Genomic DNA, 56,438 nt, shown 5'->3' on the forward strand with positions numbered 1-56,438 from the left:
GCTGGAGATCCAGCTGTTTGCCGGCTTTACCGATTTCATCAGCGGGCTGGGTGCGTCGATGGACCCCTCGAAGGCCTTGCAACTGCGCAGCATGGATCTGGGCACGATCTCCCTGATCATGGTGGTGCTGCTGATCGCGCTGATGATGACGGGCATGCCGCTGGGCATCGTGACGCTCTTCGTTTCGGTCATCATGGCGGTGGGCTTTTTCGGGCCGCGCGGGTTGTTCCTTGTGTCGTCCAACGCGGCGGGGCTGCTGGAGCATTACAGCCTCGTTGCGGTGCCGTTCTTCGTGCTGATGGCCTCGATCCTTGAGCGGGCGGGCATTGCCGAAGACTTGTTTGACGCGATGGCGATCTTTGCCGGCAACCTGCGCGGCGGCGTGGCGGTGCAAACCACCGTCGTTGCCGTGATCCTTGCGGCCATGTCGGGCGTGATGGGCGGCGAGATCGTGATGCTGGGCCTTGTGGCGCTGCCGCAGATGTTTCGCCTTGGGTATGACAGGAAGCTCTCCATCGGCCTCATCTGTGCGGCGGGCGCGCTGGCCACGCTCATTCCGCCCTCGATCATCACCATCGTTTACGGTGTTTCTGCCGAGGTGGGCATTGGCGACCTGTTCATGGCGGGGGCCATTCCCGGCATCATGCTGGCGACTTTCTATGCCGGTTATGTGCTGATCCGGGTGAACATCACCCCCTCAATGGCCCCGACCGCCGCCGAGGTGGAGAAGATGACCGGCAGCAAGAAGAAGCTCTCGCGCGAGCGGATGACGGCGGTGGTGCTCTGCATCATCCTGATCGGCATGGTGATGGGCTCGATCTATGGCGGCATTGCCTCGGTCACTGAATCCGCCGCCGTGGGCTGCATCGGCGCGCTGTTCATCGCCGCGGTGCGCAACCGGTTCAACTGGGATGTGATCTCGGCCTCGCTGCTGGGCACCATGACAACCGTGGGCACGATCATCTGGCTGGTGCTCGGCGCGGTGAGCTTTGTGGGGATCTTCAACCTTGTGGGCGGTGGCGACTTCATCCGCTCGCTGTTCCTCAACCTCGGGCTCTCGGCCATGGGGACGGTGATTGTGATGATGCTGATCCTGATGGTGCTGGGCACCTTCATGGAGTGGATCGCCATCGTGCTGATCACCGTGCCGGTCTTTGCGCCGGTGGTGATGACGCTGGCGCCGGAACTGGGCCTTACAGAGGACCAGGCGAAAATCTGGTTCGGCATCCTCTTCGTGATGAATATCCAAATCTACTTCCTGTCACCGCCCTTTGGCCCGGCTTGCTTCTGGCTGAAGTCGGTGGCACCCAAAGATGTGACCTTGCAGGAGATCTTCCTTGCGGTTCTGCCCTTCATCGCGCTCCAGATCACCGGGCTGGTGCTGGTTATGATGTTCCCGCAGATCGCGCTCTTCCTGCCCGAACTTCTGAATTGAGGAGACCGAAATGATCGGACGTGACAGCCACCAAGACCTCAACGGCTATGGCATCTGGCCATGGGTGCTGGGCCTTGTCCTTGTCGCCGTGATCATCACCGTGATGTTCACCTTCGCCCATCCGATTTCCTGAAGGTGCCGCGATGACCAAGAAGCCTGAAGACCTGCGTTCCGCCCGGTGGTTTGCCCCGGATGACCTGCGCTCGATGGGCCACCGCTCGCGCGCGCGGCAGATGGGGCTGGATGGCAATGACTGGGAGGGCAAGCCGGTTATCGCAATCATCAACACGTGGTCGGACTTATCCCCCTGCCATCACCACCTGCGCGACCGGGCGGAGTTTGTGAAGAAGGGGGTGTATCAGGCCGGGGGGATGCCGGTTGAGATGCCGGTGCAGAGCTTCTCCGAGCAGTTCCTAAAGCCCACCTCGATGCTCTACCGCAACTTCGGCGCGATGGAGGTGGAGGAGGTACTGCGCTCGCATCCGGTGGATGGCGCGGTGCTGATGGGGGGCTGTGACAAGTCGACCCCGGCGCTGGTGATGGGTGCGATATCCATGGGCATTCCGTTCATCTTTATGCCGGCGGGCGCGATGCTGCGCGGCAATTACGCGGGGCAGAAGCTGGGCTCTGGCACTGACGTCTGGAAGTATTGGGACGAGCGGCGCGCGGGCACCATTGGCAAGGCAGAGTGGGACGGCGTTGAGGGCGGGATTGCCCGCAGCTACGGCACCTGCATGACGATGGGCACGGCCTCGACCATGATGAGCATCGCCGAAGGGTTCGGGTTGTGCATGCCGGGTGCCTCCAGCATCCCGGCGCCGGATGCGGGCCACAAACGGATGGCGGCGGCGAGCGGTCGGCGGGCGGTGGAGATGGTCTGGGAAGACCTGACGCCGGAGAAGGTGATCACTTGGGAGGCCACGCGCAACGCGGTGCGGGTGGCGATGGCGACCGGGTGCAGCACCAACGCGGTGATCCACCTGCTGGCGATGGCGCGGCGAGCGGGCATTGACCTGACGCTGGATGAGTTCGACGCGATTGGCCACGAAGTGCCGGTCTTGGCGAACCTGCGGCCCTCGGGCGACACATACCTGATGGAAGATTTCTTTTATGCCGGGGGCCTGCCCGCGCTGATGGCGGAGTTGGGCGATAAGCTGGAGCTTGGGGCGATGACCGTGACCGGCAAGACCGTGGGCGAGAACATCGAAGGGGCGAAGAACTTCAATGACGATGTGATCCGGACCCTGAGCAACCCGGTGTATCACGAGGGGTCGCTGGCGGTGTTGAAGGGCAACCTTGCGCCCGATGGAGCGGTGATCAAGCCCGCTGCCTGCAACCCGGATTTCTGGCAGCATCGCGGGCCGGCGCTGGTGGCTGACAGCTACGCCGAGCTGAAAGAGATCATCAATGACGAAGACCACCCGATGAGTGCCGACACCGTGCTGGTGCTCCGCAACGCTGGGCCGCAGGGCGGGCCGGGGATGCCGGAGTGGGGCATGCTGCCGATGCCCAAGGCGCTGCTGAAGCAGGGCATTCGGGACATGGTGCGGATGTCCGACGCGCGGATGAGCGGCACGAGCTATGGCGCCTGTGTGCTGCATATCGCGCCCGAAGCCTATGTGGGCGGGCCGTTGGCGCTGCTGAAGACGGGTGACATGGTGGTGTTGGATATTCCGGGCCGGAAGCTTGAAATGGAAGTGTCTGACGAAGTGCTGGCCGAGCGGCGCAAGGCGTGGACGCCCCCTGCCCCGCGCTATGAGCGCGGCTATGGCGCGATGTTCAGCCAGCACATTGAACAGGCCGACAAGGGCTGTGACTTCGACTACCTGCGCACCGATTTCGGCGCCCCTGTTCCGGAACCGGAGATCAACTGATGGGGCTCGACCTGAGCGAGCGCCGCATCGCTGCGCGGCCTCCCATGGCCGGGCATAGACCGCGCTTTCAGACCGACTGCATCGAGAGCCTGACCCTGCGCCACGTGGTGGTGCCGATGGACAAGCCGATCAGTGACGCCAAGGTGCTGACGGGCCGCCAAAGCCCGCTGGCGGCGCTGGACCTGCTGATGGTGGAGATCACGAGCGCCGAGGGGCACACCGGCCTCGGGTTTTCCTACACGCTCCGGGCTGGCGGTGCAGGGATGTATGCGCTTGGCTGCGAGCTGGCGCCTTTTGTGATCGGGCAAGACCCGAACGATATTTCGCGCATCTGGGAGCGGCTGGCCTGGCAGGGGATTTCGCTGGGGCGCGGTGGGATGAGCTATCAGGCGATCTGTGCGTTTGACACGGCGCTTTGGGATATGAAGGCGCGGCGGGCGGGCCTGCCGCTGGCCAAGCTGTTTGGCGCGCATCGGGATTCTGTGCGGATTTACAATTCGTCTGGGCAGTATTTGCAGGCGTCGATTGACGAGATGAAGGCGGCGGCGGAGGCCTCGATTGCCAAGGGGATCGGCGGGATCAAGATGAAGGTCGGCCAGCCGGACGGGCAGGAAGACCTGCGCCGGATTGATGCGATGCGGGCGCATTTGCCCGGGCATATCGCCCTGATGATCGACGCCAACCAGCAGTGGGACCGGGCCTATGCCTTGCAGTTTGGCCGCGTGGTGGACGGCATGGGGCTGGCCTTTATCGAGGAGCCGCTGGACGCTTGGGATTTTGACGGCCACGCCGAACTGGCCCGCAATCTGGCGACCCCGGTGGCCACGGGCGAAATGCTGACCTCGCCGCAGGAGCACTTTGACCTGATTGGCAAGGGCGGCTGCGATGTAAGCCAGGTGGATGTGTGCCGGATAGGCGGGTTCACCCCGATGCTGAAGGTGATGACCATGGCCGAGGCGGCGCGGATCGAGCTGGCGCCGCATATGGTGATGGAGCTGCACATTCATGCCGCCGCCGCTTTTGGCAGCGAGGGCTGGGTGGAGCATTTTGAATGGTGGGAGCCGCTGTTTGACGAGCGGCTGGAGATTTCGGGCGGCAAGATGCATGTGCCCGACCGCCCCGGGCTGGGCTTTACGCTGAGCGAGCAGGCACGGGGCTGGACACAAGCCGAGCAGAGCTTTGGCGCGGCCCAAGGATAGGGATTGATCAGATGAGCGACGTGATGGAACGGTCCCCGGTGATCCGCTTGGACGAGGCGGATAACGTGGTTGTGGCGCGGGTGGAGATTGCCGCCGGAACCGCGGTGGCGAGCGAGGGTGTGGTGGCGTTGCAGGAGGTGCCGCTGGGCCACAAGATCGCCACGCGGGAGATCAAGAAGGGCGAGCCGGTGCTGAAATACGCCACCATCATTGGCTTTGCGGGCGAGGACATTGCGCCGGGGACGTGGCTACACTCGCACAATGTGCTCGTCGATGATTTCCAGAAAGATTACCGCTTTTCAAAGGACTACGTGGAGACGCCGATGCTGCCCGAGGCGGAGCGCGCGCGGTTCATGGGGATCCGGCGCAAGGATGGGCGGATTGGCACGCGCAATTACATCGGGATTTTCATCACGGTGAACTGCTCGGCCACGGTGGCGCGCAAGATCAGCGCTTACTTTGACGAGGAGCGGCTGGAGAAGTGGCCGAACGTCGATGGCGTGGTGGCTTTTGTTCACCAGCAGGGCTGCGGGATGGAGATGACCGGCGAGCCGATGGACCTGCTGCGGCGGACGCTTGCCGGGTATATTCGGCATCCGAACACGGCAGGGGCGCTGGTGTGCTCGCTGGGGTGCGAGCGGAACAATCTGGGCGAGTTCTTCGAGAAGGAGAGCCTTGAGAGCGGCAAGATGCTGCGGGCGATCACAATGCAGCATGTCGGCGGCACGGCGGCGGCGGTGGAGGAAGGCAAGCGGGTGATCCGCGAGATGCTGGACGAGGCCAATGCGATTGAGCGGGAGCCGGTGAGTGCGGAACACTTGATGGTGGGCTTGCAATGTGGTGGCTCGGACGGGTTCTCGGGGCTGAGTGCCAATCCGGCGCTTGGGAAGGCCGTGGACATTCTGGTGAAGCACGGCGGCACGGCGATTTTGAGCGAGACGCCGGAGCTTTATGGCGTGGAGCATACGCTCACCGCGCGGGCAAAGACGCCGGAAGTGGGGCAGAAGTTTATCGAGCGGATCAACTGGTGGCTCAAGTACAACGAGGGCCGCGATGTGCAGATGAACGGGCGGGTTTCACCCGGGAACAACGCGGGCGGGTTGGCCAATGTGATCGAGAAGTCGCTGGGCGGCTCTAAGAAGGGTGGCTCTACGGGGATCAACGCGGTGTATGAATATGCCCATCCGGTGGAGGAAAAGGGCCTCGTGATCATGGATACGCCGGGCTACGACCCGGTAAGCGCCACCGGGCAGATTGCGGGCGGGGCAAACCTTGTGTGCTTTACCACCGGGCGGGGGAGCTGCTTTGGCTCGATGCCCAGCCCGACGATCAAGCTGGCGACGAATACGCCCATGTTCACCCGGATGACGGGCGACATGGATGTGAACTGCGGCACGGTGATCGACGGTGAGAAATCGCTCGACGAGGTGGGGCAGGAGATTTTCGAGAAGATGCTGGCGGTGGCCTCGGGCGAGAAGTCGAAGTCCGAGGCGCTGGGTGTAGGCGAGGAAGAGTTTGCGCCCTGGCCGATTGGGGTGACAGGGTAGCACGGGCGAAGAAAGCCCCGGGGGGGCTTGATGAGCTGGCTTGGGGCTGGTCGTCCGCCCTTCGAGGCGTCCTCGCGGGTTAGAGGATCACCTGCGGTTCTGGCAGCCCGGCCACGCCGGCGGGGGCCTCGTAGGTGACGCCCTGCTTGCCGTCTTTCTTCATGCCGCCGCAGGCCGTGGTGACGTAGAGCGTTGTCAGCCCCTCGCCGCCGAAAGCCGGGCAGGTGGATTTTTCGCCGCCGACCTCGATGACGCGATCCGGCGTGCCGTCCGGCAGGTAGCGCACAACGCGGCCCGCGCCCCATTGGGCGTTCCAAAGCGCGCCTTCGCTATCCACCACCGAGCCATCGGGGTAGAGGCCCTCTGCGCTCAGGTCCACGAACACCTCCGGCGCGCCCGAAGGCCAGCCCTCGGCGTCGAGCGGGGTGCGCATGATCTGGTGGGTCGGCGTATCGGCCCAATAGGCGGCGCGGCCGCCGGGGGCGAAGCAGATGGAGTTGCTGACGGTGATGCCGCCGTAGAGCTGGCGCAGCTCGCCCATGTGATAGCGGTAGATCGCCCCTGCCCCCTTCTCCTCCTTCTTGCCCATCGTCCCGATCCAGAAGCCGCCCATCGGGTCGGCGCGGCCGTCGTTGGAGCGGGTCACCGGGTTATCTGCTTCCAGCGGCAGCACGCTCTCGCGCACGCCGGTGGCGAGATCGAAGGTGAAGAGCTCGGTTTCGGAGGCCATGAAGAGCACCTCTTGCGACATCCAGCCCGCGGCGGAGACATGCTCGGAGAAGGTCCACTCATGCGGGCCGTCGTCGCCCCGGGTCAGCAGGCGGTTGCCGAGGATGTCGAACCAGAAGAGCTGGGCGCGCTGCGGGTGCCAGAGCGGGCCTTCGCCAAGGCGGCAGGCGCGGGTGTCGTAGACCGTGCTCATGCCATCACCGCGTCATAGGCCGCCACGATACCGGCGGCCTTCTCGGCCACCGCTTCGGCGCTGTCGCCGGGCTTGTAGAGCGCCGAGCCGATGCCGAAGCCGGAGATGCCCGCTGCCGCCCATTCGGCGAAGTTATCCGGCCCTGCCCCGCCAACCGCCAGCACCTCTGTGCCCTCTGGCAGCACGGCGAGCATGGCCTTCAGCCCAGCGGGGCCGACCAGCGAGCCGGGGAAGAGCTTGAGGCCCGTTGCGCCGTGACGCAGGGCGGTGAAGGCCTCGGTGGGGGTCATGCAACCGGGGTAACTTTCCATCCCCGCCGCCACTGTGGTGTCGATCACGCGGGGGTTGGTATCCGGCGAGACCACGAGGCGCGCGCCGGTGGCGGAGACTTCAACCACCTGCTTGGGGGTCAGCACCGTGCCGGCGCCGATCACCGCCTTGGGGAAGGCCTCGGCCATGGCGGCGATGCTCTTGAGCGGCTGGGGCGAGTTGAGCGGCACCTCGATCTTGGTAATCCCGGCGGCGATCAGCGCCTCGGTCACGGGCAGCGCCTCGGAGGGTTTGAGGCCGCGCAGGATGGCGATGAGGTTTCGGGTCATTGGGCGGTTCCGGTCAGGGCGATGCGGGCGGCGGTGAGGCCCGCGAGGGCGAGGTGCTCGCCATCATGGGTTTCAGGGGCGACGCCTTGGGCAGAGAGCGCCTTGGCGTAGGGCTGGGTCAGCAGCGGGCCACCGATGAGCACCACGCGTTGGCCGAGCCAGTAGGGGCGCGCGGCGGCCAGTTCGAGGCCGATGAGCGTGCCCGAGAGCTGCGCGCGCGCCGTGCCGGGGGCGAGGCCGGTGAGCAGGGAGGCGGCGCGGAGCGAGAAGAGCGAAGAGGCCATTCGCTCGGGGCGTGACATGGCATCTGTCGCGGCTTCGGCAAAGGCGGCGTCATCCCAGCCCTCGCCGTGGAGCGAGTGGCGCAGCACCGATTGGGAGGAGAGCAGCGAGAAGATCTCGCCGGTCATGAAGGTGCGGAAGCTGACGATCTCGCCCGCCGAGATATGCACCCATTTGGAGTGGGTGCCGGGCAGGCAGAGGATGCCATCGAAATCGGGGTGGCCTGCGAGAAAGCCCGCGACCTGGGTTTCTTCGCCGCGCATCACATCGGCGGGCTCGGCTTGGCTGAGGCCGGGCAGGATGCGCACGCTGAGGCGCGGATCGGTGGTGGGGGCCGTCACCGGCGCGAGGCCCGAGGGCTTGCAGGGCACGGCGGCATATGGGGCTTCGACCCAGCCTTGGCGCGCGCCTGCCATGCCGCAGATCAGCACTTCGGTCGGGCCATCGCCGAGGTAGTTTTCGGCGAGGGCGAGCAAGGCGGGCTCATACCCATCGGCTGTGAGCCCGCCCATACCCGCGTCAGAGGTTTCGCGGCCGATCACCTCCCCCTCCGGGCCGATGGCCCAGAGACGGAGGTTGGAGGTGCCCCAGTCGGCCGCGATCCAGCTTGTTTTCATGTGCCTGTCAGGCTCCGGCGAGATCTTCGGGGAGGATCGCGTCGGGCATGTTCTGGTAGCACACCGGGCGCAGGAAGCGGCGGATCGAGAGCGTGCCGACGGAGGTTGCGCCGAAGTTCGTCGACGCCGGGTAGGGGCCGCCGTGGACCATGGTGTCAGCCACTTCCACGCCGGTCGGGAAGCCGTTGACCAGCAGGCGGCCTGCCTTGCGCTCGAGGATCGGCATCAGCGCCTTGGCGCGCTCGGTGTCGCCCTCATCCATGTGGATGGTGGCGGTGAGCTGGCCTTCGAAGCCCTTTGCGAGGGTTTCCATCTCGTCCTTGCCGGAGACGCGCACCACCAGCCCGAGCGGGCCGAAGACCTCTTCGCCAAGGGCGTGGTCTTGCAGGTAGGCCTCTGCGTCGGTCTCGTAGAGGTTGGGAGAGGCGTTGCGGCCCTCGTCCTCGTTGGTCAGCAGGGGCTGCACGGCGTTGCGGCCATCAAAGCGGGATTTGCCGTCCTTGTAGGCTTGGGCGATGCCGTCGGTCAGCATGACCTGCGGTGCGGCCTTTTCGAGCGCCTCCTTGGCGGCGGAAACGAAGGCGTCGCCATCGGCACCCTTCTCAACCACGGCGATGCCGGGGTTGGTGCAGAACTGGCCTGCGCCCATGGTGAGCGATCCGGCCCAGCCCTCGCCCATCGCAGCGCCACGCGCCTTGGCGGCCTCGGGGAGCACGAACATCGGGTTGACCGAGCCAAGCTCACCGAAGAAGGGGATCGGCTCGGGGCGGGCGGCGCAGAGGTTGAAGAGCGCACGGCCACCGCCAAGCGAGCCGGTGAAACCCACGGCCTTGATCAGCGGATGCTCGACGAGGGTTGTGCCCACGTCACGCTTGCCGCCCTGTATCAGGGAGAAGACGCCGGGGTGGATGCCGCATTTCTGGATCGCGGCGTCGATGGCTTGCGCCACGATATCGCCGGTGCCGGGGTGGGCGGAGTGGCCCTTGACCACGACCGGGCAGCCAGCAGCCAGCGCGGCGGCGGTGTCGCCCCCGGCGGTGGAGAAGGCGAGCGGGAAGTTGGAGGCGCCGAACACGGCAACCGGGCCGATCGGGCGCTGAACCATCTTCAGGTCAGGCCGGGGCAGCGGGGCACGGTCGGGGAGCGCCTCGTCATGGCGCACGTCGAGATAGCCGCCGTCGCGGATGTGCGACGCGAAGAGGCGGAGCTGGCCGGTGGTGCGGCCCCGCTCGCCTTGCAGGCGGGCCTCGGGCAGGCCGGTTTCGGAGGTACCGATTTCGGTGATCTCGGCCCCGCGCGCCTCGATCTCGTCAGCGATGGTGTCGAGAAACTTCGCGCGGGTTTCGCGGCTGGAATAGCCGTAGGTCCAGAAGGCCTCTTCGGCGGCTTCGCAGGCCTTGTTCACCAGATCGGGCGTGCCGACCGGATAGTCGAAAGCCTCGCCGTGGGCGGGCTCGGATTTGAAGGTCGAGGGGCCATCCAGCCATTCGCCGGCGACAAGGTGTTTGGACTTGGGGGTAAAACTCATTTCTCTCCTCACTTGCCCCATTTCAGGGCGATCAAATCAAGTTCTTTGGACAGTTGCAGCAGGCGCGACTTCGTGCGCTGCGACATGGGTTTCAGCGGATGGCGGACGTGGTCGGAGCCGATCACGCCGCCCTCCATCATCACCGTCTTGGCAGCACGGAGGCCGCATTGGCGGTTTTCGTGGTTGATCAGGGGAAGGCAGCGCTTCCACCCGGTGAGCGCGGCTTCATTGTCACCGTCGAGGTAGTTGACGACGATGGGGCCGATCAGCTCGGGCTGGAGCGCCGAGGTCATGGTGCCAGTGCAGCCTGCATCCAGATCGGCCAGAAGCGTCACCGCCTCTTCGCCATCGAACGGCCCAACGATGGCATCGCCGCCCTGCTCGATCAGCGCGGCGAGCTTGTCGGCGGCGAAGGGGGTTTCGATCTTGAAGTAGGACACATGTTCGATCTCCTTGGCCATGCGCACCAGCGTGGGCACGGGGAGGGAGACGCCGGAAAGCGGAGCGTCCTGCACCATGATCGGAATGTTAATCGCGTCGCTAACAGCCTGGAAATGCTCCATGATCCCGGCCTCGGCGGGCACGAGACCGACGCCGTGATAGGGCGGCATCATCATCAGCATGGAGGCGCCAAGGCTCTCGGCGTATTTGGCACGATCCACCACGACTTGGGTGGAGAAATGCGAAACGGTGACGATCACCGGAACGCGGCCAGCGACATGCTCGATGGAGACGCGGGTGAGCAGGGCGCGCTCTTCGTCGGAGAGCACGAATTGCTCGGAGTAGTTGGCGAGGATGCAGATCGCATCCACCCCTTGGTCGATCATGCAATCGAGGACGCGGCGCATCCCCTCTTCATCCACCAGCCCTTCGGCGGTGAAGGGCGTGGGGGCGACGGGGAGGATTCCGGTGAGCGGGCTTTGCATGGGTGTTCCTTACGTCAGATACGGGTGACATGGAACCGGGAGACCTGCCGATAGGTCTCGCTCGGCGAAAGGGTGATTTGCGGATAGTCCGGGTGGTTGGGCGCATCGGGCCATTTTTGCGGCTCGATCGCCACGCCTGCATGGGGGCCGTAAGGCACGCCTGCATGGCCGGGGGCCTGCGAGTTCAGGCCGGAGCCGTCGTAGACTTGCAGGCCGGGTTCGGTGGTGTCGATCTCCAGTTGCAGCTCGCCCGCGCGCAGGGTGCATGCGGGGTGCATCTGGGTGCCGGGAAGGCGCAGGCAGAAGTTGTGATCGAGCTTGGGGTCATCCTCGGGCGTGGTAATGGCGCGGGGCTGGCGGAAATCGAAGCGGGTGCCGGCGACGGGCTGCGGGCCACCCTGCGGGATCTTGTGCGCGTCTACGGCAAGGTAACTGTCGGCATCGACGTGCAGGGTGTGGCCGTCGAGGGTGGGGGTGCCGTCGAGGTTCCAGTAGCTGTGATGCGCGATGTTGCAGAAGGTGGGCGCGTCGGTTGTGCCGGTGATCTCCAGCGTCAGGGCACCTTCGTTGTCGAGCGCATAGGTGGCGTTGAGGGTGAGGTTGCCGGGGTAGCCCGCCTGCCCGTCTGCCAGCGTGATCGTGAAGGTGGCGGAGGTTTTGGTGCTGCTGGCAAGCGCCCAGTTGACGTAACCGCAGCCATCAGAGCCGCCGTGGATAGCGTTGCGGCCTGCTTCGTTGGTTTCGAGCTCAATGATCTGGCCGTTGAGCGGGGCCTTGCCACCGGCGATGCGGTTGGCGGCGCGGCCAACCACTGCGCCGTAGTTCTTCATCCCCATGCGGTAGGGCTCGAAGGTGGGCGAGCCGAGGACGAGGCTGTGCTCGACGCCCTCGAGGCGGAAGTCCTGCAGGCTTGCGCCCCATGTCATCACGCGGGCGGTGGCGGGACCGTTGGCGAGGGTGACGATCTCGACGGTATCGCCCTCGGGGGTGGTGGCGAAGATCTCGCGATTCTGATCGGGGGTCATTCGATGAAGGGCTCCGTAAGAGTGCGGTGGCCAAGGGTGAAAGCATCGGCGACGTGGCGCATGGGGGCAAGGTCCATGTCGATCTCACCTCGCGCGACAAGGCGGGCGAGGTTGGCGTAGAGGCGCGGGTATTCGCCCTTGAGCGCATCCGCGTCTTCGCCCTGCTCCTGCCCGTCGATCTGCATGCGCGCGCCGCCGTCGAGCAGCTTGAGGGTGCCTTGGCTCGTTTCGGCCTCGATCTCCCATGTCTGGTCGCCCGTCTGGCGCCAGTCAAAGGTCATGTTCGCCTGCGCCGTGGGGTGGGCGAAGGCGAGGGTTGCGCCGATGGGGGCTTGGCAGTTCTCGGGCACCTCCAGCGTGGCGTCGGTGAGGTGGATTGGCTCAGGCAGGATCTCGGTGACGATGGAGAGCGCATTGATGCCCGGGTCGAAGACGCCGAGGCCGCCGGGCTGCCATATCCATTCTTGCCCCGGGTGCCAGCGGCGCACGTCTTCCTTCCACGTCACGGTGAAGTTGGTGAGCTTCTTGTCGGCCAGCCATGCCTTTGCTGCGGGCACCATGGCGGCCTCGCGGCTGTGCCATGAGGCGTAGAGGGTGACGCGGTGCTGGCGGGCGAGCTGTTCGAGCGTGTGGCACTCGGAGAGGGTCGCGCCGGGGGGCTTTTCAAGCATAACATGGCGGCCTGCGCGGAGCGCCTCGGCTGCCAGCGCAAAGCGCGGGACGGGCGGCACGCAGAGCGAGACGACGCGGATTTCGGGGTGCGCTTCCAGCATCTCGGAGAGCTGGGTGTAGGCGGCGACGCCCTCCACGCTGCCATTCCGCGAGACGGTGGCGCCCAGTTCCCAATCGGGAGAGGCGGCGATGGAGGGGACGTGTTGATCCACCGCGATCTTGCCGATGCCGACGAGGGCGATTTCCATGATGGTCTCCGGTTGGTTCGAATGGTGGGCAAATTGCCCCCGGAAGGTGGGCAGATTGCCCACCCTACTAGTGCGAGTCGCGGCCTACCTCGTTGCCCCGACAGCCTTGGAGGAAGTCGAGATCGGCCCCCGTATCCGCGCCCATGACGTGCTGCTGGTGGAGCCAGGCGTAGCCGGATGCGGGCTGCTCGTGGGTGGGGGACCATGCGGCGAGGCGGGCGGCGAGTTCGGCCTCGGGGATATCGAGGTGGAGTCGGCGGCCCGCCACGTCGACCTCGATCATGTCGCCGGAGCGCACCACCGCGAGCGGACCACCGGCGGCGGCTTCGGGGGAGGTGTGCAGGATCACGGTGCCATAGGCGGTGCCCGACATGCGGGCATCGGAGATGCGCACCATATCGGTGATGCCCTTTTTGAGCACCTTGGGCGGCAGGCCCATATTGCCGACCTCGGCCATGCCCGGGTAGCCCTTGGGGCCGCAGTTCTTCATCACCATGATGCAGGTCTCGTCGATGTCGAGCGCGTCATCGTTGATGCGGGCCTTGTAGTCTTCGATATCCTCGAACACCACGGCGCGGCCCTTGTGTTGCAGGAGCGCAGGCGTGGCGGCCGAGGGCTTGAGCACCGCGCCACCGGGGGCGAGGTTGCCCTTGAGCACGACGATGCCGCCGGACTGGGTGAGCGCCTTTTCGGCGGGGAGGATGACATCTTCATTGTGGTTCACGGCCTCCTTCACCTCGTCCCAGATGCCGGTGCCGGAGACGGTGAGGGCGTCGCGGTGCAGCACTCCGGCCTCGCCGAGGCGCTTGAGCACCACGGGCAGACCACCGGCGTAGAAGAACTCTTCCATCAGGTATTTGCCGGAGGGCATGAGGTTGACGATGGTGGGGATGTCGCGGCCGCAACGGTCCCAATCTTTCAGCGTCAAGTCCACGCCGCAGCGGCCCGCCATGGCCAGCAGGTGGATCACCGCGTTGGTGGAGCCGCCGATGGCGGCGTTGGTGCGGATGGCGTTTTCGAAGGCCTGCTTGGTCATCACGTCGGAGGGCTTCAGATCGTCCTTCACCATCTGGACGATGCGGCGGCCCGAAAGCTGGGCCATGACGCGGCGACGGCTGTCCACCGCCGGGATGGCGGCGTTGCCGGAGAGGGCCATGCCGAGGGCTTCGGCCATGCTCGCCATCGACGAGGCGGTGCCCATGGTGTTGCAGGTGCCGGTGGAGCGCGACATGCTTTGCTCGGCTTCGAGGAATTCCTCCTGCGTCATCTTCCCGGCCTTCACATCCTCGGAGAACTTCCAGAGGTGCGTGCCCGAGCCGACACGCTCGCCCTGGAAATAGCCGTTGAGCATGGGGCCGCCGGTGACGACGATGGCGGGCAGGTCGACAGAGGCCGCGCCCATCATCAGCGAGGGCGTGGTCTTGTCGCAGCCGACCATCAGAACCACGCCGTCGATGGGCTGGCCGCGGATGGTTTCCTCCACCGCGAGGGCCGCGAGGTTGCGGAACATCATGGCGGTGGGGCGGTAGGTGTTTTCCGACGCCGAAAACACCGGCACCTCGACCGGGAAGCCGCCGGCCTCCCAGACGCCGGCCTTCACCTTCTCCACCAGTTCCTTGACGTGCGAGCCGTTGCAGGGTGTCAGCTCGGACCATGTGTTGAGGATGCCGATGATCGGGCGACCGTCGAACAGATCATGTGGGTAGCCTTGGTTCTTGAGCCAGCCACGGTGGTAGATGGTGTCGCGGGAATTGCCGCCATACCACTCTTGCGAGCGGAGTTTGCGGGGCCATTCGGCGGGTTTGAATGTCATCTCGTTACCTCCGGGCGGGATGGTGCGCCATGAATGCGCACCCTACGGGCGGTGGGTGTAGGGTGCGCGTTCACGGCGCACCTCATCCCTGCTTGGATTTGTTGTAGACGTCGAAGAGCACAGCGGCGAGCAGCACGAGGCCCTTAATCATCTGTTGATAGTCGATGCCGATGCCCATGATCGACATGCCGTTGTTCAGCACACCCATGAGGAAGGCCCCGACGACCGCACCGACGATTTTGCCAACCCCGCCCGACATCGACGCGCCGCCGATGAAGACGGCTGCGATCACGTCAAGCTCCAGCGCGAAGCCGGCCTTGGGCGTGGCGGTGTTGAGGCGGGCGGCGTAGACGAGGCCTGCGATGGCGGCGAGCACGCCCATGTTGGCGAAGGCGAGGAAGGTGAGCCGCTCTGTCTTGATGCCCGAGAGCTTGGCGGCCTTCTCGTTGCCGCCGAGGGCATAGACGCGCCGCCCGATGGTCGTCTGCTCGGTGACGAAGGCGTAGATCACCGTCAGCACGCCCATGGTGATGAGCACGTTGGGCAGGCCCCGGAAGGTGGCGAGCTTGTAGCAGATGAAGATCAGCGCGGCGGAGACGATCAGGTTGCGGGCGACGAAGAAGGCGCGGGGCTCATCCTCGATGCCATAGGCCTTGTTGCGGGCGCGTTTGCGCATGCCGAGCCATGTGATGATGCCCGCGGCGACAACGCCGGTGAGCAGGGCCAGCACGTTGACCTGCCGCGCGCCAAAGAGGCCTGCGAGGCTTTCGCCAAGGCTCGCCGGAAAAAGATCGGGGATGAAGCCGTTGGCGATGACCTGAAATTCACGCGGAAAGGGGCCGACGGACTGGCCTTCGAGCAGCCAGAGCGAGGCGCCGCGAAACACCAGCATGCCCGCAAGGGTGACGATGAAGCTGGGCACCTTCCAATAGGCGACCCAATAGCCCTGCGCCGCCCCGATCAACCCGCCCGCGACGAGGCAAATCAGGCCGGTGGCATAGATATTCCAGCCCCAGTTGACGATCATCACCGCCGCCAGTGCGCCGATGAAGCCCATGACCGAGCCGACCGAGAGGTCGATGTTGCCCGAGACGATCACCACCAGCATGCCAAGCGCCATGATGATGATGTAGCTGTTTTGCAGCATCAGGTTGGTGATGTTCACCGCGCGGAACAGGGTGCCATCCGTCACGATCTGGAAGAACACCATGATGAAGATCAGCGCGAAGAGCAGGCCATACTCGCGCAGGTGGCTCTTCAGGTAGCTTCCGATGCTCTTGGGGGCGTGGGTTTCTGTGTCTTCAGCGATTGCCATGGGTCTTCCTCAATCGGTCACGATGAGCGACATGATGCGCTCCTGGCTGGCCTCTTCGGCGGAAAGCTCTCCCACCAGGGCCCCTTCGTTCATCACATAGATACGGTCACACATGCCTAGCAGTTCGGGCATTTCGGAGGAGATCATGATGACCCCTTTGCCCTGCTCGGAGAGTTCGTTGATGATGCCGTAGATCTCGAATTTCGCGCCCACGTCGATGCCGCGTGTGGGTTCGTCGAGAATGAGCACCTCGGGCTCGGCAAAGAGCCATTTGGAGAGCGCCACCTTTTGCTGGTTGCCGCCCGAGAGGTTCATCACCTTCTGGAACACCGAGGGCGTGCGGATGTTCATCGCGGCGCGATACTTCTCGGCAACCTTGGTTTCTTCTGCCTCGTTCAGCACACCGGCGTTGGCCACCTCGGGGAGGTTGGTGAGGGTGATGTTGCGCTGGATCGTTTCTTCGAGGATCAGGCCAAGCGATTTGCGGTCTTCGGTCACATAGGCCAGCCCGGCCTGAATGGCGCGGGGAACGTTGGATGTGTCGACCGGCTGGCCGCTGATTTCGACGCTGCCGGAAATGTTGCGCCCGTAGCTGCGCCCGAAGATGCTCATGGCAAGCTCGGTGCGGCCCGACCCCATAAGCCCCGCAATGCCGACGACTTCGCCAGCGCGAACGGTGAAGTTGGCGTTTTTGATCACTTGCCGTTCGGCGTGCTCGGGGTGCCAGACGTTCCAGTCTTTCACCTCCATCAGCATGTCGCCGGAGCGGCGGGTACGGGCGGGGTAGCGGTTGGCCATGTCGCGGCCCACCATGTCATGGACGATGCGATCTTCGGTGATGCCGCCCTCGCGGGCATCCATGGTGGAGACGGTGGTGCCGTCGCGGATGACGGTGACGGTATCGGCCACGCGGCGCACTTCGTTGAGCTTGTGGCTGATGATGATCTGGGTGACGCCCTGTTGCTTGAGCTCCAGCATGAGATCGAGCAGGGCCTGGCTATCGGATTCCGAAAGTGCGGCGGTGGGCTCATCGAGGATGAGCAGCTTCACCTCTTTGGAGAGGGCCTTGGCGATCTCGACGAGCTGCTGCTTGCCGACGCCGATGGAATCGACCTGCGTGGTCGGTGGCTCCTTGAGGCCGACCTTTCGCAAGAGTTCCTCGGTGCGCTTGTTGGTATCGCGCCAGTCGATGACGCCGCCCTTGGCGCGTTCGTTGCCGAGAAACAGGTTTTCGGCAATCGAGAGCAGCGGCACAAGCGCCAGCTCTTGGTGGATGATGATGACGCCACGCGCCTCGCTGTCGGAGATGCTGCGAAACTCGGCCAGCGCGCCTTCGTAATGGATTTCTCCCTCGTAGGTGCCGACGGGATATACGCCGGAAAGCACCTTCATCAGGGTGGACTTGCCCGCACCGTTCTCTCCCACCAGCGCATGAATTTCGCCCTCTTTCACCGTCAGGTTGACGGTATCGAGAGCCTTCACGCCGGGGAATTCCTTGGTGATCGCGCGCATTTCAAGCAGCGCTGTCATTCGCTTTGCCTCCGCCTTCGTTGGGGCCCGCGCGAGCGCAGGCCCCGGGAGAACCCCCGTAGGGATTACTTGATCTGGTCTTCGCTGTAGTAGCCGGAGCCGATCAGGATCTCTTCCCAGTTGCTCGCGTCGACGGAGACGGGCTCGAGCAGGTAGGACGGCACAACCTTGACGCCGTTGTCATAGGTTTCGGTGTCGTTGATCTCGGGCTCGCCGCCACCCAGAACCGCATCGACCATGCCCACGGTCACGCGGGCCAGTTCGCGGGTGTCCTTGAAGACAGTGGAGTATTGCTCACCGGCGAGGATCGACTTGACCGAAGGCACCTCGGCGTCCTGACCCGACACGATCGGCATTTTCAGGTCGCCCGAGCCGTAGCCGACACCTTTGAGCGACGACAGGATGCCGATGGAGAGGCCATCGTAGGGCGACAGAACGCCGTGGACTTCCTTGTCGGTGTAGTGGGCGGAAAGGAGGTTATCCATCCGGGCCTGAGCCACGGCGCCGTCCCAACGCAGGGTGCCGACGGTATCCATGCCCATCTGGCCGGAAACGATGTTGATGGTGCCATCGTCGATCAGCGGCTGAAGCACCGACATGGCGCCATCGTAGAAGAAATAGGCGTTGTTGTCGTCGGGCGAGCCACCGAAGAGTTCGACGTTGTAGGGGCCGTCGCCGAAGCGCTCCTTGAGGCCGTCCACGAGGCTGGAGGCCTGCTGCACGCCAACCTTGAAGTTGTCGAAGGTGGCGTAATAGTCGACGTTGCCGGAGTCGCGGATCAGGCGGTCATAGGCGATGACCTTAATTCCGGAGGCGGCGGCGTTTTCCAGCGCGTTCGACAGGGTGGTGCCGTCGATTGCGGCAATGACCAGCACGTCCACGCCCTTGGTGATCATGTTCTCGATCTGGGCGAGCTGGTTGGGGATGTCATCCTCGGCATATTGCAGGTCGGTCTCGTAGCCGGCCTCTTCGAACTGCTTGACCATGGACTCACCGTCCGAGATCCAGCGGGCCGAGGATTTGGTGGGCATGGCGATGCCAACGGTGCCTTCGGCATAGGCACTAGCGGCCAGCGACACCACGGCCGCAGCCGAGGCGAGAAGGGTCTTGATATTCATTTGTTTCCTCCAAATGCGTGCGCTTGGCGGGCCTCCCAGCCCCTGCATGCGCACATCTCCCTGTTGTGGGGCCGTGAAGCGCCCATGCCCTTCCGATAGCGCGGCGTTTACATGACTGTAAAATGCGATTATGCGCGATGTGCATATCAGTTTTGTTATGAGGGCGGAGCATGGATCTGGCCGGGCGGCTGAAACCGAGGCAGCTGATGCTGATCCAGCGGATCGGGGAGACGCGGCAGTTGCAGACGGCTGCGCATATGCTGGCGATGAGCCAGCCCGCCGCCTCCCGCGTGCTTGCCGAAATCGAGGCCGAGGTGGGTGCGCCGCTCTTTGCCCGCCACCCCAAGGGCATGGAGCCGACCCTGCTGGGCGAGACCTTTCTGCGCCACGCGCGGGTGATCCTGAGCGAGCTGGAAAGCCTTGAGAGCGAGGTGGCCGGGCTGCGCGCCGGAGAGAGCGGCGAGGTGCGGGTGGGCTCGGTGACCGGGCCGACGGTGGGGGTGCTGGTGCCTGCCATTCAGGCGGTGCGAGAGGCCGCGCCGGACATTCAGGCCACCATTGAGGTGGGGCCTTCAGGGCAGTTGGTGAGGGGGCTGGAGGAGGGGCGGTTTGACTTTGTCATCTGCCGTCTGCCGCCGGAATACGACAGCCGCCAGTTTGCCATTTACCCGGCGCGCAACGAGGTGGTGAGCCTTGTGGTGCGGGCCGGGCACCCGGCGCTTGGCGCGCCGCGGCGGCTGGCGGAGCTGCGGGATTATGAATGGGTGATTCAGGATCTCGGCACGCCGATCCGGGTGGCGATGGACGGGGCCTTTCATGCCGCCGGGCTGGGCGCGCCGGAGCGGATCACCAATTCATCGTCCCTGCTGGTGGTGCTGTCGATCCTCGGCGGCACCGATGCGATTGCCCCGCAAAGCCAGGAGGTGGCGGATGTGATCACCCGCAACCGGATAGGAGACAGCTTTGCCACGCTGGAACTGGCCGATGCACTGGCCGTGGCGCCCTATTTCGTGATCCACAACCGCAGCCAGCAGATGCACCGCGCGGCGGAGCGGGTGATGCAGGAGGTGTTTCGGCGGTTGTGAGGAGAGGGCTCATCCGCCCTTCGAGGCGTCTTCGCCCTGGCTGAAGCGATGAGGCCCCAAAGGGGGGGCGAAGAGCGGCTCAGCCAGGCAGGCCCAACGCGGCGCGGGCCTCGGGCGGCATATCGTGCGAGGCGAGGTCCATCGCCCCGAAATACCGCGCCCGGATCACATCGGTGCTCAGCTCGCGCCATTCCCGCCCGGCAAAATGCGCCTCTTCGCGGATCAGGTCTTCGACCAGCGGGTCCACCACCGCGCCGCCGCCGCCGGGGTAGCGGAACCAGCCGACACCGACCTTGCGGCCCAGCCGCCCCTCGGCCACCATCCTGTCTGCCACGAGGAAGGGCTCGGTGCGAGCCACCTTTATCACATCCAGCCCGATCTGGTCCTGCATGGCGCAGGGGCCTTGCGCCATGCCGCCCGCCTCCAGCGCCTCGTCCAGCTCCCACGGGTTGGAGCCTTCGAGCAGCAGCGCCTCCACCTCGGCATGGCTCAGGGCCAGAAGCCGGGCGGTCGAGTCATGAATTATAGTGCTGGTCATTCGCCGGTGAGAAAGCCGCGCTCGCGTACCAGCGCCTCCAGCGCGTCGAGCGTTGCCTCGAAGGCTTGGCCCGATGTGTCGAGCTGCGCCTCGGCCCGCTCATAGAGCGCCTCGCGCGATCGCAGGATGCTTTTGAGCTGCTCCATCGCCTCGGGGTTGCCCGCCATGGGCCGCGTATCGCCCTGCGCCCGCACCCGGCCCATATGCTCTTCGGGCGAGGCCTTGAGCCAGACCGTGTGAAACTGCGACAGCAGGCTTTTGTAGGTATCAGGCTCGGCGACGATACCGCCGGCGACGGCGAGGATCAGGGCCTCATGGGTGGCAGTGATGCGACTCACCGCCTGCGCCTCCAGCTTGCGGTAGCCCTCCTGCCCGTAGAGCGCCATCACCTCGTTCACCGGCATGCCCGATTGCTCTTCGATCTCGCGGTTCAGCTCGATGAAAGGCAGGCCGAGGCGAGCGCCAAGCGCTGCACCGAGCGTGGATTTTCCGGCTCCGCGCAGGCCGATGAGGCAAATTCGCTGGCCGCGCAGGCGGCCCGGGGGCTCGGGGCTGAGCAGGTCGAGCACGCGGCTGCGCACATCGGCGGAAGAGTAGGAAAACAGATCGGCGACGCGCATGGCCTCCGAGGTCCACGGGTCATCCTCGCCCACCAGCCATTCGATCCGGTGGTCGAGCGCCACGGCGACGCGCTTGAGCAGGCCGATGGAGATGTTGCCCTCTCCGGCCTCAAGCTGTGCCAGATAGCGCGGCGAGACGCCGGACAGCTCTGACACCACCCGCCGGGGCAGCCCGCGCAGCTCGCGGGCCTTGCGTACGCGCTCGCCCACCCGCGCGATCAGACGGTCGACGGCGGCCTCCATCTCGTCGGCGGCAAGCGCATCGGTCGCCTCGCCCTGAAAGTTGGTGATCTCGCTCATGTCCTGCCGCGTTTCGTGCCCGTCAATCCATCGTGTGAATTATAGTGCACAAGATGGACGATCCGCCGGGCGGCTTCAACGAAATTCGCGCCTACCCTCCCCGGCGCAGCGCCCCATGGGCGAAGGCGAGCTTGTCGCGCACCGCGTCGGTGAGCACAAAGGGGTAGAGATCGGGGAGGTCGAGCGCGCGGTTGACGTGGTTGACGCGCATGGCGAAATCTGCGGCGCGTTCGATCAGGGCCAGCGCATCGGGCTCGGCATAGCCATCGCCGCCGGGTGCGAGGGCCACGGCCCAGCCGCTGTCGACAAGATCGGTCAGGTGCAGCAAGTGGGCCACCGTCTCGGCCCAGTCCTCATGCGGATGCGCAGTGGCGTAGCTGGTAATATGAGTGCCGCCCGCGGGTTTGGGATTGGCATAATGCGCCTTGAGCGCCTCGCCATAGTCGGCCCGCTCGTCGCCAAAGAGGGCGCGGAAGGCGGGGGCAAAGCCCGGATCATCCTGACTGAGGCGCATGAAGAGGTAATGCGCCAGCTCGTGGCGCAGATGGCCCGACATGGTGCGGTAATCTTCGGCCAACCGCTCGCGGCGCTCTTCCTGCACCGCGCGGCTGGATTCGGCCACATCGAGGGTGATGAGCCCATCGGCGTGGCCCATGATGATGTCTTCCGGCCCGTGGCGGGTGCGGTCGGCCACCAGCTCGAAGCGGGGGGCGGGGCCGTGATCGGCGGGGCCGAACCAGCCCCAGCGCAACAGCCCGGCCAGCACCCAGCGCTTGGCGGCCTCGGTGCGGGCAAGCCGGCTTTCGGCCCCTTCCACCTCTGGGTCGGGGATCACCTCTGTCATCGCGCAGGAGCGGCACAGCTCCCCTGCCCCCTCGGCCCGCCAGTTGCAGCCGATGGCCACGCGGCGGGCGCAATCGTCGCCATGGGTCATCACCTGCGCATCGGGGTCGAAGTGCAGCGGGTGGCCATTTGGGCAGAAGGTGTTGTTGAACCACACCTGAGCGGCGCAGTCGGGGCAGTGGAAAATTTGCATGGAAGCCTCCGGGGATCGGCCCTCAACGGTTGAAACCGGCGCGGGTTCCGCCCGGGAGGCTCAGTTTTTTGGGAAGTCCTTCGGGTAGAAGTCATCCGGGTTCACGTCGATCCGCCGCAGCGCGACCTCGATCATGTTGTGCGTGGTCGGCGGGAAGGGGTGGCCCAGCTTGCCGAGGCTCTCCAGCTCGGCGGGTGTGGCGGGACGGTCGGGCGCGGCCTCGCTGAGATCAACGACCTTGGTGCCCATGATCCGCAGCGGCTGATGCAGCGCCGCGCCCTCGCGCAGCGGTGCCTTGTGCAGCACCCATTTGCCGCCGAATTCCTCGGCCTCTTCCGGCTTCAGCGTAAACTCCTCGCCGCCGATCGCCATATCGGTGATCAGCAGCGGGCTTTCGTCGATGTCGGCGGGCAAATCGGGGCTTTCGCCCATGCGGTCGAAGACGTCGCAGAAGAAGATGAAGTTCTCATAGACGTGGGTGAAATATCCGTAGCCATAGCCCCCGCCGAGCAGCGGGGCCGAAAAATACTGGCCGGGTTTGATCTTGGGCATCCGTGGCATCTGCACTCCTCATCCACAGCCGCCGTAGCCGGCGGTGCGCTGTCGTTCGTGTTCCTGAAACGCCTGGGCGCGGGCGTCGTTTCGACCTTCGGCATAGGACCAGACCCGGTTGGGATCGCCGGCCCGATAGGGCTGGCCGATGCGGCTGGTATCGCGGGTGCCGTAATGCCTGATGTCGGCCTGTTCGTAACCACGCGCCTGCGCGTAAGTCAAATTCCGCTCGACCACGTTCATCTGGTAGCCCCGGCCAAGCCGCCCGGTGCCGGTGTGCCCCGAGCGGCGGACGGCCGGGTCGTTGGTGATGCCGACATAGACGACATCACCGGCACCATTGGTGATATGGTAGAGCGAATAGCCCCCCTGATCGAGCGGCGTGAGGCCGAAGAAGTCGATCGCGCCTGTCGGGTTGGTTGGGTAGCCATAGAGGTTTTCGCCGCCCAGCAGGCCGATTGGGTCGGGCTGGGTGTAGCGGCCAAGCTCGGGGTGCAGGTAGCGGTTGCGGTTGTAGTGCAGGCCGGTTTCGGGGTCGTGGTACTGGCCGGGCGCACGCAGCGGCTGAGACAGGCCGCCGGGCTCCATGACCTGTGCCCGCCCATAGGCGCGATACTGCGCCGACCAGACCATGCCACCCTTCGCGTCAAACAGCGCCTGCGGCGTGCCGAGGTGGTCGGTGTCGTAGAGATAATGCGCGCCGTTCTCGACGAGAAAGAGCGGAACGAACTTGCCGGGGTGATAGATATAAAGCCGCTGGCAGGGCGTGATATCGGCCTCCGCCTCAGCCCCTGCCCCGGTTGCGGTGCTTTCCCCGATCATATCGTCGCCACACCAGTAGAACCGGGTGGTTTGAATGCTGTCCGCGCCTGCGCCGTCGTTGGCAGAGTCGCGGTGGGTGCGCAGGGTTTTGGAGATGCGGCGGTTGAAGGCGTCGTAGGTGTAGCTGGCGGTCACCTCGCTTTCCCAAGTGGTGATGCGCGCCTCGCTGAGCCTCCCGGCCCCGTCGTAGGTATATGTGCGGCGGGTGTTCTGACGCGCGCCTGACCAATCTTCCACCATGTTGCCCTCGGCATCATAGCTGAAGTGGTGGTCACCCATCACCCGCACCTGCCCGGCGTTCTGGCGGATCGCCACGGAAGTGGTGGGGCTTTCGGGCGTGGTGGCGGCGACGAGGTGGTTGGCCTGATCGTAGGCGAAGTGCTCGGGCGACCAGCCCTGAATGGCCGTTAGCCGCTGGGCGGCGTCATAGCTATAGGTGCGGGTGCCAAATCGGCTGTCGGTCAGCTCGGCCAGCGTGTTCTCGGCCGTCCAGCCGTAGTCACGCCGCAGCAATTGGCGGAAGCTGCCGGAGCCGCTGTGGTGCAGCACCTCCTGCTCGGCAAGGCGCCCGCCCGCATCGTAGCTGTGCCGCAAGTGAACGGCCCCGGCGGCGATGCCTTTCAGGCGGCCGAGGGGATCGTGCGAAAAGCGCGCGAGCTCGCGACCATCGAGGGCGAGCGCGGCGGGGCTGCCATCATCGGCGTAGTCATGGGTGATCTCGCGGCCATCGGGGAGCAGCAGTGCCTCAACGCGGCCGCGCAGATCATAGCGGCGGGTGGTTGTATCTCCGTTGATGGTTTCATCCACCACGCGGCCCGCCGCGTCATAGCTGAAGCCCACCACCACGCCGGGCGATACCGCCTTTTCTACCTGCCCATTCGCGTCCCAGCTGAAGCGGTGGATGCTGCCATCGTCGTGGCGGCGCTGGAGCGGCCTGCCCCAGATATCGGCGGTTTGCTCGGTGCGCCGCCCACCCTCTGTCCAGGCCACCAGCGCGCCGGTCTCGGGGGAAAGCTCCAGCAGCGTCTCGCGCCCGTCAAAGGCCACCTGCCGCAGCAGATCGCCCGCGGCGTCATACTCCAGCCGATAAACCTCGCCCTCGGCATTGGTGACGGTGAGCGGGCGAAACTCGCTGTCGTAGGTATACACGGTGGTGGCCCCGGCGGGCTCGACCCGGCGGACAGGGTGGCGAATGCCATCGTAGCTCAGCCGGGTTTCCGCGCCTTCGGCGGTGATGTGGCGCACGATGTTGCCGTCCGGGTCATGCTCCATCCGGGTGATGCGGCCTGCGCCTTCATCTATCTCCAGCGGCTGGCCGAGCAGATCGAGGGTGATGCGCAGCTCGCGCCCGTCGCTGTAGTGCTCGCGCACAACCCGGCCCAGCCCGTCACGTTCATAGAACCGCTCCAGCGCGTCGGGGCCCTCGGCCACCAGAAGGCCGCCAGCGCTGTAGCGCCCGCGCCAGAACGGGCCCTTGGCGTCGAGCGTGGCCAGCCTGCGGCCGTGCTCATCGCGTAGGAAGCGGGTTTCGGCACCGGTGGCATCGGTCTCGGCCATGCAGTTGCCGATCTCGTCGTAGCTGTAGCTGGTGGGGCCGTGGTGGCTGTCGGTGGTGGAAGCCACGAGGCCGAAGCGCACATCGGTGGGCGGCACATCGAGCATGGTCTGGGTAAAGACCGCGCCCTTCTCGGTGGTGCCCTTCACCAGACGGCCCATGTCGTCATAGGCATTTTCCACCGCCGCGCCGGTGGGTTCTTCGGTGCGCAGCAGGTTGCCGGCCTTGTCGTAGCTCATCCGGCGCTCGCGCCCGAGCGGATCCACCTCCAGCGTCACATGGCCTGCACCGTCGTGGAAATAGCGCGTTTCGTGGCCGTCGGCATCGGCGACCACGGTGCATCTGTGAAGCTCGTCATAGGTGAAGGCGGCGTGGTTGAGCAGGTCCATCGCGCCAGAGGCAGAGCGGCCCCACGTGCGGGTGACGCGGGTAAAGCTGGCATCCCACTCGAACACATAGTGCAGCCCGCCCTTGCGGGTTTCGCTGACCATCTGGCCCGCGTGATAGGCATAGCGGATGGCGTTGCCTTCGGCATCGGTGGCATGGGCGAGGTTGCCCGCGGCATCGTAGCCATAGCGCATCAGTGCGAAGCGTTCGCCCTCAATGGTGGGGTGCGGCGCGTCGATGGCGACAAGGCGGCCATAGCTGTCGTGGTGGAACCCGACAACATGGCCCGCAGAGCCTGTCATCTGGGTCAGCAGGCCGAGACGGTCGCGCTCGATTGAGATGCGGTTGTTGTTGCGATCCGAGAAGCCTGACAGCAGGTAGCCGCCAGCCACGTAAGGATCGGGCGCGAAGTGGCGCGAGATGCCGTTGTAATCGCGAACGGAGAAGCGGCTGCCGTCTGTCTCCAGAATGAGCCGCTCAACGGTGTTGACGGAGGGGCGGCCCGGCTCGGGCACGTGGAACAGCGCAAGGCGGCCATCCTCCAGACGCAGCGCGAAAGCATCGAGTGCGGGCGAGTAGAGCAGGCGCTGGCCCAGCACATCGGCCCATTTTGCCCCGAGGTTGCCGCTGGCCCCGGTTTCGGTGGAGCTCGACATCCAGGCCCGCGAAAAGGCGAATGGCAACGGGCCGGGCAGGGTGAAATCGACAGAAGTGGTGAACAGCTCGCCGGTGGCCACATCAACCGGGTGGCCCCGCGACATTCGCCCGCCCAGCCTGCCGCCGAAGAAGCCGCCGATCCACTCGCCGGTGGCCTCACCGATGATGCGCCCGCGCTCGCCGCCGATCTGCTCGCCGACGGTGCCGCCCGCCTCTTTGCCAACGTAGCCAAGCGCCAGACCACCGATGGTTTCACCGGCAAAGCCGATGAGCGCACAGGTGCCGCCCGCCATGAAGGCCGCCGCCGCCCCCGCGCCCACCGCAACGATGGAGCCGCCGATGGCCATGACCTGTGCCGTGGTGGTCATCCACGCGGGGATCTCGGGCTGGATGTCGAGCATCTGCACCGAGGCGCCGCCGTATCTCACGTTTTCCGAGCCCTGCGATATCTTTGCGCCGCAAACCGAGGTTTCATCAACCCGCGCGGCAGGCATCATGTTGATATGAACACGCTCCGCGCCGGTGGCGATGGGCTTGGGCGGGCCGGGCGCATGCATGGCGCAGAGCACCCCGTCGAGCACCGAGCGTGCTGCCGGACGGTTGTTGACGAGGACATTGACCGCGCAGGGTGGCGAGATTGTGCCGCAGGGTGGCCCCATGAAGGTGGCCCCCAGCGCCCCGCCCAGAAGCGCCGTGCCCCCCGTTGCCGCCACGCCCGCGCCAACCGCCGCCACCACCGCCAGCGCCGCGCCGCCTGTGGCCACGGTCGCCGCAACGATGGCCACGCCGACCACAGCGCCAAGGATGGCCCCACCGAGAAACCCGGCGAGCGCGGAGGTGTGGGAGATCTGATCAAGCAGCCGGGCGGCCGGCTTTGCATCGGACATGACTTGCGGCCCTCCGAGGGCCAGAGAAAGGAACGGTTACTTACTGGCGCGCGGTAATTGCGAGCGAGGCATACATCGGTTGAAAATGGGTTTCGTCGGCATGGTCAAAGTCCGCCTCGGAGGCGGTGCCGGCAAATGAGGCGATCCGGGGGGCGTCGAGCGGCAGAAAAATTTGCCGCTGCTTCATCCGCCCCGCGGCGGTTTTCCAGGTAAAGACAAGCTCCATGGCGAAGCGGCCGGAGAGATTGGTTTCGTCCTGTTTGATAAGGCGAAAGCCATCAAGCGCGGAGCTGAGGCTCATCATCTGGCGGTTGCAGTAGTCCAGAAAGCTCTCGTCGGGGCGCATCTCGTCACGCGCGATGGCCACGTTGGGTGGCACCGCAGTAGGCGTGCCGTGGGCGGACCAGACAAGCACAGAACGATCGACCCAGCCATCGGGCACGTCGACAGAGAAATCCGGTAGCTGGATGGAACTCATGGAAATTACTCGCCCGAAAATCAGCAGGGTAGGTGACTCTAATGGCGCCATGAGTCCGCAAGGGTGGCGTCATGTCAACCGCGATGGGCGGAGAGTTGCGCAGGTGCAGCATTTCCGTAGCGTCAGCCGGGCGCGTCCGCTTTAACCCGGGATGCGCGCCTCAACCAGAGCGCGAATGTCGTCGGGCGGAGGAGCCTTGGTGAAGGTGGGGCTATCGACGAAAACGCAGGTAAACTGGCCCTCGAAGCAAAGCGTCTCGTCCTGCCGCCCCTCGACCCGAAAACTGATGGAGGTGGTGCCCAGCCGCGTAGGCCAGCACGCGCACTCCAGCACATGGCGCGGCGTGACCGGCGCGCGGAAATCCATGCTCATCGACACGAAGGGGGTGCCGGTGCCGCGGTCGAGCTCCATATGATACCAGCCCGCCTGCTCGCCCAGCGCATCGGCCCACCAGCCGTTGATGGCCTCCAGCGCAAACCACGGCAGCCGGGCGGTGTAGGCGATGCGGGCCGGGTCACAATCGCCCCAGCCAACCTGGATCTGGTGAGTGTAGGGAGCCATCAGTAAGTTTCGACGTGATAGCGCCCCTCGGCGCGCATGGCGTCGCGGGTGCTTTGCCACGGCAAGCCGATGCTCTCGGCGATGTTGGAAAGCGCCTCGTCCACCCCCGCCTCCATGCCGCGCAAGCCGCAGACGTAGATATGGGTCTTCGGGTCTGCCAGAAGCTCGGCCACCTCGTCTTCGTGCTGGCGCATCTTGTCCTGCACATATTCCTTTTGCGCCTCGGGCTGGCGCGAGAAGGCGAAGTGCTTTTTCAGCAGGCTGTCGGGCACCTTTTTGAGCGGGCCGAAGTAGGGCAGGCTGTCGGGGGTGCGGGCGCCGAAGAACAACACCATGTCGCCCGCCGCGCCTGCCGACATCCGCTGGCGGCGCATGGTGAAGGCGCGGAAGGGGGCGGAGCCGGTGCCGGTGCAGATCATCAGCAGCCGGGCTGAGGGATCGTCGGGCATGAGGAAGGTGGCGCCGAAGGGGCCGGTAACCTGCACCTCTGCGCCCTGCTCCAGATCGCAAACGTAGTTGGAGCCAACGCCGCGGGCCTCGCGCTTCACGGTGAGTGAAACATTGGCATAGCCGGGGCGCTCGCCGTCCCGCGGGGAGCTGACGGAGTAGAGGCGCGGCAGGTGGGGCTTGCCCTCGGCATCGGTGCCCGGCGGGATAATCCCGATGGATTGGCCTTCGAGCACCGGAAAGGGCGCGCCCTGCATGTCGAGGATGATGTGGCGCACGTCGGAATCCGCGCCCTCGGCGGTGAGGCGGTAGTTGCCCTGCACCTTGGCCGTGACCGGCTTGCCGATGGTGTGCAGGTTGATCGAGGGCTTAGAGGCGGAAGCGGGGGCGACGGATTTGCCCCCTGCCCCGGCGTGGGCCTCGGCCAGAAGCGCGGCCATCGCCTCGTCCAGCGCCTCGGTGCTGTCGCCGCCACCGGTTTCGATCTCTTCCTGCTCGGGCAGTTCCGTCCACTCGAATTGCTCTTCAAGCGAGTAGGGCTGCTCAACCACGCGCCACTCGTCGATGGAGCCGGTGGGGCAGACGGGGATGCAATCCATGCAGAAGTTGCACTTCTCGGCATCGACCACGACGTTCATGTCGTCATGGGTGATCGCCTCGACCGGGCAGGTCATCTCGCAGGTGTAGCAGCGGATGCAGATTTCGGGGTCGATCAGGTGTTGCTTGAGAGGCTTGTTCATGCCGCCCTGCCCTTCGGCTTCAAAACCATCTCGGGCACCGCCAACAGATCCAGCACTTCGCGGCAAGCGCCCTTGCAGCCGGTGCAGCCGAGGCATTTGCCGGTGGTCAGCGCACGCGGACGGGCGAAGGACTGGGTTTGGGTCATCATGGCGGTTTCCTCCCTGTTGCAGTGGGTCGGGCGGCACCGGAGCGCCGCCCGGGGTGGCCTTAGGCCATGTGCAGCTTCACGTATTCGAAGTCGCCGGGCTTGTTGTCGATGCCGACCTTGGGCGCCGCGATCCAGCTGGCGTATTTGCCGGGCTCATAGCAGGGCTTCATCAGCGATTGGATAAAGTCGCCATCGGCCTTGGTGGGCAGCCACTCGTCTTTCTTGGCGGCGTATTCCTCCTCGGACAGCGGATTGCCCTGCGGGTCGAACTTGGCGGCCGAGAACACGCCGATCTGGCGGTGGAAGCTTTCGTGCGGCAGCTTCAGCTCGAACTCGATGCCCATTTTCTCGATGGCCTTGTTCCAGCGGCCCACGCCGCCCGAGGCGTCACGCACGTAGTCGTCGCGCAGGCGCATGTTGATCGCGGTCAGCGCGGGCACTTCCTCCTGCACCACCTTGCCGTCCACGAGGTTCCAGACCTTGTAGGTATCGCCCCTGAGCTGGTGATCGTCGTCGATCCGGTGCTCCATGTAGCGGCCCTTGATGCCCGCGTTGAAGGCATTGGCGGCGTTGGTGGAGACCTCCTGCCCGAAAAGGTCGAGGCTGAGGGTGTAGTGCAGGTTGAGCTTTTTCTGGATCGTCGGCAGGTCGATCACGCCGAGATCGCGGATCTTGTTGATGTCATAGGGGTCGGTGATGCCGGCCTTCTTCATCGCCTCGCAGGTGGCCTGCACCACGCGGCCCACGCCGGTTTCGCCCACAAACATGTGGTGCGCCTCTTCGGTGAGCATGAAGCGGCAGGTGCGCGACAGCGGATCGAAGCCGGATTGGGCGAGCGACTCCAGCTGCATCTTGCCGTCGCGGTCGGTGAAATAGGTGAACATGAAGAAGGAGAGCCAGTCGGGCGTTTCTTCGTTGAAGGCACCGAGCATCCGGGGGGCCTCTTCGGAGCCCGACGAGCGACGGAGCAGGTCATCGGCCTCTTCGCGGCCGTCCTTGCCGAAGTATTTGAACAGCAAGTATACCATGGCCCAAAGGTGGCGGCCCTCCTCGACGTTGACCTGAAAGAGGTTGCGCAGGTCGTAGAGGCTGGGGGCCGTGAGGCCGAGGAAGCGCTGCTGCTCGACCGAGCCCGGCTCTGTATCGCCCTGGATCACGATCAGGCGCTTGAGCATGTTGCGGTACTCGCCCGGCACCTCCTGCCACGCGGGCTGGCCGGCGTGCTCGCCGCAGGGGATCTTGCGATCTTCGCCCTGCGGGGCCAGCAGAACGCCCCAGCGGTATTCGGGCATCTTAACGTAGTCGAACTTGGCCCAGCCCTTCGGGTCCACCGATACAGCGGTGCGCAGGTAGACGAGGCTTTCCTGAAAGTTCTGGGGGATCAGGTCGTTCCACCAGTTGATGTAACCGGGGTGCCATTTTTCCAGCGCCTTCAGCACGCGCTTGTCTTCGCTGAGGCCCACGTTGTTGGGGATTTGCGTGTCGTAGGAGACGTTGATCAGGTCGAGCATTTTTTCCTCCTTGGTGGTGGGTTGGCACCCACCCTACGAGTTGGTTGTAGGGTGGGTGAAACCCACCATGCGGGTCAGACGCGTTGCATGTTGTAGTCGCCGCGGATGCCGGTGCCGTAGCGTTGCAGGGCCCCCTCCTCACCCACCGCGTTGGGGCGCTGGAAGATCCAGTTTTGCCATGCGGTGAGGCGGCCAAAGATGCGGGTTTCCATCGTTTCGGGGCCTGCAAAGCGCAGGTTGGCCTCCATCCCGGTCATCGCATCGGGCGAGAAGCTGGCGCGCTCTTCCATGAAGATGCGGATCTCGTCTTCCCAATCAATGTCATCAAGGATGTAGGTGACGAGGCCCAGCTCGTCGGCCTCTTCGGCCTCGATGGGCGTGCCGATGTGTTCGCGCAGCGTGTCTACCTGCTCGGGGGTGCCGAGGAAGCGAGTTTGCAGGCGGGTGAGGTCATTGCCCATGGGGTATTGGCCGAAGTTGCTTTCGGAGAGGGTGATGGCCGCGAGCGGGCGATTGTCGCCCTCGAACTCGTCTTCCATCATGTAGGTGCGGTCGGCGGCCCAGAGGATCTCGGCCAGCACACCGGCAAAGCAGGAGCCGTGCTCGACAAGCGCGACGAGGCTGCGCGAGGTCACGTCGATCCGCTTCAGGATGCGCTTCCAGAAGGCGAGGGTTTCGGACGCCAGCCAGTGATCCTTGTTGGCCAGCAACACGGCCTCATGGGCCAGCAGCGCCTCGGCATCGCCTTGGGTGCGGAAAGTCCATGTGCCCTGCTCCATTTCGTTGAGGCGCAGGTGCAGGATGGCGTCATCCAGCTCGCGGGCCAGCTTGAGAAGGTAGCTCTGATCACCCTGCGCCACGAGGTCTTCGGGGCCGCTCGGTGCGGCGCCTTCGGGGCCCTTGATGGTAATCGTGGCAGAGCGTGCGGCGCGATCAAGCTCCACCTCGACATGGGTGTAGGTCACGGCATTGTCGGTGATGCTGCGCTCGATCGGGCCGAGGCTGATGCCCTTTTCGGCGCGGCTCGGCATTTGGGCGGCGAACTCGGCGGCGCGGGCGGTGACGGTGTCATCGAACTTGGAGTTCGGCACCACTTCATCCACCAGCCGCCAGTCTTTCGCCCGCTTGCCGCGCACGCCCTCCTCCATCGCGCAGAACACATCGGCTAGGTCGCGGCGGACCTTGCGCTTGTCGGTCACGCGGGTGAGGCCGCCGGTGCCGGGGAGCACGGCGAGGAGCGGCACTTCGGGGAGCGCGACGGAGGAGCTGGAGTCATCCGTCAGCATGATGTGATTGCAGGCCAGTGCCAGCTCGTAGCCGCCCCCGGCGCAGGCGCCTTTGACGGCGGCGATCCACTTTTGCCCGCTATCCGCCTCGGCGGCCTCGAAGGTGTTGCGGGTCTCGTTGGTGAATTTGCAGAAGTTGACCTTGTGGGCGTGGCTCGCGCCGCCGAGCATGCGGATGTTGGCCCCGGCGCAGAAGACCTTCTCCTTGCCCGATTGCATGATGATGACCTTCACCTCGGGGTGCTCGAAGCGCATGCGCTGGACCACGTCGGACAGCTCGATATCAACGCCCAGGTCGTAGCTGTTGAGCTTGAGCTGGTAACCTTCGAACAACCCGCCGTTTTCATCGACGTCCATGGAAACGCGGGCCACCTCGCCTTCGTACTCCACTTTCCAGTGGCGATACTTCGACGGGTCGGTGCGGAAATCTATCAGCTTGTCACTCATGGCGCGTTTCCTCCTGTTACCGCGTTCTACCGGCTTGCAGGGCCGGAGTAAACGGGAAATTGGCATAATAATTCACATTGTCGGGCACATAGGCGCGATATCAACGCCCATTATGCATTATACTGCATTATTTTGCATCTCCAGCGCACCCTCGCGAATCGCCTCAAGCCGCAGGGTGAACCACCCGGCAGGACGGGAAGGCGCGGTGAAGGGGGCGGCTTCGTCGATCAGCCGGGCGGCGATGTCGCAAAGGCGAAGGGCGGCGGCAGGGCGCTCCATGCGGGCCTTGAGCCCGGCGTTGGCAAGCTGGATCAGCGCCTGAATGCCGGTGCGCGCCGGGCCATCGGGCAGTGCCAGCCAGACAGGCTCCAGTACCTCATGGGCCTCCCAGAAATAGCCCGCGTCGATCCAGTCGAGGCCGGTGGTGAGCGCCTCGGAGGCCAGCGGCTCGGGCTCGGCGGTTGCGCGCAGCCCGTCAAACGCGCCCTCGGGGTGGCGCGCGGCCTGGCCGGGCACATAGGCGTATTCGGGCGTGGCGCTCACGCGGGCACCACCTCTTCGCGCTCGATCCGCACGAGGCGGGCCGCAAACTCGGCCACAGCATCGAGCACCGCTTGGGGTTGATCCAGATGGGGGCTGTGGCGGCAATCGGGAAGGATGGCCACATCAACCGGCGCGTAGCTGCGGGTTTCGACCTCTTCCACCTGCGCCAGCGTGCCATATTGGTCGTCGGCGCCCTGAATCACGAGGCTGGGCACGCGGAGGTAATCGACCACCTCGCCCACGTGCCAATCCTTGAAGCCGGGCGCGAGCCAGGCGTCGTTCCAGCCGCGGAAGGTGGCCTCCGGGTCGGCGTGATACTTGGCCATGCGCGGCTTCAGATCTGCCTCGAAACTCTCGCGGGCGGCGGCGATGGCAGCCAGCCCGGCGGGTTCGGTGAAGAAATGGGGGGCCATGAGGACAAGGCCGCGAATGCGGTGATCGGCATGGCGGCCGGCGTATTCGGCGGCGATGGTCGCGCCATCGGAATGGCCCATGAGTATGTAATGATCGGCACCGATCGCGGCGAGCACCTCTGGCAGCGAGTCCATCGCCTCGCGTGTCATGTAATCAAGCGGGCGGGGCAGATCAGCGGGGTCTGACTGGCCGTAGCCAGCGCGCGAATAGGCGAACACGCGCAATCCGGTGGCCTGCGCCAGCCGCTCCGGAATGTCGCGCCAGAGGGCGAGGCAACCGAGCCCCTCGTGAAGCATCACGATGACCGGGGCGGACGCATCACCCCCCCAGCTTTGCCATTCGAGCGATTTGCCTGCCGCCTCAACGCGGCCGCTCCCGGGAAAGTCGATCATGCCGGTTCTCCTTCACGCAGCTTGAAACGCTGGATCTTGCCGGTGGCGGTTTTGGGCAACTCGTCGACCACCTCGATCCAGCGGGGGTATTTCCACATGCCGATCTTCTCCTTCACCAGTTCCTTGAGATCCCCGGCGATGGAGGGGTCTGCCCCCTGCTTCAGGACGATGTAGGCGGCGGGCTTGTCGAGCCCCTTCTCATCGGCGCGGGCAACGACGGCAGCCTCCAGCACCGCCGGATGCTCCACCAGCGCCTGCTCCACTTCGAAGGGGCTGACCCAGATGCCGGAGACCTTGAACATGTCATCCGTGCGCCCGCAGTAGACATAGCGGCCCTCAGCGGTGCGCTCGTACTTGTCGCCGGTGCGCGTCCAATGACCCTGAAACGTATCTTGGCTCTTGAGGCGGCGGCACCAGTATCCCTCGGCGGCGGAGGGGCCACGAACCAGAAGTTCTCCAACTTCTCCGTCACTTACCGGCTCGTCATGCTCATTCACCAGCCGCACCTCGTAGCCCGGCACCGCCAGCCCGGAGGTGCCGTAGACGCATGCGCCGGGGCGGTTGGATAGGAAGATATGCAGCATCTCGGTGGAGCCCACACCATCGACGATTTCAGCCCCCCAGAGGGCCTCCCACCGCTCGCCTATTTCGCGCGGCAGAGCCTCGCCTGCGGAGGTGCACAGGCGGATGGCGTGGCTGGGCGATGTGCCGGCTTTTTCCTGCGCAGCGACGAGCGCGGCAAAGAGGGTGGGCACACCGCAAAACAGCGTGGGCTTCTCCTCGGCCATGATGGCGAGGCAGGCATCGGGCGTGGGGCGGCCGGAGTAGATGATAGAGGTGGCGCCGACGGCCATGGGGAAGGAGATGGCGTTGCCGAGACCATAGGCGAAAAACATCTTGGCGGCGGAAAACACCACATCATCCTCGCGGATGCCGAGCACCTCCTTGCCGAAGGTATCGGCGGTGGCCTTCAGCGAGGCATGAACGTGACGCACCCCCTTTGGCGTGCCGGTGGAGCCGGAGGAATAGAGCCAGAAGGCCAGTTCGTCATCATGGGCGTGAGCGGCTTGCACCGGCTCCGCGCCCTCGCAGAACCTACTATAGGATTCCGTGCCTTCCGGGGCATCGCCAATGACCAGAATGGCGCGGAGGAAGGGGTTGCCCTGCACGGCGGGGGCAACGGTTTTCCACATAGCTTCGGAGACGACGAGTATGGAGGCGCGGCTGTCTTGCAGGATCGTCTCATAGACCGGCGCGGCCAGCAGCGTGTTCAGGGGCACCGGCACCGCCCCGGCCTTGATCGCGCCCCAGAACACCACCGGAAACTCGATCTGGTCGCGCACGATCATCGCCACGCGCTCTTCGCGGCGCACCCCGTGGCGCAGCAGCGCCCCGGCGAATTTTGACGTTTCATCAGCCAGTTGGCCGTAGGTCAGGCTGCGTTTTGCCCCGTCTGCCTCACGGAAAGCGGGCTTGTCTGCCCGGCCTTCTGTGATGTGGCGATCAACGAAATAAAGGGCTGCGTTGCTGTTCATTGGCGTCGTCCTCCCTGACGCGACTCCGCAGAATCGCGCCTCCTCCCTGTATGTGCGTTATAATGCATACATCACCGGAGCGATCAAGCGGCGCGCGCAAAATGTGCATTTTTCTGCATATTGCTGCTGAGCTGTGCGCGGGAGAGAGTGGGGCGATGATGGATGGGGTGATCAAACCGGAGGTTTTGCCGCTAGGGCAGGATGGCGTTCTGGTGCGCTTTGCCCGTGCGGTGAGCCCAGAGGCCAGCGCGGCAGTGGCCCGCTTTGCGGCAGAGGCCGAGGGCTTGGCCGAAGAGGTGGCCCCTGCCCTCGCCTCGGTGCTGCTGCGCTTCGACCCGGCTCGTGTGACGCGACCCGAGGTGGTGAGCGCGGTAGAAGCCCTGCTGAACGCCCACGACTGGCAGGCACTGGCAGACCCGGCGCCAACGCGGCTCTGGCGCGTGCCGGTGGCGCTGGACGGTGCGCAGCTGGCGGAAGCGGCGAAGATGGCCGGACTCTCGGTGGAAGATGCCACCAAAGAGTTAACAGCGGCTGAACTTCGTGTTCGCGCGATCGGATTTTCGCCCGGGATGCCCTATCTCGGCTACCTGCCCGAGCATTGGAACATCCCCCGCCAAACCGAGCTGACGCCCAAGGTACCTGCCGGGGCGCTGGTGGTGGCGGTGCGGCAGCTTGTGCTGTTTCCCAGCGAAAGCGTGACCGGCTGGCGCATGATCGGGCGCTGCGCCTTCCGGCCCTTCCGGCGCGGCGCAGCGGAGCCGTTCGTGCTGCGCGCGGGTGATGCGGTGCGGTTTGACCTGGTGAGCGTCGATGAGCTGGATGCCCTGCAAGATCAACCGCTTGGCGGGGCCGTGGCCGAGGATATGGCATGACCACCCTGCGCGTGATCGACGTGGCCCCTGGCGTGACGGTGCAAGACATGGGCCGCCCCGGATGGGTGGCGCGGGGCCTCGCCCGGGGCGGCGCGGCGGACCGGCTGGCGCTGCTGGAGGCGGCGGCGCTGCTTGGGCAGACACAGCCCTCGGCGGCGCTGGAAATGGCGGGCGCAGGCGGGCGCTTCACGGTGGATGCGCCGGTGCGCCTGTGCCTGACGGGCGCAAGGATGAAAGCCGAGGTGGAGGGCCGCCCGCTTGGGCATTGCGAAACCACCCTGCTCGCGCCGGGCGAGGTGCTGCGCGTGGGCGGCGCGGAGGCCGGCAACTACGGCTACCTGGCCTTTGCGGGCGGGGTGTTCGGCGATGAATGGCTCGGCTCGCGCTCGGCGCATCTGCTTGCAGGGGTTGGGAAATTTCTGGCAGCGGGAGACGAGCTGGCCTTGGGGCGCGATGACGACCCGGACGCTGCGGCGCAAGTGCTTGAGCCGGAAAGCAGGCTGGGCGGCGGGACGCTGAGGGTGATGCCGGGGCCGCAGACGGAGCTGTTTGCGCAGGAGGTCCGGGCGCGGTTCTTCGCCACCGGGTTTCACCGCGCGCCGCAGGCCAACCGGCAGGGCGTGCGGCTGGACTTCGAGGGCGCGCCGTTTGAGAGCGAAGCCAAGGGTTTGGCCTCGGATTTCATCGCAAGTGGCGACATTCAGATGACCGGCGACGGACGCCCCTATGTGCTGCTAGCCGAGAGCCAGACCGTGGGCGGCTACCCGAGGATCGGCACGGTGATTGCCGCCGACCTCCCCCGGCTGGCGCAGGCACAAGCCGGGGAAGCGCTGCAGTTTCAACCCGTTACGCTAGAGGAAGCCGATGCGGCATGGGAGAGCGAAGCGGCGGTTCTGGCGCGGCTGAAACGGGCGGTTGCGCCCCGGGTGCGCGACCCGCGCGACATCCCCGACCTGCTGGGCTATCAACTGGTGGACGGTGCCACCAAGGGCGATGAACTGGAGGACGAATGAGCCGGAAAATCGACCTGAACGCCGATATAGGCGAGAGCTTTGGCCCCTGGGTGATGGGGCAGGATTCTGCGATATTACAGGTGGTTACCTCCGCCAACGTGGCCTGCGGCTTTCATGCAGGCGACCCGGACGTGATGGCCGCGACTATAGCGGCGGCGGTGGAAAATGGCGTTGGCATTGGCGCGCATCCGGGGTTTGCCGACCTGCAGGGCTTCGGGCGGCGCAGAGTTTCGCTTTCAGATCAGGAGCTTGGAAACCTCGTCGCCTATCAGCTCGGCGCAGCCATGGCGATGGCGGGCAAGGCCGGGGGCAAGGTGCGGCACCTCAAGCTGCATGGGGCGCTGGCAAATATGGCGGCGGAAAATGAAGCGATGGCAAGGGTTTGCTACGAGGCGGCGCTGGCGGTTAACCCTGATCTGGTGTTGATGGTCATCGCACAGACCGCGCAGCAACGGGCAGCAGAGGCCCTAAAGGCCCGGTATGCCTGCGAAATTTTTGCCGACCGGGGCTATGAGGACGACGCGACGCTGGTGGACCGCTCAAAGCCCGGCGCGATGATCCATGATGTCGAAGAGGCCGCCGCGCGGGTGCTTCACATGATCGAAAGCGGCGCGATTTTTTCCATCCACGGCAAGAAGATACCGGCGCAGATCGACACGATTTGCCTGCACGGTGACGGCCCGGAAGCCTTGGCAATTGCCCGGTCCGTGCGGGCGAAGCTGGAAGGCGCCGGATGGGCGCTTGCGCCGCTGTAATTTCGCGCTAGCCTGACCAGCAAGGAGACCCCAGATGAGCGCCATTTTCGTCCAGATCCGCTGCACCCCCGGCACCACCTACTCCGTGGCCAAGGAGCTGATTTTGCAGGAGATTCACTCGGAGCTCTACTCCACCTCCGGGGAGTGGGACTTGCTGATGAAGCTCTACCCGCCCGAGGGTGCAGATATCGGCCAGTTCATCAACGATATGGTCTCCAGCGTCGAAGGCGTTGAGCGGACGCTCACCACGTTAACCTTCAAGGCGTTCTGAGGCGTTAACCCGCGATTTTGTCGGGGCACATCCCATGCACAGGTAATGCACAACCTGTGCATACGGGATTCCCGCTGGCGTGGTTAAGTTGACCGACCGTACGCTGTGCGCGATGTGAGAGATCCTCGGGTCATGCCCGAGGATGACCGGGTCGGCCCAAGGATGACGGGCGCCCGGTTAGAGCCCCAAGTAGCTCTCCCGCGCCACGACATCCGCCTCCAGCTCCGCCGAGGTGCCCTGCCAGACGGTTTCGCCGCGCTGGATTATGGTGTGGCGGTCGGCCAGCTTCATCAGGTCGTGCAGGTTTTTGTCCACCACGAGGATGGAGAGGCCAGTATCGCGGATTTGCCCGAGCGCCTCCCAGATCTTGGCGCGCACCAGCGGCGCGAGGCCCTCGGTGGCTTCGTCGAGGATAAGCAGGCGCGGGTTGGTCATCAGCGCCCGACCGATGGCGAGCATCTGCTGTTCGCCGCCCGAAAGCAGGTTGCCCATGGAGCTGGCGCGGCTTTCCAACTCGGGAAAGAGGGCATAAACGCGCTCTTCGGTCCACGGATCGGGCTGATCGAGGTGGTTGGAGGCGGTGGCGACGAGGTTTTCACGCGCGGTCAGGTTGGGAAAGATCTGGCGGCCTTCGGGCACGAGGCCGAGGCCGAGGTTGGCAATGCGGTGCGAGGGCAGCCCGGCGATTTCGCGGGTTTCCAGCCGCACCCGCCCGGCGCTGGGTTTGAGGATGCCCATGATGGCGCTGATCGTGGTGGTCTTGCCCATGCCGTTGCGGCCCAGCAGGGTCACCACCTGGCCGGCGTTGACTTGCAGCGACACGCGAAAGAGCGCCTGGGAGGGGCCGTAATGGGCCTGCAGGTTTTCGACCGTCAGCATCAGACCTCCTCCCCCAGATAGGCTGCTTCGACCTCCTTGTTGGCGCGAATCTCGGCGGGCGCGCCGGTGGCGATGATATGGCCGTAGACCAACACCGAGATACGGTCGGCGAGGGCAAAGACGGCGTCCATATCGTGCTCGATCAGCACGATGGTGTGCTTGCCCTTCAGCCCACGCAGCAGCTCCACCATACGGGCGCTTTCCTCAGGGCCGAGGCCGGCCATGGGCTCATCGAGCAGCATCAGGTCGGCTTCGCTCGCCAGAGCAATGGCGATTTCCATGTGGCGGTGCTCGCCGTGCGAGAGGGCGCGGGTGGGCAGATCGGCTTTGTCGGCAAGGCCGACGCGGGCAAGAAGCTCTGTCGCGCGGGCTTGGATCGACTCCACCGAGGCGGCGGCGCGGAAGAAGCGGAAGGACGAGCCTGCGCGGGCCTGCACGGCAAGCGCGATGTTCTCGCGCACGGTCATGTCGAGGATCAGCGAGGTGATCTGGAAGCTGCGGGTGATGCCGAGGCGCGCGCGCTTGTGGGCGGCGAGCCCGGTGATGTCGCGGCCCTTGAACAGCACCTGCCCGGCGTCTGGCCGCTGCGAGCCGCAAAGCTGGGTGATCAGCGTGGTCTTGCCTGCGCCGTTGGGGCCGATGATGGCATGCAACTCGCCCGGCTCGACGGTGAGCGAAAGGTCATCGGTGGCGCGGATGCCGCCGAAGCTCTTCATCAGGTTGCGGGTTTCCAGAATGCTCATTTGCGCTCCCGGAAAAAGCCCATCAGCCCGCCTCGGGTAAAGAGCACCACGGCAATCAGCAGCAGGCCGAAGGGAAGGTGCCAGTAGATGGTGTAATGGCTCAGCCACTCTTCGAGGATGATAAAGGCCGCCGCCCCCAGCACCGGCCCGCCGGTGGTGCCGCCGCCGCCGAGGATGACCATGAACATCAGCTCGCCGGAGCGCGTCCAGTCCATCATCTCGGGGCTGATGAAGGTGGTGAAGTTGCCCAAGAGCGCCCCGGCATAGCCCGCCATGGCCCCGGAGATGACATAGGCGGTGAGGCGGTAGGCATAGGTGTTGAGCCCCATCATCTGCACCCGCTCGGCATTGCCCTTGGCCCCGCGCAGCACCATGCCAAAGCGGGAGCGGGTGATCATCCGCACGATCAGCATGGCCACGAGCAGCGACACATAGGCGAGGCCGAAGAGCTGAAGCGGGTCATCAAGGTTGATGCCGGGCAGCTCTGAGCGGGTATCAATCACCAGCCCATCGTCGCCGCCGTATTCCTCGATCGAAACGATCGCGTAGTAGACCATCTGGGCGAAGGCCATGGTGATCATGATGAAATAGACGCCCTTGGTGCGCAGGCAGATCGCCCCGGTCACAAGTGCGAAGAGCGCGCAGACCGCCATGGCCAGCGGGATCTGGACAAGGCCGGAGGTGGTGGCGAGGCCAAGGTGCTCTAGCCCGCCGTAGAGCCAATGGTAGGCCGGAATGCCGACCGCATAGGCCCCAAGGCCCACGTAGGCCGCATGGCCGAAGCTCACCAGCCCGCCGTAGCCGAGGATCAGGTTGAGGCTGACGGCTGCGATGGCGAGGATGGTGAGGCGGATGGCCAGATCGAGCCAGAAGGCGTTGCCGGTGAAGTAGAACACCGGGGGCAGCACGGCGAGCAGGGCCATGGCCACAAGGGTGGCGATTGGGCGGGGGCTCATCTTCGGGCCTCCGCGCGGGCTGTTGCCGTCGATTGAGTATTTGCAGCAAGAAAATGCAACAAGGCGCGCCCCTGCTCATTTTCTTGCTCCAAATATCTCCCACCGGAGGCCTCGAATCTCTTCTGGTCTGCCATAGGCCTCACCGCACCTTCGGCGGGAACAGGCCCTGCGGTTTCAGCGCGAGGACGCAGGCCATGATGATGTAGATCAGCATCGCCGAGAGCGCGGGGGCGGAGTTTTCGGCGGCATCGGGCGACATGATCAGCTTGAAGATGTCGTCGAGGAAGCTGCGGCCCAGCGTGTCGATCAGGCCGATCAGCAGGGCGGCGATGAAGGCGCCTTTCATCGAGCCGATGCCACCGACGATGATGACGACGAAGGCGGTGATGATGACCTGATTGCCCATGCCGATGCTGGCCTCGGTGATCGGCGCGATCAGCATGCCCGCCAGCCCGGCCAGCGCCGCGCCCAGCGCGAAGACGAGGCCGAAGAGCAGCTCGATGTCGATGCCGAGCGCCGCCACCATAGTGCGGTTGGAGGCGCCGGCGCGGATCAGCATGCCGAGGCGCGTGTGGGTGACCATCCAGTAGAGCCCAGTTGCCGCAACGAGGCCTGCGGCGATGATGACGAGGCGGTAGGTGGGGATTACGAGGGTTTCGGACAGTTCGATTTGCCCGGTGAAGGCGGGGGGCAGCGGCACGGCGATGCCCTCGGGCCCCCAAATCAGGTGGGCGGCGGTATCGAACACGAGGATCAGGCCGAAGGTGGCCAGCACGTGGTCGAGGTGGTCGCGGGCATAGAGCGGGCGGGCGATGAAGCGCTCCACCGCCCAGCCGAGCGCCGCCGTGAGCGGCAGGGCCAGCAGCACCGCGACAAAGAAATTGCCGACGAGGTAGGTCAGCGAGGCGCAGATGAAGGCCCCGAGCATGTAGAGCGAGGCATGGGCGAGGTTGACGAAATCGAGGATGCCGAAGACCAGCGTCAGCCCGGAGGCGACGAGGAACAGCAGCAGGCCGAGTTGCAACCCGTTCAGCGTTTGGATGATGAGGAGAGAGGTGTCCACGGATGTCTCGCGGTTTGGGCGGGCAGGGAAAGGCCCCCTGCCCGTCCGGATTTCAGGTCATTCCATCGAGCATTCGGCGGCGAAACTGTCGACGTGATCTTCGAAGACAGTGCTCACAACCTTGGTCGTCCATGTGCCATCGGCATCGGCCACCACTTCGCGCAGGTAGAAGTCCTGCACCGGGATGTTGTTGGTGCCAAACTTGAAATCACCGCGCACGGAGTCGAACTCGGCGGCCTTGAGGGCGGCGCGGATGGCGTCTTTGTCCTCGGTGTTGCCGACCTTGGCCACGGCGGAGGCGATCAGCATGATCGAGTCGTAGCTCTGCGCCGCGTAGTAGCTCGGGTAGGTGCCGAACTTGGCCTTGAAGTCGGTGACGAACTTCTTGTTGGCCGCGTTGTCCAGCGTCGGATCCCATTGCTGCGTGGTCTGCGAGCCGAGCACCGCCTCGAAGCCGGCCTCTTGCAGCTTGGGCAGCGAGAGCGCGTCGACGGTGAAGACCGAGTAGAGCGGCAGCGTGTCTTTCAGGCCGGCCTGGTCATATTGCTTGATGAAGGCACCGCCCGCCGCCCCGGGGTAGAAGACGAAGAGGCCGTCTGCGCCCGAAGCCTTGGCCTTGGCCAGCTCTGCCGAGAAGTCGAGCTGCGCGTCGGCGCCCCATTTGGTGAGGTCTTTGCCCGCGATTTCACCCTTGAAGGCGCGCTCCACACCGGCGGTCATGTCTTTGCCGGCGGCGTAGTTGGGGGCCATCAGGTAGAGCGACTTCACGCCCTGCTGGTTGAGCACCTCGCCCAGCGCCATCGGGGTCTGGTCGTTCTGCCATGAGGTCGAAAAGAAGTTCGGGTCGCAGAGCTTACCGGCTATCTGGCTCGGGCCAGCGTTGGCCGAGATCAGGAACTTGCCCGCATCGAGCACCGATTTGCGCGAGGCCAGAAGCACGTGGCTCCAGATGTAACCGGCGACAAAATCGACGTCATCCTGCTTCACCAGCTTGTCGGTGGCCTGTTTGCCCGCTTCCGGGGCGAACTGGTCATCGCCGAAGATGACCTCGATATCGAGGTCGCCCGCCTTGCCGTCGAGGTGTTCGACCGCGAGGTTGACGGCGTTTTGCATATCGGTGCCGATCACTGCCGCGCCGGTGGTGAGCGTGGTGACGAAGCCGATCTTGACCGACTCGGCATCGGCGCCGGTGGCCACGATGCTGGCCGCGCAGGCCGCCGTGAGTAGCTTTTTCATGTTTTTCCTCCCTAGGTGCGCACCGGTCTGTGCCAGGCGTCGGGTGATTTGTGCATTATATTGCCGTTTTAGGCAATATTCTTCTCATTCGTTTGCAGCGCCAGTTTGACAGCCTGCCGGTCGATCTTTCCAGTGCCCGTTTTGGGCAGGTCGGTGACGAAGCGTATGGTGCGGGGATATTTGTAGGGCAGCAACACCTGCTTGACGTGATCCTGCAACATCTTCACCGCGCCCTCATCCGCAGGGCCGGAGCGCAGGGCGACAAGGGCAGAGAGGGTCATGCGGCGGTCGGGCAGCTCGTGGGCAAGCACGGCGCTTTCAACCACCTCGGGGTGCTCGTTGAGCGCGCGTTCCACTTCCAGCGGCCAGACCCATTGGCCGGAGACCTTGACCAGGTCATCGGCGCGACCCTGAAAGTAATAGAAGCCCTCGCGCTCGATGAAGCGGTCGCCGGTGTTGATCCAGTCGCCAACCATCGTCTCGGCGGTCTTGTCGGGGCGATTCCAATAGGCGGGGGCGGAGGAGTGGCCGCGCACGAACATCACCCCATCCTCGCCCGAGGGTGTGGGGGTGCCATCGGGCGCGCGCAGCTCGATCTCATAGCCCGGCACCCGCTTGCCCGCCGCGCCGAGCCGTTGCTCGGTGGCGGTGTTGGAAAGGTAGACATGGAGCATCTCGGTGCTGCCGAGGCCCTCGATGGGCGGCAGGCCGGTGAGCGACTGCCAGCGGGTGAAGACATCCTCCGAGAGGATCTCGGCCGCCGACATGCATTGCCGCAGCGAGCCCAGATCACGCGAAGAAACGCCGGGGGCGTTGATGAGCGCGGTGTAGAGCGTGGGCAGGCCGAAAAAGACGGTTGGCGCGTGGTCTTCGATCATGTCGAGCACGGCGGCGGGCTTGGGCTGGCCGGGCATTAGCAGGGTGCAGGCCCCCACGGCGAAGGGAAAGGTGAAGCTGTTGCCGAACCCATAGGCAAAGAAGGCCTTGGGCACGGAAAAGCACACATCATCGGGGCGCAGCTTCAGCACATGGGTGGCGAAGCTCTGTTGGCTGTAGGCCATATCGTGATGCAGGTGGACGATGCCCTTTGGGCGGCCCGTCGAGCCAGAGGAATACATCCAGAAGGCCATGTCATCGGGGCCGGTTGGCGCGGCGTCGAGCGTGGTGGGATGGCCGGAGGTGAAGGCGGCGTGGTCGGTGATGACAGGCGCGCCCTTTGGGAAGCGGTCGGCATACTGCGGCTCGGTCACGGCGAGCGGCGCGCCACTGTCGGCAAGGTAAAATGCCAGCAGCTCGGGCGGGGTCATGGTGTTGAGCAGCACCGGCACAAAGCCCGCGCGGGTGGCCCCGAAGAAGGCGGCCGGAAAGTTCGGCGTATCGTCGAGAAACAGCGCGACCCGGTCACCGGGGGCGAGGCCGGCGGCGGTGAAGGCGTGGCCCCATTGCGCGGCGCTGGCGATCAGCTCGCCATAGGTGAGGTCGCCCGCCGGGCCGGTGAGGGCGCGGGCTTGCGGGTTACGGGCGAGGTTTTGCCAGAGGATCTCGGCGCAATTCGGGTGGTCGGCCTTGTTGAAGCCAATCTCAACAGCGCCGGGCGGGGTGCGGACAGGATCAATCATAGCGCGGCCTCATATTCAGCCATGAAGCCGGGCGAGAGGGCGCGCAGCTTTTCGGGCGGCACGCGGCCAGAGCGGGTGACGTAAGACATGGCAAAGTCGAGCGGCGGCTTTTCCATGTGCTGCGAGAAGGTCTCGTACCACGCGGCAGAGGTGTTTGCCCCGGTCACGATCTTGCGGGCCACGGGCGGGCGGCTTTGTTGGTAGTCGGCAAGGCCCGCCTCAAGCGAAGAAGCGCCAGAGATGGCGGTGATGAGCGCGATGGCGTCTTCCATCGCCAGCCGGGTGCCGGAGCCGATGGAGAAATGCGCGGTGTGCACCGCATCGCCGAGCAGGGCCATGTTCCCCGCCGTCCAGGCCTCGCACCAGAGCTTGGGAAATTGCCGCCAGATCGACCGGTTGGTGAGCAAAGGCGCGCCTTCGAGCACATCGGAGAACAGGCTGGCGCAATAGGCCGCGCTCTCCTCCTCGCCCATGTTGGCAAAGCCGTGGGCGTCAAAGGCCGCCTCCTCCAACTCGACGATGAAGGTGCTCATATCCGGCGCGTAGCGGTAATGGTGGGCATTGAGCGCGCCCTTGGGGTGGCGGATGAAGGTTTGGGTGAGCGCATCGAAGGGGCGCGGCGTGCCGAACCATGCAAAGCGGTTCGACATGTGGCCGAGGCTTGGCGCGTTGGCCTCGCTGCGGCAGCGCGAGTTGAGGCCATCGGCACCGATGATGAGATCGGCCTGTATCGAGGCCGGGTCTGCCTCGGTATCGAAGCGCAGCTCGACGCCCAGCGCCTCGGCGCGGGCGGTGAGGATGGTAAGCAGCTCCAACCGGCCGATGGCGGCAAAGCCGATGCCATCGAGCGTTACCGCGCCATCGGGGTGGTTGAGCACCATGTTCTGCCAGCGCTCCATGCGCGGCGCGATCAGGTCATGGGTTTCGGGGTCGTCCTTGGCGAGGAAATCCAGCGCCCGGTCGGAGAAGACCACGCCGAAGCCCCATGTCACCCCGCGCGGCGCGGCTTCATGCACCGTGACGCGGGCCTGCGGAAAGGCGCGGGCTGCGAGGATGGCCGCCGTCAACCCGCCGGGGCCGCCGCCGATGATGTCGATAGATGATGGCTTGGCCATTCCGCCCTCCCCTGCGGTTTGGTCTTGTGCGACTGTGACGTTAGGCGGTAGTTCCACATTATGCAATAGGTTTTACGGAGCGGAAATTTGAGCCTCTTTACCCTGGATGTCGACATCAGCTTCGGGCACTGTGATGCAGCGGGAATTGTCTATTATCCCAACTACTTCCGCTGGTTTGACAGGTGCTTTCATACCTTCCTCAAGGCGCAGCACGGCGGCCATGCGGCGCTGTGCAGGCAGCTGGGCGCGCGGGGGCTGGGGCTGATTTCTGCCGATGCGCGATTCCGTTCGCCGGGCTTTGACGGAGATGTGTTGCGGCTTGAGATGAGCGCCGGAGAATGGGGCCGCAAGAGCCTGCGGCTGGACTATCGCGGCACGGTTGGGGAGCGTTTGGTGATCGAAGGCGAGGAGGTGCGGGGCGTGTTTATCGAAGATGGCGGGCGGATACGCGCGGGGGATGTGGCTCCGCTCAGGGAGGTGATCGGTGGCTGAAGGGTTAAGCTCACTCGATGCGGCGCTGGGGCTGCTCAACGTGCTCTCGCGGCAGGGCGGTCCGGTGGGGCTGAGCGAGATTGCACGCGCCGCCGACATGCCCGCGAGCAAGGCGCATCGCTACCTCGCCAGCTTCATCTCCGCCGGGCTGGTGAGCCAGGCGGGCCGGTCGGGCAAGTATGACCTTGGCCCCGAGGCGGTGGCGCTCGGCGTGGCCGGGATGGCGCGGGTGGATCTGGTCAACCGCACCGCCGATGCGCTGCCCGAACTGGTGGAAGAAACCGGGTTGACCGCGCTGCTCAGTGTCTGGGGCAACGCGGGCGCGGTGGTGGTGCGCTGGGAACGGGCCCCGCGCTTCGTTGTGACCACGCTCGGGCTGGGCACGGTGATGCCACTGAAACGCTCGGCCTCGGGCCGGGCCTTTCTGGGCTGGGCCCCGGAGGCGGTGATTGCCGCGCGGCTGGCCGAGGAGGGCGGCGACGGCGCGGGGCTGCGCGAGGCCATTCGCAGTGCGGGGTTTGCGGCGGTCAGCGGCGAGCTGATCCCCGGCCTTGCCGCCATCGCCGCGCCAGTGCTGGACTGGCAGGGCGAGATCGAGGCGGCGGTAACGCTTTATGGCACCGACCCGGCGATCTGCGCGGCAGATGGGCCGGAGGTGACAGCCCTGCGCGCGTTCTGTGCGGGGCTGTCGGCGGTTTAGGCGGGGCGCACCACTGCGGGCTATCGGCGCCTCAGGCCAACCGTCTGGCCAAGAGTAAGCTCAGGATCACCGCAACGAGGAGAAACCCCGCGCCCAAGATCCACGCGAACGGTGTGGAGTAGAGCTTTGCGGCGGCTCCGACCAGAACCAGACCCAGCGCAGCGCCCGACTGCTGAATCAGAGATCTCAGCGACAGCATGGTCGAGCGTTGGCGATCTTCGACGCAGCTATGCAGGATACTGCTGGCCGGGGTTTCGCTGACGCCAAGGAGGACGGAATACAGGATGAAGACCGCCACGAAGCCGATGATCCCGCCCTGCAATGCCAAGGCGACCTGAACGACCGCCAGGCCTGCAAAGACCGCAGCCAACGTCATGGCGTGCCGCCGCCGGAAGATCCGGCTGACGTGGGGCGACAGGGAAGCGCCGAGCGCGATCGAGAAGAAATAGGCCGCCGTTACGATGCCGATAACGGTATTTGCGTAACCCTCATCCAGCATGGGTTTTGCATGGGTCGGCCAGATCACTTCAACAGGGTTGGTGGCCATCAGAAAGACCGCCAAGGCTGCCAGAAGGAGAGACAATGCGGGATGTTTCAGGGCCAAAAGGCTCGCGTCCTTTATCACCCTTGGCACGCTTGCGAAGCCGTGCTTGAGAGCTGTCGCGCTCATCGGGCGCGGGGGTTCGGCAATGGCCAAGATGGTGAACGCAAACACGCCCAGCATCACGCAAAAGCTTGCGGCGTAGGATACGTCATAGATGCTGAACCCGAGGTTCTCCGCCACCGATCCGAAAGCATCCGGCAAGAGGCCGCCCAGAATGGCCCCCAAGGCCAAGCCGACGGCATTGGCCCATTGCGCTTTGGCAAGGGCGGGTTGCACATCTACCTTGGGTGCAGCGGCTCTGAAGGTTTCGACAAACCACGCATCGAGCGTGCCTGACCGAAGGGCACGGCCAAAGCCGATGAAGGCAAACGAGAGCGCCAGAACATAAAAATCGCGGGTCGAGAGAAAGAGCGCGAGCGACATCAGGCTGGCGACGACAGCCGTTAAAAAGACAGGCTTGCGGCCGATGCTGTCGGCCAAGCCGCCAAAAGGCAGCTCCATCGCCATCGTGGTGAGCGAATAAACCCCGAAGAGAAGGGAGATTTGGAAGAGGTCCATGCTTCTGTCGGTCAACGCGAGGGCGACCACAGCCACCGTCAGGCCCATGGCAAAGCGGTCAAGAAACTGGTGAACCTGAAAGACCCGAATGTGCCGCCGTGCGGAAGCTGTAAGTGCGTTGAATGAGAACTCTACTTCGGCGGCCATGGCTTCAGCATCGGCGCTATCGTCACCAGAGACAATGACTTGGCTGCAACAGCTCCGAACGGGCACTTCCCCCGGAATGAAAAACCCCGGCGCGGCGAGCCGCACCGGGGCGCTTTGTTAAAAAGGCTTGGGGTAAATTCAGTAGCCGGTGCCGAGCTGGCCCACGGTGAAGAACATGGTTTCGCCGGAGTGGTCATCGACGCCGTCGTTATCGGTGCTCACCCAGGCTGTGCCATCGGAGAAGATCGCCAGGCCTTCGACCTTGTCGAGCACGTAGCCGCCGCCTGCCTTGAGGTCGGGCAGCAGGTCACGCACGTCTTCCTTGGTCACCAGCGGCAGGTCGCCACCCAGCGGGGCGGGCTGCATCTGGTCGAGCGACACGCGGGTGATTTTCTTGGTCACGGCGCGGTCGTCATGCTGGTTGTCACGCTCCACGAGGTAGACGTGATCGCCATGCGCCACGATCTCGGAGAGGCCTACCCAGCCGGTGGCGGGCTCTTCCTTGGTGTAGCGTACCGCGCCCCATTCGCCGCTCTCGGGGTTGTAGGCCACGAGCTTGACGGTGTTCTTGGGATCATCGGCCCATTCGCGTTGCACGGCCATCCAGAGGGTGCCGTTGACGAGGGTGATGCCCTCGAAGCCGAAGCGCTTTTCCACCGCCATCAGTTCGGCGGGCAGGCCCACTTCTTCTTCGATCTCTCCTTGCGCGTTCACGTGGTAGAGCGCGTGGGGGATGACCCGGTCGGTGCGGCCCTCGGACGCGAACCAGAAGCCGCCCTGCCCGTCCAGCGTGATGCCTTCAAGGTCGAGCTTTTGCGCGGGGTGGCCTGCGCGGGTGATGTCGATGGCCTCGACGATGCGGGCGGGCTTGCTGCTCACGTCAATCTTGAAGATGCGCGGCTGGTAGCCATAGAAGCTGTCGGACACCGCCCAAACGGTGCTTTCGCCCTCGGCCACCATGCCCGAGATCGCGCCCCAGCCGGTGAGCTCTTCCATGCCTTCGGAGGTGAGCTGCGGATAGGCCGCCTCGCCCTCAGCGTATTCGAAGAGCATGACATGCGCGCGCGCGCCGCCATCTTCGATCAGGTCGCTCTCGTTGGCCGAAACCAGCAGGTTGCGCTCAGGGATGGTGACATAGCCCTCGGGGCCGACACCGGAGGGCAGGAGCTGGGTGAGCACCGGGTTGGCCGGGTCGGTGGCGTCGTAGACACCCACGATGGAGCCACGCTCGGAGCCGACGAAGATCATCGGTGTGCCGCCGAACTCGCCAAAGGTGACCGACTCGGGCTCAACGCCCTTCGCGTCAGAGCGCTTGTCAGGGTAGTGGCCGATCTGGACGAGGGCATGCTCGAAGCTGGTGCCGCTCTCGTAAACCACGGTGCCGTCCTTGGAAAAGATCGTCCAGCCGCGCGAGCCGCCTTCGTAGTCGCCCTCGTTGGCGGTGGCGAAGTGCTGATCGTCGATCCATTTCACCGCATCGGGCTCGCGCTTGCGGCCCTGCTGGCTCTCGGTGAAGAGCAGCGCACCGCGCTCGTCGGTGGCGTCGATGCCCTCAAGGTCCACCGCACCGGCGGAGAAGTGGGAGGCCACGGTGCCATCAGCGCCGATGACGGCGATGTGGTTGTTCTCCTGCATGGTCACGACGATCTCGCCCAGCGCGTTGATGTCGACGAACTCGGGCTCAGGGTCATCGCCGCCAACCTCGGCGAGGCCGGTCATCTCGATCTTTTGCAGGCTATCGCAATCGAGTGCGCCATCGGTGAGGGCGATTTTCACCACGAAGCCGGCGGGCATTTGCGGCAGGGCGCCATCGTTCAGGTCTTCGTCGCGCTCGTTTTCGATCGCCACGGCGATGAATGAGCCATCGGGGGCCTTGGCAACCGAGTCCGGCTGGCCGCCGAGGTCACAGCTGGCCAGCTCTTCGCCGGAGGTCACGTCAATCGCGGCAAGACGGCCGGATGGGGCGGTGTAGCTCTCGGAGGTGTTGATGCCGGTGAAGGCGGTGGAGCCCAGCACGGCAACGGCGGTGGGCTCACCATCCAGCGCGATGTTGCCCAGCGGCGCGGGCGCGGCGGGGTCGGTGATGTCGATCCGGCCCAGCACGCCAAGCGGGCTGTCGGTGTAGACCAGCGTCATGCCGTCGGCGGTGACGTCGATGATTTCGGCGGAGGTTTCGCGGGCGCGGTCCTCGCCCTCGGCCATGTTGGAGGCAACCGGGAAGGAAGCGATACGGTTGAAGACCTGTTCAGCCTGCGCGGCGCCGGTGACGGCAGCAAGCGCGAGGGCCGATGTGAGAAGCGTGCGGTGCATGGGAGTCCCCTGTTTGTTATGCGGGGAGAGATGCGCCCGGTTGGTGACGTTTAGGTAACGCGCGAGTGACAGTCGGATGAAGAGCGGGCAAAGCAAAGGGCGGCGCGGGGTCCCCCGGCCGCCCTGCCTGTTTCGCTTCGTTGCCGCTTACGGGTTGGCGGCGATGATGCCGTTCAGCCATTCAAGGTAGTTGGCGGTGCGGGTATAGGCCGAGAACTTGGCCTGCTCGTTGCAGCTTTTGCCGCCCTCACCGGAGAGGCCCCAGCTGACAACCCCGGCCTGAATGTAGAGGCCCTCGTCATTCACCTTCACCACCAGCGGGCCGCCGCTGTCGCCGGAGCAGGCGGTTTTGCCGCCCTCATAGGTGCCCGAGCAGATCATGTTTTCGGAGATCGGGATAGGCGCGCGGCTGACAAGCTCTTCCCATGCGCCCTGCGCATCTTCCGGCGTGAGGCCAAAGGTTTTGGCGGCGAAGACAAAGCCCTTGGCGGCCACTTCGGCGCGGGCCTCCATCAGCGCCTGGTTGCAGGCGTCACGGGGCAGCATCTGGATGTCGGCCTGGCGCATATCCTGCGGGTGGTCGCCGCCGTCGATCAGGCCCCAGCCGGTGACGGTGGTGGTGACGCCGGGCTGCTCCAGCAGGTCGCCCAGTTCGGCATCGGGGATCTGGATGGTCTTGTAGGGCACCTGCGGCGCGCGGGAGAGCTTGAGCAGGGCGATGTCATTGTCGAACACGCCGCCGATGTAGCCCGGAAAGCGGTAGAGCGCGGCCACGTCGATCAGGTCACCCTGCCCTTCGGCGATGGTGTTGGTGCCCGCAAGCACCTGAATCGCGGCGGGGTTGATATCCCGATACTGGCCCTCAGGGTCCAGCATGTGCACGCAATGGGCCGCCGTCAGCACCCACTGGTCCAGCACCAGCGAGCCGCCGCAGAAATGGGCCTCGGGCGTAACGCCCTTACCCTTGATCATCAGCGCCACCTGCCAAGGCCATGCGCCCTCGGCGGCGACTTCACCGCCGATCACCCGGCTGCCCGAGTCCTCGCTGGCCTTCTCTTCCATGTGCTTGGCCTTCTCGCCGCTTTCTGCCCACGCGAAGGGCGAGGCGCTGCCGTCTGCCGAGAAATCCTGTGCCGTGGCGGTGCCGAGGCCAAGCCCCGCGAGCGCCACGAGTACCGCTGCAAATTTCATGTCCGTTCTTCCTTCCTTCAATCGTCCTTGGGTGTGATGCGCACCGGGATCCGCGTTACGGTAAGCGGGGCCGGTGCACTCGAAAAGCTGAAATTCCGTGAGGCCTCGCCAGGCGGGGCGGCGGCGGCCTCGATGAACTGTTCCATCGGGTTGCCCGCGCCCCGGCTCTGCCCGTCATTGGCAAGGCCGGTGAGCGCGGTTCGGGGTGCGCCGTCTTCCGCCGGGGTGACAAGCACGATGATCTCCTCCAGCGCCACGCCCTCGCCCTCGTTCACCATCAGCATCCCCACCGGCACCGTCTCGTTGAAGTTGAGCCGGTTGGAGGTGCCAGAGCCCGGGAAGATGGCGGTGATGGTGAAGCTCTTGTCGCGGTAGAGCACGGTGACGTCTTGCGCCTTGCTTGAGGTGTTGCGGATGTGGAGCCAGAGTTGGGCGCAATGGGGCACGGTCTCTGGCGCGGGGCGGATCGGCGTGCCGGTTTCCCCCTCGCAGGTGGCGGGGATCATCTCGGCCTCGACCTTCACCGGGGGGCCGGAGATGGTGAAGCCTTTCTTGGCCCCCGCCTCGGCTTGGGTCAGCGCGGATTCGAGCCGCTGGACCTGCGCGAGGCGGGGGAGGGCTTCGGCGAGGTCGCGCGCGGAGAAGCGCGGGGAAGAGCCGGGGCCGCCCGGATCGAGCACGCCATCGGGGCCCGTGATTGCCAGCTTGCCGCCCGTCAGCACAAGCGCACGGTCGGGTTGCGGGGCGTTCCATGTGACGCCATCGACGAGGCCCTCGGCCTGAAGGCGGGTGAGTTCGGCGGTGATTTCGGTGTAGTCTTCGCCGTCGGCCACCACGGGGGCGGAAAGGCGCAGGGGCGTGGCCTCTGCTGGCGCGAGGGAGGTGACTTCGGCGTATCTTGCGCCCTCTGGCACGGCGGAGAGCGTGGCTTCCAGGGGGGTAAGGCTGGTGATCGTCGCCGTGCCCAGCGCCGCGCCGCCTGCGGCTGCGGCGTAGAAGGTGACTTCGCTGCCCTCGGTGAGGCCCGAGAGGCTGCCTGCCTTCAGCTGGCCCTCCACCCGCATCCGCGCCCCCGCCTCAGCCCCACCGAACACCGGGGCAGACATGATAGACCCTTCGCCATCAGGGGTTTGGGTGGCGGTGGCCGTCTCTTTGCGCATCCCGTCCATCGTAGCGGCGAGCAGCTGATCCCATGTCAGATCGGGGGTGGAGGCCATGACGGTGGTGAGGACGCGGGTGAACTCGCCATACCAGTTGGCCGGATCGTCCGGGTCGCCATGGGGGTATTCAAAGCTGCGCTGGTCGGATTGGGAGGAATAGAGGAAAGCAAAGTCGCCCTGGAGCGCGGGGGCTGGCCGCGCATCGGCGGCTTCCATCGCCTCGGGGATGCCCAGCAGCGTCGGCTCGATATAGCGGGCCGCGCCCTTGGAGGGCATGGCGCGAAAGCCGGTGGCGGCGTGGCAGGCGTCGAGCACGGCGACGAGGGCGGCACCGTCGGCCATGATCGCCTCGGCGGCGGCGCGCAACTCGTCATCGAGGATCGCGTTTTCGACAGCGCCAACGCTGCCCTTCCAATCCTTTGCATCGGATGGGAGCAGGATTTCGTCATAGCCGCCCTGATCATCTCCATCGAGGTCGGGCGCTTGCGAGCCGTGGCCGGAGAAGTAGAAAAACACGGTATCGCCCTCGCCCGTGGCCTCTGCGGCCTCGGCCAGCCCGGCGAGGATCGCCTCGCGGCGGGGCACACCCACAACCACGCCCTCAGGCAGAAGATCGGGGGCGGTGGTGAGCACGGTGATATCTTCAGGAGCCACCCCGCGCGACATCAGCGTGCGGGCCATCAGCGCGACATCGTTGACGGGGCCGCGCAGGTCTGCGTCGAGGTATTCGTAATCCCCCACCCCGATCAGAAGGGCGCGGGTTTCGGCCGCTGCGGGGGCGGCGAGGGCCAGCGCGGTGAGCGCGGCAAGGGGGAGGTGCCGTGGCGTCATGGGGGCGATACTATTGGGGAAATCGCCCCGGGCAAGGCTCTGCAGTGTTTGTGACGGCAATTGACACGCTTCCATGCGCCGCGCGGCTGCGGTAACCCGGCACATGGCCTTTACCCTGCCCGATCCGCTCTCTGGCGCCCCCCTGCCCTTCGACACGGTGATCGACGTGCGCTCGCCCTCGGAATACGCCGAGGACCATGTGCCCGGCGCGATCTCGCTGCCGGTGTTCTCTGACGAAGAGCGGGCGAAGGTGGGCACGATCTATGTGCAGGATTCGCCATTTCTGGCCCGCAAGGTGGGCGCGGCGATTTTGGCGCGCAACGCGGCGGCGCATCTGGAGGGGCCGCTGGCTGACAAGGACGGCGGGTGGAAGCCGCTGGTTTACTGCTGGCGCGGCGGGCAGCGCAGCGGCGGGTTTGCCACCATCCTCGGCCAGATCGGCTGGCGGGTCGACAAGGTGGAGGGCGGCTACCAGAGCTACCGGCGGGCGGTGGTGAAGGCGCTCTACGAGGGTGAACTGCCGCACCGGGTGGTGCTGCTGGATGGTAACACCGGCACCGCGAAGACCGACCTGCTGCACAGGGTCGCGGCGCGCGGCGGGCAGGTGCTGGACCTTGAAGGGCTGGCCAACCATCGCGGCTCGCTTCTGGGCAACATGGGGCCGCAACCGGCGCAGAAGGGCTTTGAGAGTGCGCTGGTGCAGGCGCTGACAGGGCTGGACCCGGCGCGCCCCGTGCTGGTGGAGGCCGAAAGCTCGAAGGTGGGCGAGCGGCTGGTGCCCCCGGCGCTCTGGAAGCAGATGCTGGCCGCGCCACGCATCGCCCTCCACGCCGCGCTGCAGGACCGCGCCCGTTACCTCGCTCGCGTTTACGACGACTTGGCCACCGACCCGGCTCAACTGAACGGCCTCCTCTCCCAGCTCATCCGACTGCATGGCCACGAGCGGATCGAAAGCTGGCAAGCGATGGCCGAGGCGGGCGATGTGGTGACGCTGGCGGGCGAGCTGTGCCTGCATCATTACGACCCGCGCTATGCCAAATCGCGCCGCTCCGACAGGCCGGAAACCCCGCTGGAGATTACGCTGGATGAAGACGGGCTGGAGCGCGCCGCCGACCGGATCATGGCGCAACTGGCTGCATTTTCTTGCTGAAAATACTCATCGAATCTCTTCTGGTGGAACCGCAGATGCGAGCCCCCCGCCAGGCATTCATGGCGGCACCTACTGAACCCGCAGAAAGGGCACCCCGGCCATGACCTGCCCAATACGGGCGGCCGGGTAGCCGAGGGCGTGCAGCTCTTCCAGCAGCTTCGCGGCGCGGCCCGGAGGGACGGCGGCGAGCAGGCCGCCGGCGGTTTGCGGATCAAACAGCAGGTCTGCCTCGGGGGGCGCGGGGGCGGGCAGACCGAGCCGGGCGGCCACGGCGGCGCGGTTCTCGTCCCAGAGGGTAGATCGGATGCCCTGCGCGGCGAGTTCGGCGGCGCCGGGCAGCAGGGGGATGGTGGAGAGCTTCAGCGAGGCGGCCACGCCGCTGGCCTCGCAGATCGCCAGCAAATGTCCGGCAAGGCCGAAGCCTGTTACGTCTGTCATGGCATGGGCCGTGGCCAGCAGCTTTGCCGCATCGCCCTGAGGGCGGGCCATGGAGGCGAGCGCGGCGGCCACCCAAGCCGCCCGCCCCGGCCCGCGCATATCGGCGGCCAGAACGGTGCCGGTGCCCAGCGGCTTGGTGAGAATCAGCGCATCGCCCACCTGCGCGTTCTCCAGCCCCACCGGAAACTCCGTGCGCAGGCCCGTCACGGTGAACCCCAGCTGCACCTCCGCGCCCATCGACGAATGCCCGCCCACCAGCTCTGCCCCCTCGGCGCGGAAGATGGTGGAGGCGGCGGCGAGCACCTCGCGCATGGAACGGGCCTGCATTTCGGGCGCCATGCGCGGCAGGGTGACAGAAGCCAGCGCCGCCTGCGGGCGTGCGCCCATGGCCCAGACATCGCCAAGTGCATGAACGGCGGCGATGCGGGCCATCAGCGCGAGATCTTCGGTGAAGCCGCGCAGGTGATCGGTGGTGATGACCTGATAGTCGCTGTCCATCGCGAGGATGGCCGCATCGTCACCGGGCAGGCTCACCACGTCATCCCGCTCCGGCGCGGGCAGCTCGGCCAGCGCGGCTTTCAGCGCGTTGGGGGCAATCTTGGCCCCGCACCCGGCGCAGAGCATGGGCTCGCTCTCGTCGCCTTCAGGCTCCATCGACGGGAAGCTGGTGAACTTCTCCATGAAGCTGCGGTCGATAAAGTCTTTCACCCGCCAGACCCACGGCCCCGAGGCGATGAGGCCAA

General features: G+C 65.5%; 50 protein-coding genes (2 of these 50 cut by a window edge). 13 read left to right on the forward strand and 37 right to left on the reverse strand.

Features of this window, described 5'->3' with window-relative positions:
* The 5 genes in view from ACXAG6_RS18910 to ACXAG6_RS18930 are tightly spaced (at most 11 nt apart) and all read left to right on the forward strand, a layout consistent with a single transcriptional unit that may run on beyond the window.
* Positions 1-1,435: the 3' portion of a TRAP transporter large permease subunit gene (locus tag ACXAG6_RS18910; protein WP_475339445.1), read on the forward strand. It extends 641 nt beyond the left edge of the window; only the last 1,435 of its 2,076 coding nucleotides appear in the window; the start codon falls outside the window, past its left edge; the stop codon is at positions 1,433-1,435.
* A gap of 10 nt (positions 1,436-1,445) precedes the next feature.
* Complete coding sequence (locus ACXAG6_RS18915) at positions 1,446-1,568, forward strand: dihydroxy-acid dehydratase (RefSeq protein ID WP_140015698.1); 123 nt, start codon at positions 1,446-1,448, stop codon at positions 1,566-1,568.
* Positions 1,569-1,578: 10 nt separating this feature from the next.
* The gene (araD, locus tag ACXAG6_RS18920) at positions 1,579-3,309 is read left to right on the forward strand and encodes an L-arabinonate dehydratase (RefSeq protein ID WP_475339447.1); all 1,731 of its coding nucleotides are present in this window, start codon (positions 1,579-1,581) and stop codon (positions 3,307-3,309) included.
* Positions 3,309-4,508: an L-talarate/galactarate dehydratase gene (locus tag ACXAG6_RS18925; RefSeq protein ID WP_475339448.1), complete on the forward strand. Its 1,200-nt coding sequence runs from the start codon at positions 3,309-3,311 to the stop codon at positions 4,506-4,508. Before araD (ACXAG6_RS18920) ends, ACXAG6_RS18925 begins: the two co-directional genes overlap by 1 nt.
* A gap of 11 nt (positions 4,509-4,519) precedes the next feature.
* Positions 4,520-6,055 (forward strand): UxaA family hydrolase, encoded by a 1,536-nt coding sequence (locus ACXAG6_RS18930; RefSeq protein WP_475339449.1) that lies wholly within the window; start codon positions 4,520-4,522, stop codon positions 6,053-6,055.
* A gap of 79 nt (positions 6,056-6,134) precedes the next feature.
* Here ACXAG6_RS18930 and ACXAG6_RS18935 read toward each other — a convergent pair whose 3' ends face one another.
* The 11 genes from ACXAG6_RS18935 to chvE all read right to left on the reverse strand — a co-directional run bounded on the left by ACXAG6_RS18935 (position 6,135) and on the right by chvE (position 18,650).
* Positions 6,135-6,977, reverse strand: a complete 843-nt coding sequence (locus tag ACXAG6_RS18935) for an SMP-30/gluconolactonase/LRE family protein (protein WP_475339450.1) — start codon at positions 6,975-6,977, stop codon at positions 6,135-6,137.
* Positions 6,974-7,576, reverse strand: coding sequence for a 2-dehydro-3-deoxy-6-phosphogalactonate aldolase (locus ACXAG6_RS18940; protein WP_475339452.1), 603 nt, complete (start codon positions 7,574-7,576; stop codon positions 6,974-6,976). The genes ACXAG6_RS18935 and ACXAG6_RS18940 overlap by 4 nt, the downstream gene beginning before the upstream one ends.
* A complete protein-coding gene (locus ACXAG6_RS18945; RefSeq protein WP_475339453.1) occupies positions 7,573-8,475 on the reverse strand; it encodes a 2-dehydro-3-deoxygalactonokinase in 903 nt (300 codons plus the stop codon). The genes ACXAG6_RS18940 and ACXAG6_RS18945 overlap by 4 nt, the downstream gene beginning before the upstream one ends.
* A gap of 7 nt (positions 8,476-8,482) precedes the next feature.
* Positions 8,483-10,003, reverse strand: coding sequence for an aldehyde dehydrogenase (NADP(+)) (locus tag ACXAG6_RS18950; protein WP_475339454.1), 1,521 nt, complete (start codon positions 10,001-10,003; stop codon positions 8,483-8,485).
* An 8-nt stretch (positions 10,004-10,011) separates the two neighbouring features.
* Positions 10,012-10,929: a dihydrodipicolinate synthase family protein gene (locus ACXAG6_RS18955; RefSeq protein ID WP_475339455.1), complete on the reverse strand. Its 918-nt coding sequence runs from the start codon at positions 10,927-10,929 to the stop codon at positions 10,012-10,014.
* Positions 10,930-10,943: 14 nt separating this feature from the next.
* Positions 10,944-11,954 carry an aldose epimerase family protein gene (locus ACXAG6_RS18960; RefSeq protein ID WP_475339457.1) on the reverse strand — a complete coding sequence of 337 codons (1,011 nt, stop codon included), beginning with the start codon at positions 11,952-11,954 and terminating at the stop codon, positions 10,944-10,946.
* Positions 11,951-12,874, reverse strand: a complete 924-nt coding sequence (locus ACXAG6_RS18965) for a Gfo/Idh/MocA family protein (protein ID WP_475339458.1) — start codon at positions 12,872-12,874, stop codon at positions 11,951-11,953. The genes ACXAG6_RS18960 and ACXAG6_RS18965 overlap by 4 nt, the downstream gene beginning before the upstream one ends.
* A 67-nt stretch (positions 12,875-12,941) precedes the next feature.
* The gene (araD, locus tag ACXAG6_RS18970) at positions 12,942-14,687 is read right to left on the reverse strand and encodes an L-arabinonate dehydratase (RefSeq protein WP_475339459.1); all 1,746 of its coding nucleotides are present in this window, start codon (positions 14,685-14,687) and stop codon (positions 12,942-12,944) included.
* Between the two features lie 82 nt (positions 14,688-14,769).
* Positions 14,770-16,002, reverse strand: a complete 1,233-nt coding sequence (mmsB, locus tag ACXAG6_RS18975) for a multiple monosaccharide ABC transporter permease (RefSeq protein ID WP_475339460.1) — start codon at positions 16,000-16,002, stop codon at positions 14,770-14,772.
* Positions 16,003-16,011: 9 nt separating this feature from the next.
* A complete protein-coding gene (gene mmsA / locus ACXAG6_RS18980) occupies positions 16,012-17,532 on the reverse strand; it encodes a multiple monosaccharide ABC transporter ATP-binding protein (protein ID WP_475339461.1) in 1,521 nt (506 codons plus the stop codon).
* Positions 17,533-17,597: 65 nt separating this feature from the next.
* Entirely contained in the window at positions 17,598-18,650 is a 1,053-nt protein-coding gene (gene chvE / locus ACXAG6_RS18985) for a multiple monosaccharide ABC transporter substrate-binding protein (RefSeq protein ID WP_475339462.1), read from the reverse strand.
* A 170-nt stretch (positions 18,651-18,820) separates the two neighbouring features.
* On the opposite strand from chvE, the gene ACXAG6_RS18990 reads away from it, so the two are divergent.
* Complete coding sequence (locus ACXAG6_RS18990; protein ID WP_140015712.1) at positions 18,821-19,735, forward strand: LysR family transcriptional regulator; 915 nt, start codon at positions 18,821-18,823, stop codon at positions 19,733-19,735.
* A 79-nt stretch (positions 19,736-19,814) separates the two neighbouring features.
* On the opposite strand, the gene ACXAG6_RS18995 is transcribed toward ACXAG6_RS18990, so the two are convergent.
* From ACXAG6_RS18995 to ACXAG6_RS19060, 14 genes are all read right to left on the reverse strand, one after another.
* Positions 19,815-20,273 carry a 3-hydroxyacyl-CoA dehydrogenase family protein gene (locus ACXAG6_RS18995; RefSeq protein ID WP_475339464.1) on the reverse strand — a complete coding sequence of 153 codons (459 nt, stop codon included), beginning with the start codon at positions 20,271-20,273 and terminating at the stop codon, positions 19,815-19,817.
* On the reverse strand, positions 20,270-21,193 hold the full coding sequence (locus ACXAG6_RS19000; protein ID WP_475339465.1) for a helix-turn-helix transcriptional regulator: 924 nt from the start codon (positions 21,191-21,193) through the stop codon (positions 20,270-20,272). Before ACXAG6_RS19000 ends, ACXAG6_RS18995 begins: the two co-directional genes overlap by 4 nt.
* A 91-nt stretch (positions 21,194-21,284) precedes the next feature.
* Positions 21,285-22,229, reverse strand: coding sequence for a putative zinc-binding metallopeptidase (locus tag ACXAG6_RS19005; RefSeq protein ID WP_475339466.1), 945 nt, complete (start codon positions 22,227-22,229; stop codon positions 21,285-21,287).
* A gap of 60 nt (positions 22,230-22,289) precedes the next feature.
* Positions 22,290-22,790: a hypothetical protein gene (locus ACXAG6_RS19010; RefSeq protein ID WP_475339467.1), complete on the reverse strand. Its 501-nt coding sequence runs from the start codon at positions 22,788-22,790 to the stop codon at positions 22,290-22,292.
* A gap of 9 nt (positions 22,791-22,799) precedes the next feature.
* Positions 22,800-27,089 (reverse strand): RHS repeat-associated core domain-containing protein, encoded by a 4,290-nt coding sequence (locus ACXAG6_RS19015; RefSeq protein ID WP_475339469.1) that lies wholly within the window; start codon positions 27,087-27,089, stop codon positions 22,800-22,802.
* A gap of 40 nt (positions 27,090-27,129) precedes the next feature.
* Entirely contained in the window at positions 27,130-27,567 is a 438-nt protein-coding gene (locus tag ACXAG6_RS19020) for a DcrB-related protein (RefSeq protein ID WP_475339470.1), read from the reverse strand.
* A 141-nt stretch (positions 27,568-27,708) separates the two neighbouring features.
* Positions 27,709-28,128 carry an acyl-CoA thioesterase gene (locus ACXAG6_RS19025; RefSeq protein ID WP_475339471.1) on the reverse strand — a complete coding sequence of 140 codons (420 nt, stop codon included), beginning with the start codon at positions 28,126-28,128 and terminating at the stop codon, positions 27,709-27,711.
* A complete protein-coding gene (gene boxA, locus ACXAG6_RS19030) occupies positions 28,128-29,315 on the reverse strand; it encodes a benzoyl-CoA 2,3-epoxidase subunit BoxA (protein ID WP_475339473.1) in 1,188 nt (395 codons plus the stop codon). Before boxA ends, ACXAG6_RS19025 begins: the two co-directional genes overlap by 1 nt.
* Entirely contained in the window at positions 29,312-29,464 is a 153-nt protein-coding gene (locus ACXAG6_RS19035) for a hypothetical protein (protein ID WP_475339474.1), read from the reverse strand. Before ACXAG6_RS19035 ends, boxA begins: the two co-directional genes overlap by 4 nt.
* A 59-nt stretch (positions 29,465-29,523) precedes the next feature.
* A complete protein-coding gene (boxB, locus tag ACXAG6_RS19040; protein ID WP_475339475.1) occupies positions 29,524-30,975 on the reverse strand; it encodes a benzoyl-CoA 2,3-epoxidase subunit BoxB in 1,452 nt (483 codons plus the stop codon).
* A gap of 74 nt (positions 30,976-31,049) precedes the next feature.
* Entirely contained in the window at positions 31,050-32,708 is a 1,659-nt protein-coding gene (boxC, locus tag ACXAG6_RS19045) for a 2,3-epoxybenzoyl-CoA dihydrolase (RefSeq protein WP_475339476.1), read from the reverse strand.
* 117 nt (positions 32,709-32,825) lie between these two features.
* The gene (locus ACXAG6_RS19050) at positions 32,826-33,251 is read right to left on the reverse strand and encodes a DUF309 domain-containing protein (RefSeq protein ID WP_475339477.1); all 426 of its coding nucleotides are present in this window, start codon (positions 33,249-33,251) and stop codon (positions 32,826-32,828) included.
* Positions 33,248-34,057, reverse strand: coding sequence for an alpha/beta fold hydrolase (locus ACXAG6_RS19055; protein WP_475339478.1), 810 nt, complete (start codon positions 34,055-34,057; stop codon positions 33,248-33,250). Before ACXAG6_RS19055 ends, ACXAG6_RS19050 begins: the two co-directional genes overlap by 4 nt.
* Complete coding sequence (locus tag ACXAG6_RS19060) at positions 34,054-35,592, reverse strand: benzoate-CoA ligase family protein (protein ID WP_475339479.1); 1,539 nt, start codon at positions 35,590-35,592, stop codon at positions 34,054-34,056. Before ACXAG6_RS19060 ends, ACXAG6_RS19055 begins: the two co-directional genes overlap by 4 nt.
* A 155-nt stretch (positions 35,593-35,747) precedes the next feature.
* On the opposite strand from ACXAG6_RS19060, the gene ACXAG6_RS19065 reads away from it, so the two are divergent.
* Genes ACXAG6_RS19065 through ACXAG6_RS19080 form a run of 4 tightly spaced genes read left to right on the forward strand, consistent with a single transcriptional unit; the run spans position 35,748 to position 38,503 of the window.
* Positions 35,748-36,464, forward strand: coding sequence for a 5-oxoprolinase subunit B family protein (locus ACXAG6_RS19065; RefSeq protein ID WP_475339480.1), 717 nt, complete (start codon positions 35,748-35,750; stop codon positions 36,462-36,464).
* Positions 36,461-37,477 carry a 5-oxoprolinase subunit C family protein gene (locus ACXAG6_RS19070; protein ID WP_475339482.1) on the forward strand — a complete coding sequence of 339 codons (1,017 nt, stop codon included), beginning with the start codon at positions 36,461-36,463 and terminating at the stop codon, positions 37,475-37,477. Before ACXAG6_RS19065 ends, ACXAG6_RS19070 begins: the two co-directional genes overlap by 4 nt.
* Positions 37,474-38,232 (forward strand): LamB/YcsF family protein, encoded by a 759-nt coding sequence (locus tag ACXAG6_RS19075; protein WP_475339483.1) that lies wholly within the window; start codon positions 37,474-37,476, stop codon positions 38,230-38,232. The genes ACXAG6_RS19070 and ACXAG6_RS19075 overlap by 4 nt, the downstream gene beginning before the upstream one ends.
* 34 nt (positions 38,233-38,266) lie before the next feature.
* Entirely contained in the window at positions 38,267-38,503 is a 237-nt protein-coding gene (locus ACXAG6_RS19080; protein ID WP_475339484.1) for an Lrp/AsnC ligand binding domain-containing protein, read from the forward strand.
* 177 nt (positions 38,504-38,680) lie between these two features.
* On the opposite strand, the gene ACXAG6_RS19085 is transcribed toward ACXAG6_RS19080, so the two are convergent.
* The 7 genes from ACXAG6_RS19085 to ACXAG6_RS19115 form a co-directional block, all read right to left on the reverse strand.
* Positions 38,681-39,382: an ABC transporter ATP-binding protein gene (locus ACXAG6_RS19085; protein WP_475339486.1), complete on the reverse strand. Its 702-nt coding sequence runs from the start codon at positions 39,380-39,382 to the stop codon at positions 38,681-38,683.
* A complete protein-coding gene (locus ACXAG6_RS19090) occupies positions 39,382-40,125 on the reverse strand; it encodes an ABC transporter ATP-binding protein (protein WP_475339487.1) in 744 nt (247 codons plus the stop codon). Before ACXAG6_RS19090 ends, ACXAG6_RS19085 begins: the two co-directional genes overlap by 1 nt.
* Positions 40,122-41,081, reverse strand: a complete 960-nt coding sequence (locus tag ACXAG6_RS19095) for a branched-chain amino acid ABC transporter permease (protein ID WP_475339488.1) — start codon at positions 41,079-41,081, stop codon at positions 40,122-40,124. The genes ACXAG6_RS19090 and ACXAG6_RS19095 overlap by 4 nt, the downstream gene beginning before the upstream one ends.
* A gap of 139 nt (positions 41,082-41,220) precedes the next feature.
* Complete coding sequence (locus ACXAG6_RS19100) at positions 41,221-42,144, reverse strand: branched-chain amino acid ABC transporter permease (protein ID WP_475339490.1); 924 nt, start codon at positions 42,142-42,144, stop codon at positions 41,221-41,223.
* A 57-nt stretch (positions 42,145-42,201) separates the two neighbouring features.
* Positions 42,202-43,380, reverse strand: coding sequence for an ABC transporter substrate-binding protein (locus ACXAG6_RS19105; RefSeq protein ID WP_475339491.1), 1,179 nt, complete (start codon positions 43,378-43,380; stop codon positions 42,202-42,204).
* Positions 43,381-43,448: 68 nt separating this feature from the next.
* Complete coding sequence (locus ACXAG6_RS19110; RefSeq protein ID WP_475339492.1) at positions 43,449-44,999, reverse strand: benzoate-CoA ligase family protein; 1,551 nt, start codon at positions 44,997-44,999, stop codon at positions 43,449-43,451.
* Entirely contained in the window at positions 44,996-46,114 is a 1,119-nt protein-coding gene (locus tag ACXAG6_RS19115; RefSeq protein WP_475339494.1) for an FAD-dependent monooxygenase, read from the reverse strand. Before ACXAG6_RS19115 ends, ACXAG6_RS19110 begins: the two co-directional genes overlap by 4 nt.
* A gap of 87 nt (positions 46,115-46,201) precedes the next feature.
* Between ACXAG6_RS19115 and ACXAG6_RS19120 the strand changes: the two genes are divergently transcribed.
* Complete coding sequence (locus ACXAG6_RS19120; RefSeq protein ID WP_475339495.1) at positions 46,202-46,606, forward strand: acyl-CoA thioesterase; 405 nt, start codon at positions 46,202-46,204, stop codon at positions 46,604-46,606.
* Positions 46,599-47,306: an IclR family transcriptional regulator gene (locus tag ACXAG6_RS19125; RefSeq protein ID WP_475339496.1), complete on the forward strand. Its 708-nt coding sequence runs from the start codon at positions 46,599-46,601 to the stop codon at positions 47,304-47,306. The genes ACXAG6_RS19120 and ACXAG6_RS19125 overlap by 8 nt, the downstream gene beginning before the upstream one ends.
* Positions 47,307-47,337: 31 nt before the next feature.
* Here the strand turns inward: ACXAG6_RS19125 and ACXAG6_RS19130 are convergent, their stop codons facing one another.
* From ACXAG6_RS19130 to ACXAG6_RS19145, 4 genes are all read right to left on the reverse strand, one after another.
* The gene (locus tag ACXAG6_RS19130) at positions 47,338-48,615 is read right to left on the reverse strand and encodes an MFS transporter (RefSeq protein ID WP_475339498.1); all 1,278 of its coding nucleotides are present in this window, start codon (positions 48,613-48,615) and stop codon (positions 47,338-47,340) included.
* A 138-nt stretch (positions 48,616-48,753) separates the two neighbouring features.
* Positions 48,754-50,925, reverse strand: a complete 2,172-nt coding sequence (locus ACXAG6_RS19135) for an esterase-like activity of phytase family protein (RefSeq protein WP_475339499.1) — start codon at positions 50,923-50,925, stop codon at positions 48,754-48,756.
* A 147-nt stretch (positions 50,926-51,072) separates the two neighbouring features.
* Positions 51,073-52,116 carry a serine protease gene (locus tag ACXAG6_RS19140; RefSeq protein ID WP_475339500.1) on the reverse strand — a complete coding sequence of 348 codons (1,044 nt, stop codon included), beginning with the start codon at positions 52,114-52,116 and terminating at the stop codon, positions 51,073-51,075.
* Positions 52,117-52,133: 17 nt separating this feature from the next.
* The gene (locus ACXAG6_RS19145) at positions 52,134-54,107 is read right to left on the reverse strand and encodes a caspase family protein (RefSeq protein ID WP_475339502.1); all 1,974 of its coding nucleotides are present in this window, start codon (positions 54,105-54,107) and stop codon (positions 52,134-52,136) included.
* A gap of 103 nt (positions 54,108-54,210) precedes the next feature.
* Between ACXAG6_RS19145 and mnmH the strand changes: the two genes are divergently transcribed.
* Entirely contained in the window at positions 54,211-55,257 is a 1,047-nt protein-coding gene (gene mnmH / locus ACXAG6_RS19150) for a tRNA 2-selenouridine(34) synthase MnmH (protein WP_475339522.1), read from the forward strand.
* A 69-nt stretch (positions 55,258-55,326) separates the two neighbouring features.
* Here the strand turns inward: mnmH and selD are convergent, their stop codons facing one another.
* Positions 55,327-56,438 carry the 3' portion of a selenide, water dikinase SelD gene (selD, locus tag ACXAG6_RS19155; RefSeq protein ID WP_475339503.1) on the reverse strand. The gene runs 1,045 nt beyond the window's last position, so the window shows 1,112 of its 2,157 coding nt (coding positions 1,046-2,157); the start codon falls outside the window, past its right edge; it ends in the stop codon at positions 55,327-55,329.

The organism is Vannielia sp. ABF1_015 (genome assembly GCF_056160745.1).

Bases quoted from the DNA above. Each gene is read 5' to 3' on its own strand.
- ACXAG6_RS18915 (WP_140015698.1), top strand. From the start codon at position 1,446: ATGATCGGACGTGACAGCCACCAAGACCTCAACGGCTATGGCATCTGG.
- araD (WP_475339447.1), top strand. From the start codon at position 1,579: ATGACCAAGAAGCCTGAAGACCTGCGTTCCGCCCGGTGGTTTGCCCCG.
- ACXAG6_RS18925 (WP_475339448.1), top strand. From the start codon at position 3,309: ATGGGGCTCGACCTGAGCGAGCGCCGCATCGCTGCGCGGCCTCCCATG.
- ACXAG6_RS18930 (WP_475339449.1), top strand. From the start codon at position 4,520: ATGAGCGACGTGATGGAACGGTCCCCGGTGATCCGCTTGGACGAGGCG.
- ACXAG6_RS18935 (WP_475339450.1), bottom strand. From the start codon at position 6,977: ATGAGCACGGTCTACGACACCCGCGCCTGCCGCCTTGGCGAAGGCCCG.
- ACXAG6_RS18940 (WP_475339452.1), bottom strand. From the start codon at position 7,576: ATGACCCGAAACCTCATCGCCATCCTGCGCGGCCTCAAACCCTCCGAG.
- ACXAG6_RS18945 (WP_475339453.1), bottom strand. From the start codon at position 8,475: ATGAAAACAAGCTGGATCGCGGCCGACTGGGGCACCTCCAACCTCCGT.
- ACXAG6_RS18950 (WP_475339454.1), bottom strand. From the start codon at position 10,003: ATGAGTTTTACCCCCAAGTCCAAACACCTTGTCGCCGGCGAATGGCTG.
- ACXAG6_RS18955 (WP_475339455.1), bottom strand. From the start codon at position 10,929: ATGCAAAGCCCGCTCACCGGAATCCTCCCCGTCGCCCCCACGCCCTTC.
- ACXAG6_RS18960 (WP_475339457.1), bottom strand. From the start codon at position 11,954: ATGACCCCCGATCAGAATCGCGAGATCTTCGCCACCACCCCCGAGGGC.
- ACXAG6_RS18965 (WP_475339458.1), bottom strand. From the start codon at position 12,874: ATGGAAATCGCCCTCGTCGGCATCGGCAAGATCGCGGTGGATCAACAC.
- araD (WP_475339459.1), bottom strand. From the start codon at position 14,687: ATGACATTCAAACCCGCCGAATGGCCCCGCAAACTCCGCTCGCAAGAG.
- mmsB (WP_475339460.1), bottom strand. From the start codon at position 16,002: ATGGCAATCGCTGAAGACACAGAAACCCACGCCCCCAAGAGCATCGGA.
- mmsA (WP_475339461.1), bottom strand. From the start codon at position 17,532: ATGACAGCGCTGCTTGAAATGCGCGCGATCACCAAGGAATTCCCCGGC.
- chvE (WP_475339462.1), bottom strand. From the start codon at position 18,650: ATGAATATCAAGACCCTTCTCGCCTCGGCTGCGGCCGTGGTGTCGCTG.
- ACXAG6_RS18990 (WP_140015712.1), top strand. From the start codon at position 18,821: ATGGATCTGGCCGGGCGGCTGAAACCGAGGCAGCTGATGCTGATCCAG.
- ACXAG6_RS18995 (WP_475339464.1), bottom strand. From the start codon at position 20,273: ATGACCAGCACTATAATTCATGACTCGACCGCCCGGCTTCTGGCCCTG.
- ACXAG6_RS19000 (WP_475339465.1), bottom strand. From the start codon at position 21,193: ATGAGCGAGATCACCAACTTTCAGGGCGAGGCGACCGATGCGCTTGCC.
- ACXAG6_RS19005 (WP_475339466.1), bottom strand. From the start codon at position 22,229: ATGCAAATTTTCCACTGCCCCGACTGCGCCGCTCAGGTGTGGTTCAAC.
- ACXAG6_RS19010 (WP_475339467.1), bottom strand. From the start codon at position 22,790: ATGCCACGGATGCCCAAGATCAAACCCGGCCAGTATTTTTCGGCCCCG.
- ACXAG6_RS19015 (WP_475339469.1), bottom strand. From the start codon at position 27,089: ATGTCCGATGCAAAGCCGGCCGCCCGGCTGCTTGATCAGATCTCCCAC.
- ACXAG6_RS19020 (WP_475339470.1), bottom strand. From the start codon at position 27,567: ATGAGTTCCATCCAGCTACCGGATTTCTCTGTCGACGTGCCCGATGGC.
- ACXAG6_RS19025 (WP_475339471.1), bottom strand. From the start codon at position 28,128: ATGGCTCCCTACACTCACCAGATCCAGGTTGGCTGGGGCGATTGTGAC.
- boxA (WP_475339473.1), bottom strand. From the start codon at position 29,315: ATGAACAAGCCTCTCAAGCAACACCTGATCGACCCCGAAATCTGCATC.
- ACXAG6_RS19035 (WP_475339474.1), bottom strand. From the start codon at position 29,464: ATGATGACCCAAACCCAGTCCTTCGCCCGTCCGCGTGCGCTGACCACC.
- boxB (WP_475339475.1), bottom strand. From the start codon at position 30,975: ATGCTCGACCTGATCAACGTCTCCTACGACACGCAAATCCCCAACAAC.
- boxC (WP_475339476.1), bottom strand. From the start codon at position 32,708: ATGAGTGACAAGCTGATAGATTTCCGCACCGACCCGTCGAAGTATCGC.
- ACXAG6_RS19055 (WP_475339478.1), bottom strand. From the start codon at position 34,057: ATGATCGACTTTCCCGGGAGCGGCCGCGTTGAGGCGGCAGGCAAATCG.
- ACXAG6_RS19060 (WP_475339479.1), bottom strand. From the start codon at position 35,592: ATGAACAGCAACGCAGCCCTTTATTTCGTTGATCGCCACATCACAGAA.
- ACXAG6_RS19065 (WP_475339480.1), top strand. From the start codon at position 35,748: ATGATGGATGGGGTGATCAAACCGGAGGTTTTGCCGCTAGGGCAGGAT.
- ACXAG6_RS19070 (WP_475339482.1), top strand. From the start codon at position 36,461: ATGACCACCCTGCGCGTGATCGACGTGGCCCCTGGCGTGACGGTGCAA.
- ACXAG6_RS19075 (WP_475339483.1), top strand. From the start codon at position 37,474: ATGAGCCGGAAAATCGACCTGAACGCCGATATAGGCGAGAGCTTTGGC.
- ACXAG6_RS19080 (WP_475339484.1), top strand. From the start codon at position 38,267: ATGAGCGCCATTTTCGTCCAGATCCGCTGCACCCCCGGCACCACCTAC.
- ACXAG6_RS19085 (WP_475339486.1), bottom strand. From the start codon at position 39,382: ATGCTGACGGTCGAAAACCTGCAGGCCCATTACGGCCCCTCCCAGGCG.
- ACXAG6_RS19090 (WP_475339487.1), bottom strand. From the start codon at position 40,125: ATGAGCATTCTGGAAACCCGCAACCTGATGAAGAGCTTCGGCGGCATC.
- ACXAG6_RS19095 (WP_475339488.1), bottom strand. From the start codon at position 41,081: ATGAGCCCCCGCCCAATCGCCACCCTTGTGGCCATGGCCCTGCTCGCC.
- ACXAG6_RS19105 (WP_475339491.1), bottom strand. From the start codon at position 43,380: ATGAAAAAGCTACTCACGGCGGCCTGCGCGGCCAGCATCGTGGCCACC.
- ACXAG6_RS19110 (WP_475339492.1), bottom strand. From the start codon at position 44,999: ATGATTGATCCTGTCCGCACCCCGCCCGGCGCTGTTGAGATTGGCTTC.
- ACXAG6_RS19115 (WP_475339494.1), bottom strand. From the start codon at position 46,114: ATGGCCAAGCCATCATCTATCGACATCATCGGCGGCGGCCCCGGCGGG.
- ACXAG6_RS19130 (WP_475339498.1), bottom strand. From the start codon at position 48,615: ATGGCCGCCGAAGTAGAGTTCTCATTCAACGCACTTACAGCTTCCGCA.
- ACXAG6_RS19135 (WP_475339499.1), bottom strand. From the start codon at position 50,925: ATGCACCGCACGCTTCTCACATCGGCCCTCGCGCTTGCTGCCGTCACC.
- ACXAG6_RS19140 (WP_475339500.1), bottom strand. From the start codon at position 52,116: ATGAAATTTGCAGCGGTACTCGTGGCGCTCGCGGGGCTTGGCCTCGGC.
- ACXAG6_RS19145 (WP_475339502.1), bottom strand. From the start codon at position 54,107: ATGACGCCACGGCACCTCCCCCTTGCCGCGCTCACCGCGCTGGCCCTC.
- mnmH (WP_475339522.1), top strand. From the start codon at position 54,211: ATGGCCTTTACCCTGCCCGATCCGCTCTCTGGCGCCCCCCTGCCCTTC.